Below are 57671 nucleotides of genomic sequence, written 5' to 3'. Positions count from 1 at the left end.
TTCTTCTCCGGCATGAGCACCACTTTGATGAAATTGTCATCATTGAAGTATTTCTGTGCGGCAGCCTTGGTACTTGCGACGGTTATCGTTTTAAGCAACCGATCTTGTTCGAAGATTTCATTCAAGTCGTCGCCGAGGAATGTGTTATCGTCCAGGTAGTCGAGCCAGAATCCGTTGGTTTTCAATGCGGTTTCCGTTTTGCGCTGCGTTTCGGCTACGAATTTCTCGATATCTTTCTGATCTGCGCCATTGGTTTTGATCTTGTTGATCTCTTCCTGCGCTCTTTTTACCAACTTGTCGACATTCTCGGGTGCGCAGCCAAAGCCGATGGAGAACCGGTAGTGGCCGGTTGGGAACTTGTCGGTACCTTCGGAAACGCTCACACCGTACACGCCACTTTCTTCCTCACGCAGCGATTCGATCAGTTTGATCTGCAAAATCTCCTGCAATGCCTCGATCTGCACATTATTCTCCGGGTTATAGTCATATTCCCCACTCGACACAAGCGTTACCCGGCTCTTAGGCTCCAAACCTTTGTAAATCACTTTCTCGATACGCCCTTTCGGCGGATAAATGTTCGGGTGATTGAAGGTGTCTTCGCGATCGCTCGACGGCAGGCTACCCAGGTATTTCTCGATCAGCGGTTTGAGTGTCTCCGGCTTGAATGCCCCCACGATTGTAAATACAAAATCCGAGGCGTCGGCGAAGCGGTTTTTGTAAATTTCAAATGCCCGGTCGAGGCTTACTTTGTCGATACTTTCGGGTTTCAGCGGCTGCCGTTTCGGATTGTGGTCTGTCAGTACGGCATTCAGTGAGTCGGAATAGACTTTTTCAGGCGTCAAAGTCTTTTGCATATTTTCCAGGTAGGCCTTCTGATTGGCCAATATGCCCGTTACCACATCGGCGTCCTTCCGCGGCTCGGTGAAATAGGCGTAGATCAGCTGAAATGTGGTTTCGAGGTCTTTCGGATTGGTGTTACCACCGATGCCCTCCGTGAGTTCGCTCAGGTACGGGCCCGCGCTGGCGGTCTTGCCTGCGAGGAATTTTTGCAGTTGCGTCTGGTTATAGGGCCCCACACCGCCCGATTGCACAAGATAGCTTGTGAAAATGCCAGTCTCACGCTCGCCCGGGAAAAGCGAATACCCACCTTTCGCAGTGGCCTTGATCAGGATTTCGTCATTTTTGAAATCGGTTGGTTTCAACAATACCTTCACACCATTCGAAAGCGTAAGCTCTGTAACGCCCAGTTTTTCAAGCGTTTTTTCACCCGTAATTTTGCCGGCAACGGGTTCCGCTTTGAGTAACGGTGCATCCACTACGTCGTCCACATAAGCGGTCACGTCTTTGCCGGCCTCATTCAGCAATGCGCGGATTTCTGCTTCGGAAGGAAGCGCGTCCTTGCTTTTTTCAGGCCCCATAATTACTACCGCCCGGTTCTTGTCGGTAATGTATTTTTTGGCAAGACCATTGATCTCCGCCAGCGTCACACCGTCGAGGTGCTTTTTGACGAACTCGAAATAGGCCTCGGCACCCATGTATGCATTTTCATGGAGAAAATGGTCGAGGTATTCCTGCACGTGGTTGGCTGATTTCGTTTTGTCGCGCTCCTTGTAATCTTCTTCCACGGCATTGTAGAAGTCTTTTTTCGCACGATCGAGCTCGGGTTGCGTGAAACCGAACTTCTGGACGCGTGCATTTTCTTCGAGGAGCGTCGTCAAGGCGGTTTTCATCGAAGCGGCGTCCTTGGCGAGTGCGATGGACGTGTAAGAATCCAGGTTCCCGAGGAAATCGCCGTACTGGCTCGCACCATAAAGGAACGGCGGGTTGGCCTTTTGGGTGAGTTCCTGCATCCGCTGGCCCATCATTGCATTGTACAATTCCTGCGCAAAGTTGTTCCGTACATCCTGCAACGATTTCTCCTTGACATTAGGCTGTTTGTAAATCAACTGAACGAGGTTCTGCGGGTATTCGGGATCGGTTACGATCGCCACTCTGGTAGAGCCGTCGAGCGGAATATCGTAACGGGTGCGTTTTTTAGGATTTACCGGTGGTTTAATGGAACCGAATTTTTGAGCAATCAGAGCTTCCACTTTGGCAACATCGAAATCACCCACCGCAATCACGGCCATCAGATCGGGGCGGTACCAGTCCTGGTAAAATGCCTTGATTGTTTCGGGTTTGAAGCTTTTCAGAATGCTGTCCTTCCCGATAGGCAACCGTTCGGCATAACGCGAGTTGTTGAGGATTACTTTCAGGAACTTGTCGCGCATACGCTGTTGTGCACCGCGTCCCATACGCGACTCTTCCAGTACCACACCACGCTCTTTTTCGATTTCGGCAGGATCGAGCAAAGCGCCATTGGCCCAGTCTTCCAGCACCTGAATGCCCTTTTCGAGCAATCCGGCGGAGTCGGTCGGGATGGGGAGCATGTACACGGTTTCGTCAAAACCGGTGTAGGCATTCAAATCGGCGCCGAAGCGTACCCCCGTTTTTTGCAAGAAATTGACCAGCTCATTTTTGGGGAAATGCGTGGTACCATTGAAATTCATATGCTCCATGAAGTGCGCCAGCCCCTGTTGTGCGTCGGTTTCCAGCACCGAGCCCGCTTTTACAGCCAGCCGCAGCTCTGCCCGGTTCTTGGGTTCTGCATTCTTTTTAATGTAGTAGGTAATTCCGTTTTTCAGTTTTCCGGTCTTTACACTGGGATCGAGAGGGATTTTTTGAGTGCTCAGGCTCTGCGCCGAAACCGTGCCGACAGCCACCACACCCCATCCGGCCAAGCAAAATGCTATGAACGCCTTTTTCATTTTTCTAATTTTAATTTTGATGAAATTCAGGAGGGGCGAAAGATATTGAAATAATCTATTTAACCGGTTCGCGCAGAATGGTTTTTAATTTGTCCGGCGATGTCTTGCGGAAATCGGACAAATAAATCTCATGATGCAGTCCGTTGCGGCCAAGGTTGTTGGTTGAAATAAAATCGTTCAGCTTAGCCAGCGTTTCGGGTTCTTTATCAAACGGCCCGGTATGGAGCATTTGTACCACCTTCCCTTCTTCCATTTCAAAATAGGAAACCTCTCTGATCGTCGCCTGGCCTTTGGAAGCAAAACAAGTTTCTACGGAGGTCTGTACATCTTTTTCCTCCACATAATCGGGAATGCGGATCAGCAGCCGGTATTCCCATTCGCTGCGGGGAATGGCCGTGGGTGAATCGGCAATCGAAATCCCGGCGTATCGCTCCTCATCGTACCACCACAAGCCTTCCAGTTTGGCCACCGCAAAGTCTTTTCCCTGCGCCTTGAATGCGAATTTCAAGGTATACGCTACCGGGTAAATCGCCTGGATTTTCTGCGCGAAATCTTCTCCCGAAGGGTCGCCCTTACCTTGAATGGATAAATAGCGCGCTTTTTCGATATGCAATAATTCGGGTTTCCCTTTTGCGGTGTAGTAGCTTTTGAAATGCTTCGCAAGATCCATTTTTTCCATTGCTCTGTTGGTTTCAGGTTGATAATGACGGCAATTAATGACGGCCTATTGACAACGGTATGACAACAACCCCTGAAAAATTTACGGTGCCGCGGGACATTCAACGGGTTCGAAATGCAGGCCTTTTTCAAAATCCAGCTTTGACCTGTCCGTGAAAATCATCACCCCGGCAGAATCCGTTACTTCGCCAAATCCCTCGACCCAGCCCGTTTCCTTTTTTAGAAAGGCTACTTCGCGAATAGATTTCGTGCCTTCGGATGCGAATGTATAGCGCGCGAAAATTGTGTCACCTGTTATCGTACCCGCGATCGTTCCGCTGTTCCGGTCTTTCTCAAAAAGGGCATAAGAAAGCTTTCCGGACACGCTGTTACCGGCGATTTCGAGGTGCAGAAATGCCGAATCCTTCCGGGCGTGATGCGCAAAGCACTGGTTTGTTGCAGTTACTTCGGTATGCTGTCCGGTAGAAACGGTATCGTTTGCCGTATCATTTTCCGAACCGGATTTACCCGAACACGAGCAGATGAATGCGCCCGTGAGCAATGCGAGAACATGACGTATTATCATGGTAGTTAGCGTTAAGTTGTTTGGAAAACAGGCAGAAGTTGCTAGTTTTATATGATTTCTTCAAAAACAGACTAACAACGAAAATGTAACCGGAGGAGTATTCTGGCTGCATCATCAATTTGGCATACCCACAATAAGCAGGATGTAACCCCCGTAAAACGTCCCGATCTATGTCTGAATTTAAGATTCCCGGCATGCAGCTTGTCCCTGACAATGCTGCGCTGAGAAAATATCTTACTAAAAGTCCGCGCCATGTTCTGGTGCTGTCGGTGGTTCTGGTTTACCTGGCGCTCGAAAGTTATTACCTGTTTTTCCGTTTCCATGCCCACACCCAGGACCTTGCGCTTTACCATCGCATCGCCGCGAAAATATGGGACGGGCAAATACCGTTTCGCGATTTCCGCGTCGAATACCCCATTTTTGCACTGATACCGATCCTCCTTCCTGGCCTGCTGAGCCAGTTGGCGGGCGGGTCGTTCGAAAGTTATGTATGTTGGTTTGTATTGCAAAACCTGGCGTTGGGAGCGGGCATGGCGTGGACGATCGCCCAATCGGATGCCTCGGGTAAGGCACTTCCCCGTTTTCTGATCGGGATGCTGCTCTTTCTTCCGATTTTTCTCTTCCGCTTCGACCCTTTCCCGGCCATGCTTACGACGTTTGCCATAGCGTACGTTTCAGGTAAACCGTTTGTTTCCGGGATGTCACTGATGGCCTCCATTGTCGCGAAACTGTACAGCATTGTGCTGGTACCGGTTTTCGGACTGTATTATCTTTTCAGCCGGGATTTTAGGAAATTGTTTTGGGTGGCGTTGGGCGCCTGCTGCACATTGGTGATAACCCTGGGTTGCATTGCCTTCGCCAGAATGGAGGCCGCTTCGGATTTCATGCATTACCATCTTTTGCGCGGCATTCAAATCGAGAGCCTGTCCGGAGGGATTTTATTGCTTTTGGAGCAAACAGGACTGTTAGAGCTCGAAGTCGCACAAAATTTCGGCGCAATGCACCTCGAAACGTCCTTGTCGGGCCTTGTTTTGCAAATGATTAACATCTCTACGCCGGTCTGTTTTTTAGCGATGGCCGTTTTCCTGGGCCGGTCATTTTACAGGATTTCGAGGTCCGGGAATATCACATTTCGGCAATTGAATGCCGCCGCCGCTGCGCAGATTCTTTTATTCATCCTTCTCAACAAAGTTTTGTCCCCGCAATACCTGATCTGGCTGTTGCCGTTGATCCCTTTTTGCAGGTTCAGGGCATCGCTGATCTTTACAGCCGCACTCATGCTGACTGTTTTGATATTCCCAGGCCATTATTATAACCTGATTTCAAAACAATTGCTGATGGTCGTCATCCTCAACATCCGCAATGGACTGCTCATATGGCTTTTTATACAGGTGGTTTCAGATGTGACGCGTGACCGTGTGCGGAGCTAGCGTGCGGCCGACTCCATCCGCGTAATTTCCGCCACTTCCACAGTGAGAAAACCAAACTCTTCCGTCACCACGCCGCGCATTTTGTAAACGCCTTTGACAGACCCATTCACTTTCGCAGCCGCAGTCGGGAAATGGACGGTGTCGATAAAGTGCCCCTCATAATCCAGGAAAGTTCCAAACTGCATTGACTCGCCCCGCGCCGTTCGGGTGTTTTTGAGAGCCACCAGATAACCATACTGCACCACTTCCTGATTCACATAGTTGTGCAGATCGCGTGCCATGACGCTTTTGGGCAATGGATTTTTCAGCAGGTTGAACGGGCTGCAAAGTGGAAAGCCCAGCAATTCGATCTGGTCATAGGCATCGTCGAGAATGGACGAATGAAACTCCGGCAGGTTGAAATCCTTGATTTCGGTATGGAACAATTGCTTTTGCGGCACTTTCACAGGCGTGGTACTCAGCCGGAAATGTGCTTTCCAAAGCAGCGTTTTTTTGCCGATGCCGGTAAACCGGAACGCATCGATGCGGATCAGGATCGTCAGTTGTTCGATAGAGATCGGGACGCGGTCGAGGAAGTCGTTCAGGGATGTGAACGGCCCGTCCTGTCTGCGCGCACTTAGTATCCTGCCGATCGTTTTTTCTTCCAATGCATTGAGGAATTGCATGCCGAGGTAAATCTCATGCCCTTCGATGGTCGCTTGCGCTTCGCTATGGTTTACGCACGGTGCATGTACGAGTGCGCCCAGCATGCGTGCCTCGTGTATGTATAGCTCGGGCGCGTAGAAGCCACCGCCGTTGTTGAGGACGGCAACCATAAATTCCAGCGGAAAGTAGGCTTTCAGGAACAACGTCTGGTAACTTTCAACGGCATAGGACGCCGAATGCCCCTTGGCGAAGGCAAATCCGGCGAAACTGGCGATCTGGTTCCAGATTTCCATCGTCATTTCCTCCTCATAACCCTTGCTCCGGCAGTTTTTGAAATACTTCTTTTTAACCCGCTCAAACTCTTCTCGCCCGCGAAACTTGCCGCTCATGCCACGCCGGATCACGTCGGCCTCACCCAATGTCAGTCCGGCAAAGTAATGCGCGACCTTGATCACATCTTCCTGATACACCATAATGCCATACGTTTCCTCCATCAGTTCCAGCAGGCGCGGGTGTGCTTCATTGCGCTTTTCGGGATGGCGGTGACGCAGGATGTATTCGCGCATCATACCGCTTTTGGCTACACCCGGCCGGATAATGGAGCTGGCCGCCACAAGCCCGAGGTAGTTGTCGACTTCCAGTTTTTTCAGGAGCATCCGCATTGCGGGAGATTCTACGTAGAAACATCCGATGCATTGAGCCTGCCTGATCAGGTCATTGATTTTCGGGTCGGTTTTGAATTTACGGACGTCGTTAATGTCAAAATCCGCCGCCTCCGGGCGGTTATATCGGATGATTTCAAGTGTTTCCTTGATCTTCGCAAGCCCACGCTGTCCGAGGATATCGTATTTGTTCAATCCCACATCTTCGGCAATCACCATGTCGAATTGTGTCGTGGGAAAGCCTTTCGGCGGGACGTCGGTGGCCGTAAAGTAATGCATGGGCCGCTCCGAAATGAGGATGCCGCCCGCATGAATGCTCAAATGGTTCGGTTGGTTGTTGGTTTGCAGGTAATCGGCATACCGGATTACGAGGCCCGAAAGCTGATCGAGCTTTTTCGGGTCGTATTTGCCGTTGCTCAATGCGTCGATTTCATAGGCTGGCAACCCGAATACCTTTCCCAGCTCGCGTACCGCCGAGCTGTGCTGGAACGTGCTGTACGTCGCCAGCAATGCAGCCTGGCCATTTTTTCCATAAGTATCAAAAATATAGCGTGTCACATCTTCGCGATCGCGCCAGGAGAAGTCGATGTCGAAATCGGGCGGGTTTTTGCGGTGCAGGTTGATGAACCGCTCGAAATATAAATCCAGCTCGATGGGATCAACATTGGTAATATTGAGTAAATAGGCAATAATGCTATTGGCGCCACTGCCCCGGCCGACATAGAAATAGCCTTTCCGGCGGGCGTAGTTGACAATGTCCTGATTAACCAGGAAAAACGGTACGAAATTCTGCTGCCGGATCATTTCCAACTCCTTGGCGATGCGGTCGAAAATTTCGTCGGTGATATTGTCGCCATACCGGTAGCCCAGTGCCTGATAGCTCATCGATCTCAACCGTTTGAAATCTTCTTCCTCGTTTTTACTGAAAACTTTCAGGTTTTGGTGTTCGCGCTCGTTGCCGAAACTGAAATGGATGTTGCATTCGTCCATCAGCTTGCGGGTGTTTTCGAGGATCGTCCGGAAATCCTTTTGTTTAAAATGGTATTCTAAAACCTTGGCCTGTACGATCTGCTCGTTTTCCTTGCCTGTTTCGGACACGGCGAGTTTGCTTAACAGCGTATTCCCGTCGATGGCGCGTAACAGACGGTGCGCATTAAAATCCTTCTTGTTCCGGAAAGTTACCGGCTGCTGAATGACGAGCCTGTCCATGAACCGATGCAACGTCGAGTAATGCAGTTTGTCCAGCTCCTGTATCGAAATACCGATGTATTCGTCGGACCGAAACTGCTCACGACGCTGTTTATTCATTTTTTCAAAAGGATAGATAAATGCGACGCCCTCCATTTCCGGCGCGCGGTCAGGGAATGGAACGTCCGCCAGTTTCTGTGCGGACAGGTAGGCATTCAATGTCTGAAACCCGCTGTTGTCCTTCGCCAATGCCACAAACTGCTGCGTCACACCATTACGGAAATCGATCCCCACAATGGGTTTGATATCGAACCTCGGCGCCATACGGATAAAATTCAGGCACCCCGAGGTATTGTTAATATCCGTCAGCGCGACACAGTCGTGTCCATTCTCCCTGCAAAGCGCAAGGAGCTCATCCTCAGGAATCATCCCGAAGCGAAGGCTGAAAAAAGAGTGACAGTTGAGTAACATGAGTATTTGAAAAACGGAACGTCGCTACGCATTCCTATGCGCCGGAATAATGGGCGGCTCGCCGTTGAAGGGGTTTCCCATGGCGCCTATGTCCGAGATTCCCATTGTGCTGGCCCAGGTCAGGATCTGGTCGCCCTCTTTGTTGTAAGCGTATTTGGTTTTAATGTAATCCATTGCCTGATAAAGGTTCAGCCGTTCTTCCGTGTCGTCGAAAAGGTTGATCTGATAATTTCCCGTCACCAGGTCGCTGAAACTGACGCCTACCAATCGCACCATCATCCGCCGGTTATAAAGCTGGTCGAATAGCCGTTCGATATGGGGGATCAGGACGTGATCGGCCGATGTATAAGCAATTTTCAGTTGTTTTGAGAATGTATTGAAATCTGAATAACGGATTTTGACCGAAACACAGGATGTGAGCTTTTCGCCGGTCCTCAACTGAAAAGCGAGCGTTTCCGCCATGGCCCGCACCATTTCACGCATTTTCCTGACATCACCCGTATCCTTCCCGAAAGTTCTTTCGCTCGAAATCGATTTGCGTTCGTGGAATGGGACGATAGGGGAGTTGTCAAGCCCGTTGGCGCGGTTCCAGAGCGCAATGCCGTTTTTGCCTAAAACCTGCCCCATGATCTCCATCGGCATTTCCTGGATCGTTTTTACGTACCGTATTCCGAGGTTTTGAAGCGTCTGGATCATTTTTTCGCCTACCATCGGGATTTTCTGGACTTCCATCGGTGCCAGGAACACTTTCTCCGTACCGGCATCCACTTTGAGCTGATTATTAGGCTTTGCTTCCCCGGTGGCCACTTTCGATACCAGTTTGTTGGTGGCCAATCCAAGGGAAATCGGTAGCCCGGTTTCCTTAATAATGCGTTTCCGCAGATCAGTAGCCATTCCATAACAATCGAAATATTTCTCCATTCCTGACAGATCCGCATAAAACTCGTCGATACTCGCCTTCTCGAACACCGGGACATTCTGGCTGATGATCTCGCTCACTTCCTTCGACTGTTTGGAATATGCTTCGCCGTTCCCCCGAATGACCGTTGCCTCGGGGCAAAGCATGCGTGCCATTTTCATAGGCATGCCCGAATGCACACCAAACTGCCTTGTTTCATAGCTGCAAGCCGCCACCACGCCGCGGTCACCGGTACCGCCGACGAGGATTGGTTTGTTTTCAAGCCGATTATCCTGCTTGCGCTCTACGGATACGAAAAAGGTATCCAGGTCAAAATGTAATATCGCACGGTCCACTGTTATTTGGAGTTTTTACAAAAATATGGATTTATTCCAAATATATGGATCATATCCATTTGTTGAAAGGAAATATTCCAAAATATTTGTATGTTTGAGGAGTCAAGACATTGTCAACCAGTAATCATTGCACATACTTATGGCCATTGATGAAGAATTCAGGCGTTTCAAGCAGATCAGAGAGGAGCTCAACCTTACTCAGTCGGCATTTGCCGAGGAGTTAGGGATTAGTGCGACCACTGCCGACATCGAGCGCGGGCGTACGCGTATACCAGGGCAGGTGGTGAAAGAGTTGCTCAGAAAATACCATATCAACCCGCTTTGGCTGTTTGGCGACAGTCCGCAGAAGTACCTTCATGCGGATAAAATGTTCGTGAACCCGAAAGTGGTGACGGTCGATCAGGCCGGAAAGGATAATATCGTGCTTGTGAGCGCAAAAGCGGCGGCCGGTTATCCCAATAATATCGGGGACGCGCAATGGTTTGAAGCGCTGCCTGCCTTCACTATCCCGCTGCCCGAATACCGTAATGCGACATTCCGGGGCTTTCAGGTAGATGGTGACAGTATGACGCCTGCATTGCAATCCGGCGAATGGATTTGGGCTCGTGCTGTGGACGATTGGGATACGCTGAATGACAAGTACCTGTATGTCATTGTGACGATCGATAGCGTTCTGGTCAAAAAGATTCGCAAGGAGAAGGATTCAACTTTTGTGAACCTGATATCCCTTAACCCCGACTATGCGCCGATACGCGTCGATCGCAACGAGATCCGGGAAATATGGCAGGTGAATAGTAAACTGTCTTTTAACCTGGAAGAGGATAAAACGGAAGTGAGTTTGCAAAGCCTGCATCAGGAAATGCGGGAATTGCGGCATGAGATGAAGAAACTGGTTAAATAATCTAGCTACACCTCCTCGGAAATCAACTGCTTCTCATACAGTTCCTTATAAGCCCCGTTCGACGCCATAAGCTCCGTGTGGGTCCCTTGCTCCACGATGCGGCCTTCGTCGAGAACTACGATTTTGTCGGCGAGCTTGGCGGAGGAGACGCGGTGGGAGATGATCATGGAGGTGCGCTGGTCCATAATCCGTTTCATGTTGTTGAGGATGATGTTTTCGGTATTGGTGTCCACTGCCGAGAGGCAATCGTCGAGGACGAGTATTTTCGGGTCGCGGGCGATGGCGCGGGCGATCGAAAGGCGTTGCTTCTGCCCGCCCGAGAGCGTAATGCCCCTTTCGCCAAGCATGGTTTCGTAACCTTGCGGGAAATCTTTGATATTATTATAAAGATCGGCGTCTTTTACGGCTTGCTCGATCCGTTCAAATGGCATGTCTTCGGTGCCGAAGCGGACGTTGTTCTGAATGCTGTCCGAAAAAAGGAACACATCCTGCGGCACATACCCGATCTGGCGGCGGTAACCGCGGACATCGTAGTCCTTCATCGGAATATCGTCGATCAGGATCTGGCCTTCGGTCGGGTCATAGAGCCGACATATCAAATGTGCGAGCGTACTTTTCCCGGAACCGGTCGTGCCGAGGATCGCTACGCTTTCGCCGGCTTCGACGGTCAGGTCAAAATCCTGCAATGCTTTAATGCCCGAGTCGGGATAAACAAAGCCGACGTGACGGAAAGTAACCTTGCCATTTAAAGGTCTGCTGACGTTTTTGTCGGAAACGAGTGTTGTTTTTTCATTCAAAAACTCATTGATCCGGAGTTGTGACGATGCCGCGCGCTGGATCTGGCTCGTGGTCCATCCCAACGCCATTACCGGCCAGGTAAGGATATTGACATACAATATAAATTCGGTGATGTTACCCGGCGTGAGGCGGCCGTTGATGATTTCCTGACCGCCGACAAAAATGACCAGGATGTTACTCAGGCCTATTAAAAGAACAATCATCGGGTAGAAGAATGCGTCGACTTTGGTAAGCCCCAGTGATTTGGCTTTGAAAACTTCGGCCTCCTTTTGAAAATTAGCATAAGACCGGTCTTCCTGAACAAAGGATTTGATAACCCGTATGCCTGAAAATGCTTCCTGGACGTAAGTGGAAAGCGCGGAAAGTTGTCTCTGAATTTCCTGCGAACGCTTCATAATGATGTTGTTGACAACGTAAACGCTCACCGAAAGCACTGGCAAAGGGAGCAATACGTATAGCGTCAGTTTCGGGCTCACGGAGATCATGTAGGAGATCACCAGAAAAAACAGTACAATAAGGTTAATGCCGTACATGAGCGCCGGGCCGACGTAAATGCGGACATTGCTCACGTCTTCCGAAATGCGCGCCATGAGGTCGCCGGTGCTGTGGCGACGGAAAAAGGCGGCCGGGAGCGTCTGGTAATGCTCGTAAATGTCGTTTTTGAGCTCGAATTCGATGTGGCGCGACATAACGATGATCGTTTGCCGTACCAGGAAAAGGAATATCCCTTTCAGCAGCGCCATCAGCAGGATCAGGAATCCGTAAAGCAGGATACTGAACGCAAAAATATCATACATGGCGCTTTGCAGCGACATGCCATTATAGAGGTAATAAATGTCCAGCGTTTCGATCACCAGGTCGAGCGCGTAACGTACGAGCTGGGCCGGGATAATGCCGAAAAGGTTGGATATGATCGTAAAAATGATACCCAGGATAAGGTACCACTTGTATTTCCACAAATATTTGTTGAGAGATTTTAATGCTTTCACCGGTTCAGATTTTGATCAGCCGTGCTGGACGCTTTCTAGCCAACATCCTATTTTACCAAAACGTTGCAAAATTAAAACGACGCGCCCCAATTTTCCGATTGTGAACAAAATAGTCTAATTTTGCGGTCGATTTCAAAAACAAACCATGCGGGGTACAGCACAGAATGGCCTTGCAACACATGCAGACACGTTCTTTGATTTACTGTACCTTTTATCCAAATAGTATTCCGGCTTATGCTGAATAGAAGATTACTAAGAACCAAGGCGGTTCAGGCACTTTATGCGCGGCAGCTTACAGCCGATGCGAACCGTTTACTGGCACTCGACCGTATTGAAGAGGCATTCGCTCCAGACCTGAACTCGATGGAGTTTCAGGACAAGAAGAAACTTTCGGGCATGAAGCGGCTCGCGAATATGACGCTCGACGAGTTTATCAAGAACGGTAAGCCGAATGAAGACGAAGAACTTCCCGATCGGGTGCTGAGAGTTGCGCAGACGGCCTATGAAGCATATAACCGGCAGACGAATACGGATGGAGAAAAACTCGTTAGAAGGGTTTTGAATGAAACGGAAACGATTTACGTCGATTTCATCCGAATCCTGTCGATGCTGATCGAACTATCACACCAGGCAAAAATCGACCGCGAGCGCAGGTACGACGACCCGGAGGCACCATTCCCGAAAGATTCAGGACTGGACACGAACCGGGTGATCAAGGTTTTGCAGGAAGATAAACCGCTGGAAGAGGAAATTATCCGCAGCGGCATCAACTGGTCCAACGAAATGAACCTGATCCGGAAGATTTACCGGGAGGGGCTACGCAAGGACGAAACCTATGAAACATATTGCAAATCGGCGACGCATACGCCGGAGGAAGACCAGGAGATTATCCAGCACGTCCTGCGTCAGATTATCCTCAAACACGAGGTTTCACTCGATTACCTCGAACAACGCGATCTTTACTGGGCAGACCACAGTGAGCTGATCCGCAGCCTTGCGATCAAGACCTTGCGCACTGCCGATTTGGCACACACCTTCCAGCTTGCGCCGCTTACCAAGGATTGGGAAGAGGACAGGGCATTTGTGGAGGAACTTTGCAAAATCGTGGTAGCAGAAAGCGACCAGTACGATATTTATCTGGAAGACCAGCTGAAAAACTGGGAGCTGGAAAGGATCGCGATGGTGGACCTTATTATCCTCAAAACAGCCCTTGCCGAACTCATTCATTTCCCGGGTATCCCCGTGAAAGTCACCATTAATGAGTTTATTGAGATCGCAAAAAGGTACAGTACCCCAAAAAGTGGTAAGTTTGTGAATGGCGTCCTGGACGTGCTTTCGGTAAAACTTGCCAAAGAAGGCGTGATCAGAAAAAGCGGGCGCGGTTTGATTGATAATAAGTAAAAGCTGCCGAAATTGGGGCCGGGTATAATGGAACAATTTTTGGAGGCCATTATAAATAGATGAGCGGACACCCGTTTGCAGCAAAAAAACAGCAGAAACCATGAGTAAAACCAGTAATAGTTTAATCGCATTCCTGACAGGCTGTGCCACCGGCGCGGCATTGGGTATCCTTTACGCCCCCGACAAAGGCGAGGTGCTTCGTACCCAGCTGACATACAGACTGTCCAAATACCGTGAGAAACTGCAAGAAGTGATTCAGGATCTGGTAGACAAAAAAGACCAGCCCGACAATTTTTCCAGAACGGAAGGCGAACGTGTGGTGAACGACGCGCGCGAAAAAGCCGAAAAGCTTTTGGAGGACGTAGATCGTCTGATGGCGCAAATCAAGGGCCAGGCTAGTGAATGATCTATGAAAAAAATAGCCCTTTTCGCGTTTCTGGGAATGGCGGTGGCTTTTTCCGGTTGCTCCAAAAATGAAAAGAATGGCGGGGAAAAACAGGCAAATTCAAAGCTGCCTGTTTTTGCTTTGATCGACAGTACCGAGTACGACTTCGGGACGATCCAGGAAGGTGCCATTGTGGAACACGAGTTCAAATTCCGCAACGATGGCGAGTACCCGCTGATCCTCAACAATATCAGTTCCTCGTGCGGGTGTACGACGCCCGAGTGGCCGAAAGACCCGATTGAGCCGAAACAGGTTTCGAGCATCAAGGTTCGTTTCGATAGTAAACATAAGGCCGGGCCGCAGGTCAAGACAATCACCGTTTACGCCAACACCGAACCGGCCAATACCGAACTGAGGCTGAAAGGTATTGTCAACGCAGCACCTCAGCCGGTGGCGACGGACTCGGTAACGGCGAAGAAGTAATATTTATACAACCCATCTACTACAATGAATTATTCTATTTTAGCACAAGCAGCCGGCGGCTCACAGGGTATGATTTACCAGGTCGTAATGTGGGTCGGTATCATCGGGGTATTCTATTTCTTCATGATCCGTCCGCAGCAGAAAAAACAAAAGGAGCAGAAAGAATTGCTTACTAACCTGAAAAAAGGCGACCAGGTGGTAACGATCGGTGGCATCCATGCCAGAATCTACACAGTAGAAGAAGCGACGGTTACGCTTGAATTGGATAAAGGAGTGAAATTGACAGTCGAGAAATCGGCTATTTCGCGCACCATCGCCGGGTAAAACTAATCATGAACGGCATGCATTTCCGCCAATGCATGCATTTTCAAAATTGTTGTGAGTCAAGTCCCAGCCAACCAGAACAGGATCAAAACATTTATAGGATGCTTGCTTGCAGCATCCTTTTTTTGGTTAATGAATGTCCTCAATAAGGATAATTATTCCCTTAAACTGAATTACCCGCTGTCGATCGAGTACGATAATTCGGCTTATGTGCCGATGCAGCCGCTTCCCAAACGGATTTCGGTGAATGTAACGGGGGACGGCTGGACTTTGCTCCAAAAATCCTGGCTGAACTTCAATGCCAATCCGGTGGTGTATCGCGTGCAGAACCCGAATGTATCGAGCTTCATTAACTCTACCACACTGACCGACCAGATCACGGAAATGTTCCCGAACCTGCACGTAAACTATGTGGTAGCGGATACTTTCGAGCTTAATTTCGAACCCAAAATCAGAAAAATCATCCCTATCCGCGTGGACAGCCTGGGGATCGATATTCGTGAAGGCTATGTGATTTCCAGCTTTATCAATGTATCACCGTCGCTTATTTCGGTGGATGGGCCGGTTTCGCTCATCAAGGCTTTTCCGGATACGATCAAAGTTCAGGTGCGTACGCCGAAGATCCAGAACAACTATGACGAAAGCCTGCCCATACCGCTGCCGGTTTCTCCGCTCGTGGAAGTGAGCCATCGCGACGTGTATGTGAGCTTCGAAGTAGCACAGTTCCTGAGCGCCCCGCCGCAGCAATAGTTTATTCTCCATTTGACCTACAAATACATGGATCGTCCACTTCTGATAGGTATTACCGGTGGCATTGGTTCAGGGAAAAGTATGGTTTGCAGGCTCTTTGAATGCCTGGATATCCCCGTTTATTATGCTGATAGCCGTGCCAAATGGCTGACCAATCACGACCCGGAAATCCGAGAAAAGGTGGTTGCGTTGCTTGGGGCTGAGGCTTATGACGATGCGGGCCAATACAATACCCGATTCGTGGCTTCTGCCGTTTTTAAAAATGAAGCGTTATTGAAAGAATTGAATGCGATTATCCATCCTGTTGTGCTTCGTGATACGAGAGCGTGGGTCGCGCAGCATGCCGAAGTGCCTTATGTGGTGAAGGAAGCGGCTATTATGGCCAAAGCCAGCGAGGCTAACGCGGTAGATTACGTGGTGGTAGTGGAAGCGCCGGTTGAATTACGCATTCAACGGATATTGCAACGGGATAAGCGCACCGAGCAGGAGATCAGAGCAATTATCGAACGGCAGGTTTCGGATGAATCACGCCGTGAAATAGCCGATTATTTCGTTCAAAACGACGATGATTCCGAGCTGATACCGCAAGTGCTGCATTTACACGAGACTTTCCGGAACGCGAGATCTTCCAAAAATTAAAAATCCACATCCAGCCCCAGTGCTTGCTTCAATTCGAGCAAATAGGGGTTTTTTTCTGCTAAAAAGTTAAATTTCTCGGCAGGAGTATAAGGCAGCCTGTTTACCTCCTGGGGTGCTACGCGAGGGTTAATGTCCAGTTTCGGCGAATCGAGCCGTGCTTTCAGGAAGCCCAGCAACTCATAACGCATATTCATTACCGCATCCTGCTGGTGGTCATTATCCAGCGCAATTTCTATTGTGGCCCCATTCAGCTGAATTTCACGATTCAATGTGATTTGTTCCGTTGTCGAATTTCCTGCTTGCAGGCGTTTTTGAGAGAATTCGTACCAGAAACGTTGCAGGTTTGCCAATGTCAATTCTTCCTTTTTTGCACCATTGGGCACAGCGGCATAATCCGCCTGAGGCTCGGCATTGCCTTGCTTTGCCGGTTGCTGCGCGGGAGGCGTAAGCGATTGCGTCAGCGAAACGGTACTTTTCAGTCGGGAGGTAGCGGCATGCTGAGGGGCTGGCTGCGGGTGTGCCGCTTGTTGAGGAGCAGCTTGCTGTGGTACCGCTGCGGGTTGTGCGGGGGCATTCGCATAAGCGCTCCCGTTTGACTGGCCGTGGGCAGGCACGGCAGGTAGAGGTACAGTTGTTGCCTGTGACGGGGCCGCAGGGCTGTTCAGAGGTTGTTGGGGCTCAACTTTTTTTTTTGCCGTTTCATCAACGGCAGCAAGAGAATGAAGTTGAAGAACCTGAGGCAGATTGGCGAGTTTCATGAGACAGATCTCCACATGCAACCGCTGGTTTTTCGCCGATTTGTAATTGATATCGCATTGCCCGGTAATACTCAGCGCCGAAAGGAGGAAGCTGAGCTCGGCCATTAAGGATTGTTCAAGGTATTTACGCTCGGCCGATTCCGACACCTGCAATAGGGTAACCGTCGCCGGGTCCTTGCAGACGAGCAAGTTGCGGAAATGTTCCAGAAGGCCGATCACAAACAAGTGCCCGTCGAATCCCTTCCTTAAAATTTCATCAAACAATATCAATGAACGTGCAATGCTTCCGGCAGTGAGCGCATCCGTGATTTTGAAATAATAATCATAGTCGAGAATGTGCAGGTTTTCCAGTACCGCCGCGTAGGTGAGGTGGTTGTTGGTAGAAAACGTGACATTAAGATCGAACATCGAAAGCGCATCCCGCAAACCGCCATCGGCTTTCTGACCTATCAGTTCAAGGGCCTCGTGTTCGGCATTAATGCCTTCCTTTTGGGCAATATCCGCCAGGTGATGGGCAATGTCTTTTGATTGAATGCGGTTGAAGTCGAAGATCTGGCAGCGCGACAGGATGGTTGGCAGGATCTTATGTTTCTCTGTCGTCGCGAGAATGAAAATGGCGTACGCTGGCGGTTCTTCCAATGTTTTCAGGAACGCATTGAAAGCGGCCTGCGAAAGCATGTGGACCTCATCGATAATGTAGATCTTGTACTTCCCTGTCTGGGGTGGATAACGCACCTGATCGATCAGGTTACGAATATCCTCAACAGAGTTGTTGGAAGCGGCATCGAGCTCGTGGATATTGAAAGAAGCGTTGTTCTGGAAGCTCACGCACGACTCGCATTCGCCGCATGCCTCTACATCGTCGCCCAGGTTCTGGCAGTTGATCGTTTTGGCCAGAATCCGCGCACAAGTCGTTTTTCCTACGCCGCGGGGACCGCAGAAAAGGAAAGCTTGCGCGAGGTGATTGGTGCGAATGGCATTCTTTAATGTGGTAGTGATGTGTGATTGGCCCACCACCGAATCAAAGGTGACGGGACGATACTTCCTGGCCGAAACAACGAAATGATCCATGGTGCAAGATACTTCCGTGCACTGGATTTTCAAAGCCGCTACTTCGTCACGAGCGGGTACACGCGTACGTAATCGACCTCCATTTTTTGCGGGAAAATGCTGTCGTCCACACCCTTTTGTCCACCCCAGTTACCACCGACGGCAACGTTTAAAATTAAATGAAAAGGCTTGTCGAACGGCCATTCGGGCCATTGGTAGGTTGCTTCTTTTTTAAAGGTGAAATAGGCGTTACCATCGACGAGTATCGTAACCGCCTCGGGTGTCCATTCGCACGTGTACACGTGGAAATCCTCCGAGAGTCCTTTCACAACGATATTGTTGCCCTTGTTGGTTTTAATGGCATGGTTGAATGCCTTCGTATGGATATTGCCATGAAGCCGGTCCTGGTCAAACCCGACGTGTTCCATAATGTCGATCTCGCCATTGTCCGGCCAGCCTTTGTTGCCATATTCGTTCCCGCTCGCCAGCATCCAGATAGCAGGCCACGTCCCACGCCCTTTCGGCAACTTCGCCCTGATTTCGAATTTACCATAAGTAAAGTCTCCCTTACCCTTCGAAACGAGCCTTGCGGAACTGTACTGCTGCTTGCCAGACGGCTCCTTAATGGCCGTGATCACCAGATTGCCATTTTCCACTTTGGCATTTTCGATCTTGTCGGTATAGTTTTCCAGCTCATTATTCCCCCAGCCGTGGTCGCCGAGGTCGTAGCCCCATTTGGCCGCGTCGGGCTTGCCGGAATAGTTGAATTCGTCCTGCCAGGATGGGGTGGGCGCGAATTCGTATTTGAGCATGTTTGGTTTGGGCGTTTCTGATGGCTGGGCGCAGCCTACGACATTGAAAAGAGCTACTACACAAGATGCCACCAAGCATTGTATAATCAGTGGTCTATTGGAAAATGCTTTTTGGGTCATACCAGCTAAATATTTACGCTTTTCCTTGATGACTTCCTTTGGCGGCTGGTCGGGAGACTTCCGGGTGGTTTTCTCTTTTCGGAAGATTGTCAAAATCTATATTCTTAGCAAATTCATCGGCTTCTCTGAATTTATCCTCAATGCTTTTTCTCTGTTTTGGAGAGATGACTAAGTCTGAATTATGGCTCATAGCTATATTTTTTGATGTAGTAATATTCGTAAGCTGTGTTCGGTTCAAACAAAAACATTGCGTTGTTCTTTCCGCCGTATATTTCAAATCTCCCTGTCAGGTGTTGTAGCTGGTATGCAATGGCAATGCGGTACAAACGATGTCTGCGCTCGTCATTTCCCCGAAAACCGACAACTACATCTGAGCGTCTGTCAAGAAAATGTTCAACGATCCGGAATATTGTTGCTAAAACCATTTTGAGATCACCGTTTCTGCTTTCGACTTCGTCGCTGAATTCGCCATCGTCGTCAGCATCCATTAGAGCGAGATTAAACAGCCTGTCGACTGTTCTTGACTGTTCCAACAAAACAGCTTTTTCTATCTTTTTGTTTGCACTGACGCTTGTAAACTCATAGAACGCTTGGTCCTGCACGAGTTGAAACGGGTAAGCTTGTTCCTTCATTTTTAACCGACTTATAGTGTGCACTAATTCAGGGCAAACATATAAAAATTCCCCATAACCCAAATTATAAATTGCTAAACCCCAGCATTTAGTGAAATCCTGTGGTTTTCATGCTTAATTTTGTAGCCCGCTTGTCGTTTTTATGTAATGAAGGAAATAAAGTTGAGTACGGAGGTTGCCCTGGATGCCCCCGATTTGAAGATTGATCACCACACTAAAATTCTGACCATCGGCTCCTGTTTTGCCGAAGTACTGGGCGGCCAGTTGAGCGATTACAAGTTCGATGTGCTTAATAATCCCCTGGGCACGGTATTCAATCCTTTGACTATTTGCAAGGTCCTGGACAGCGCGGTGGAGGAAAAGAGGCCTAACCCCGCATTGTTTCTTCAAAATCCGGATCAAATCTGGCTGCATCACGATTTTCATTCGTCGCAATGGGCCAATGGGCAGGCTGCACTGGATGCGCAGCTTTCGGATAAGCTGGATGAAATCCGTGAGTATTTGTCGGAGGCCGATTTACTGGTGATTACATTGGGCACTGCCTATGCATACCGGCACCGGAAGACTAATCTGATCGTCGGCAATTGCCACAAGCTGCCCAGCGACCGCTTCATCAAGGAACTCCTGCATTTCGATCAGATTTTGATCGCATTCGAGCAAATAATCCAGAAACTGATCCCATACAACCGCAAGCTGCGCATATTGCTTACAGTAAGCCCCGTTCGCCATACGCGCGACACGCTCCCGCTCAACCAGGTGAGCAAATCGACGTTGAGACTGGTTGCGCACCGGCTTTCGGAGAAGTACAAGCATGTAGCGTACTTCCCTTCTTACGAGATCATGATCGACGAGCTGCGGGATTATCGCTTTTACAAAGAAGATATGATCCACCCGAGCAATGTCGCGGAAGAGTACATTTTCAATGCATTTGCACAAAACTATATCGAAGCCGGTTCATTGAAATTGATGAATGAATGGGCGTCTGTCCGCGATACGCTGGCGCACCGGCCTTTGCATGGTCTGACCTCGGGGTATTTGAAAATGTTGAAATCATTATGGGCCAGGCTCAATGCGCTTTCAAGAAATCTGGATGTTTCGGCGGAAATGGAGGAGGTGGAACGCAGGATTGGAGAATTTCCGGGAATGTGACAAACTCATTGGGGATATTTCGTGTTGCATAGTATTAGTTAATGACCGTGAACCATTATAATGGGAGAATTTACAATTAATAAGGAAAAAGTATTGCAGGCGTTGAGTACTGTGGAAGAGCCCGATCTCAAAAAGGATCTGGTGACGCTCGGTATGATCCAGGATATAGAAATTGGTGTAAACCAGGTTCGGTTTACGGTAGTGCTTACAACCCCCGCTTGCCCTCTTAAAGAACTGATCAAAAAGAATTGCGAGAATGCGATCCATGAGCATCTGAGCCCGGAGGTGGAGGTTATTATCAAGCTTACTGCTAACGTAACCACGACTCGTCATACAGGCCCCCTGATTCCCGGTGTGAAAAACGTGATCGCTATCTCGTCCGGCAAGGGTGGGGTAGGGAAATCGACGGTTACCGCCAACCTCGCGATGGCATTGCACCGCTCGGGTGCGAAAGTAGGGATTATCGATGCGGATATTTCAGGTCCGTCGATCCCGGTGATGTTTGGTGCGGAGAATATGCAGCCTACGATTACGCCGAAAGACGGTAAAAATTATATCAACCCGATCCGCCAGTACGGCATCAAAATGATGTCGATCGGCTTTCTGACGCCGCCGGATAGCGCGGTAGTTTGGCGGGGACCGATGGCGAGCCAGGCATTGCGCCAGTTTTTTGGCGATACCGACTGGGGCGATCTGGATTACCTGCTTATTGACTTGCCTCCTGGCACGAGCGACATTCACCTGACATTGGTACAAACGGTTCCGGTAACAGGTGCCGTAGTGGTAACAACCCCTCAGAAAGTGGCCTTGTCCGATGCAATCAAAGGTTTGTCGATGTTCAAACAGCCGCAAATCAATGTGCCTATATTAGGTGTGATTGAAAATATGGCCTGGTTCACGCCGGAGGAGCTGCCCGACCACAAATACCATATTTTCGGGAAAGGAGGCGGACAAGCGTTGGCCGACAAGTTTGAAGTACCTCTGATCGGACAGATTCCGTTGGTACAAAGCATTCGCGAGGCAGGCGACGATGGCCGTCCGGCGGTGATGGATACCAATCCGATCGTGAACGAAGCGTTTATGGATGCGGCGGAAGCGTTGGCACAGCAGATTGCAATCCGGAACGCGTCGCGCGAAAAAACCAAAGCGGTTGAAATCCAGGTTTAGCAGTTAGTAACTGAATGATTTGATTTTTTGGATATAATCTTGCATCTTAGCAGACAGACTTTTTAACAATGGATTCAAAAGAAAAAACCATAGAATTGATCGAGCAGGCGCTCGAAACGGTGCGTCCTTACCTGCATGCAGACGGAGGTGATGTGAAATTTGTGGAGTTGACGGACGACCTGACTGTGAAACTGGAACTGCAGGGTTCCTGCCAGAGCTGCCCGATGAGCGCTATGACGTTCCGCGCTGGGCTGGAAGAATCGATTCGCAAAGCGGTGCCTTACATTAATAAGGTTGTTTCCTCCAACGTGCCTGAGCTGGCATAACAGCAGAAAAAAATATCGAATATTGGTCAAAAGCAGTTTCCTGAACGGGAAGCTGCTTTTTGCGTTTTAATCCGTGCGGTAAATAGCCAGAAATTGATTCCTCCCGATTAGTCGCTTATATTGCGGGCATCATTGGAATGCATTAATCAGGAATAGTAAACATGCGTATCGGAATTTTTTTTGGAGGCCCTTCCCGCGAACGGGAGATATCATTTGCAGGTGGTAAAACAGCATTTGAATACCTCGATAAGTCACTTTTTGAGCCGGTACCGGTTTTTGTAGATAGTTTCGGCAGGTTTATACTGTTGCAAAAGGAATTGATGTATTCGTCCGAGATCCGGGAGTTCTACCCCGCGCCGGGCATTCAAAAAGACGGTTTTAAGACTTACATTGAATCTTTCCCCGAACTGGCGGCGGCAGGCGTTTCCGCCGAAACCGGTAAGCTAATTTCCCCCGTCGAATTCAAAGAATATTTCGATTTCGCGTTCCTGGCCATGCATGGCCCCGACTGCGAGGATGGCGCGATCCAGGGCCTGTTGGAATGGTATAAAATTCCGTATAGCGGTCCCGGTTTGATGGGCTCCGCGGTTGGAATTGATAAGATATTACAAAATGAAATGATCGCCCTCGTAAACGGGCAGGAGAAGAAAAGCTGGACGCTCAAATACAGCCAGTGGGTACCGAAAGACTATCCCTTGCTTTTCCAGGTTTTGAAGAAGCATCTGGGCTTGCCGCTGGTGATTAAGGCCCCGCACCAGGGCTCGTCGATCGGCGTTGCCATTGTGAAGGACGATTCGCTCGAAGAGTTCGTATCTGCCGTAAACCAGTGCTTTTTCCAGATTGAACTTAATGCAGAAACCTGGAAAGAATTGGATGAGGCTGAAAAACTGGCCTGGGGACAGAAAATCGCTAACCTCGACGAAGGCATCGGTTTTCCTGTGATTTTAAATGGTAAGACGATCTACCATCCTACGACATTGATCAGCGAGCTGGAAATCTACTTTTCAGAAGGTAATAATCACGCAATGCTGAGCAGTTCCAATGCGGAAGATCAGGTGCTGGTCGAAGAATTTGTGAACGGGCAGGAGTTTTCCTGCGGCTGCATTCAGTTCGATGACGGTTCGCCGCTCGCATTGCCGCCAAGCGAGGTGATCAAAATGGTGAAGGTATTTGATTTTAATGCAAAATATAAGCCCGGCGCCAGCCGCAAGCGCATTCCGGTCGATACTACACTTGAAAAGAACCAGGAAATCCAGCAGATGATCGCTGCCACGTTTCAGCAACTGGGCATCAACGCCTGCGTACGGATCGACGGTTTCCTCACCGAAAACGGCACCATTCTGCTCCACGACCCGAATACGATCCCCGGAATGTCGCCTACCTCATTCATTTTCAAACAAATGGCTGAAATAGGTTTGAATGTAACCCAGGCATTGACCTACCTCGTGCGCCAGTCGCTTCGCGAGCGTATACGTACGGGCAAGCATACATGGGCGCTGCGCGCATTGCTCGAAAAGCTCGACGAGCGCATCACTACCAATTTAGCTACTGAAAAACCGATAGAACACGTCGTTTTTGACGCTACCGACGAAGCTTATGTAGAAGCAAGGCGCCGTTACGGCCTGCTGAATGCCAGCGGAAAGGTAACCCCGGTGCCGGTGATTAAAGCCGGCGACGGCCAGTTTTATCAACTGCCCAATCCACTGATGTTCAAGGAATACGTTTCGGATGTGGAAGAATTGCTGCATGCCGAACGCCATCCGTTACTCGTCGAAACGTCGGACAAAGCGGCAACCCTTACCCGTTTCTATGCGGGCGAGGTTTCCTACGACATTACGCGTATGGCCGATCCCGCATTGTAGTAGTAAGTATTCGACAGTAACATATTTCGGCTCATTATGAGTCGTTTAGATGGCGTTTTGTAGCTGTCGAAAACCTTTTGCCGCATTGTTAAATTTTTTCAATTTTCTTCCGGTTTCTGGTGTTTTTGAAAACCGGTTTTCTAAATTGGGTAATTATTGAAATTCATTCCTTTCGAAAAATTGACGGATTAATGGCACAAGGAGCTGAAAAAGTTAGGTTAAGTCTTCAAAAGGAAAACAAGGGATGGAAGAAATGGGGGCCTTACCTGTCGGAGCGCCAATGGGGCACGGTAAGGGAGGATTATAGCGGAAATGGCGATGCCTGGAACTATATTACCCATGAAATGGCCCTCTCCAAAGCATATCGCTGGGGCGAAGACGGGATCGGTGGTTTTTCTGATAACAAGCAACATATATGTCTGTCTTTCGGGTTCTGGAACCATAAGGACAAAATATTGAAAGAGCGGATTTTCGGTCTCACCAACCGGGAGTCGAATCACGGGGAGGATGTAAAGGAAATGTATTATTACCTCGACAGCACGCCTACGCATTCGTACACCAAAATGCTCTACAAATACCCGCAGCAGCCATTTCCGTATGACAAGCTGCGTCAGGAAAACGGGCGCCGGGGCAAACAGGACCCGGAATACGAGATCATGGACACGGGTGTGTTCGAAAACGACGAGTATTTCGATATTTTCATCGAGCACGCCAAGGCCGACGAGGAGGATATCCTGATGAAAGTGACGGTTTTCAACCGGGGTAAGGATGATGCGCCGATCACCGTATTGCCGCAAATCATGTTCCGGAACACCTGGTCGTGGGGCTACGAGGCATTCAACTACAAGCCGATCATGAACGGTATTTCCAACCGCTTGATCGAAGTAACACACCGGAAACACGGGAAATACAACCTTTACCTGGATGGCGCGGACGAACTGCTGTTTTGCGAGAACGAGACGAACTTCAAGAAACTTTATGGTACGGCCAACAATACGGCTTATCCGAAAGACGGGATCAACGACTACATCGTAAGCGGACAGAAATCGAATACAGTTAACCCGAATAATATCGGTACAAAAGCCGCTGCCCGTTTTACCAAAACGATTAAAGGTGGTGAAAGCGCAACGTTCCGTCTGAGGTTCGTCAATCACTCCATTTCGGAGCCATTCGGTGGTTTTGAGGACTTTTTCAATAAAAGGATCCGCGAAGCAGACGAGTTTTACGACGATTTGCAGCGCGACGTAGCCGACAGCGACCTCCGCTCTATCCAGCGGCAATCGTACGCCGGGATGCTTTGGAGCAAGCAGTTCTATTATTACAATGTATATGAATGGCTGAAAGGCGACCCGGCGCAACCGGGCCCGAACCAGGGACGTAAATGGGGCCGTAACTCGGGTTGGAAGCATCTCTATGCCGCCAATATCATTTCAATGCCTGATAAATGGGAATACCCGTGGTTTGCCGCCTGGGATTTAGCTTTCCATTGCGTACCGCTGGCAAGGGTGGATGCCGATTTTGCCAAAAGGCAACTCGAAATCCTTCTGCGCGAGTATTACATGCACCCGAACGGGCAGATACCCGCGTACGAGTGGAATTTCTCCGACGTTAACCCGCCGGTACACGGCTGGGCGACCTGGAAAGTGTACGAGATCGACCGGGAACAGAACAATGGAGTAGGGGATATCGAGTTTTTGGAAAAAATATTCCACAAACTGCTACTCAACTTCACCTGGTGGGTCAACCAGAAAGACGATACGGGTAACAATATTTTCAGTGGCGGTTTCCTCGGTCTTGATAACATCGGCGTTTTCGACCGCTCTACACCCATGCCGTTCGGCGGTAAGCTGCAACAGGCAGATGCGACGGGCTGGATGGCGATGTATACGCTGAATATGCTACGTATTTCAGTGGAAATAGCATTGGTACACGGCGTTTACCAGGATATGGCTTCCAAATTCTTCGAGCACTTTCTGCATATCGCAGGCGCTATGGAGTCGATCGGCGGTAAAAGCTCGTCGATCAGCCTTTGGGATGAGGAAGACCAGTTCTATTACGACGTAATCCACATTCCGAACGGGCAGAGCATTCTCCTGAAAGTGCGCTCGATCGTTGGGTTGATACCACTTTTTGCAGTGGAAATCCTTGATCCGCAAAATCTGGATAAGCTGCCGGTTTTCAAGCGACGCGTGGAATGGGTATTGGCTAACCGTCCGGACCTGGCGAGGCTGATTTCGCGGTGGTTCGAATCCGGGAAGGGTGAAAACAGGCTGCTTTCGATCCTGCGCGGGCACCGGATGAAGATGATCATGAAACGGATGCTCGACGAAAGCGAGTTCCTGTCGGATTACGGCGTGCGGGCATTGTCCAAATACCACGAAGAGAATCCGTACAAATTTTATATCAACGGTGAGGTTTTGCAGGTCGATTACACGCCTGCCGAGGCGCTGACCGACATTATGGGCGGTAACTCCAACTGGCGCGGGCCGATCTGGTTCCCGCTCAATTACCTCATTTTTGACTCATTGATGAAATTCCACACCTATTACGGGGAGGATTTTATGATCGAATACCCGACCAATTCCGGTAACCTTACTACAATCAAGGAAGCTGCGTTGGCCATTGCATGTCGCCTGATCGATATTTTCAAAAAAGATTCGGAAGGAAGGCGTGCGGTGTACGGGCAGGATGAGAAAATGCAGAAGGACCCTAATTTTAACGACCACGTTCTGTTTTACGAATATTTCCACGGCGACAACGGTCGCGGGTGCGGGGCGAGCCACCAGACGGGTTGGACGGGCCTCGTAGCCGAGCTGATCCACAAAACGGCGAAAGAATCATATTCGGCCGTCGAGAAGGAGGCGGAGGAAATTGAAAAGTAAGAACGTACATACATTTTAATTCTCTTAATTAATTCTATTTAACTGATTATGACTGCAAAATTGGAACCGAATGTGATGACCAAAGTGAGCAGCTGGCTCAACGGTGATTATGATATCGATACGAAACAATCCATTCAACAACTGATCGATGAAGGCAACGATACTGAACTGACGGATGCGTTTTACAAAGACCTTGAATTCGGAACAGGCGGTTTGAGGGGCCTTATTGGCATTGGTTCCAATCGTATGAACCGCTACACGGTAGGTACGGCTACGCAGGGATTGGCAAATTACCTCAACCAGGCGTTCCCGAACGAGGAAAAAAGCGTGGCGGTAGCGTACGACAGCCGTATTAAATCGGACGAATTCGCGAAGATAATCGCGGACATATTCTCGGCGAACGGCATTTCGGTGTACCTTTTCGAAGGCCTGCGCCCTACGCCCGAGCTTTCATTCGCGATCCGTTTGCTGGGTTGCAAAAGTGGTGTAGTGGTAACTGCTTCACACAATCCGAAAGAATACAACGGCTACAAAGCCTATTGGAACGACGGATCGCAGGTGGTAGCGCCGCACGATACCAACATTATCAATGAAGTAAATGCGATCACGTCGATCGATCAGGTGAAATTTGACGGCGATGCCTCGAAAATTACCAAAATCGGTACCGAGGTGGACGAAAAATATATCGATCACATCCTCTCGCTTTCGATTTCGAAAGGTGCATTGGAGCGCCAGAAAGACCTTAAAATCGTTTACACGCCTTTGCACGGAACCGGCGTGACGCTGGTGCCGCAATTGCTGGCCAAAATGGGTTTTGAAGCGGTAACCCTGATCGAAGAGCAGGCGGAACCGAAAGGTAACGGACAGTTCCCGACGGTCGTTTATCCAAACCCGGAAGAAAGCGAGGCAATGTCCAAAGCCGTTGAAAAGGCGAAAGAAATTGATGCGGACCTGGTAATGGGTACCGACCCCGATTCCGACCGGGTGGGTATCGCCGTGAAAAACCACCATGGTGAAATCCAGCTGCTGAACGGAAACCAGACCGCCAGCGTGCTTATTTACTATCTCCTGAATGCGTGGAAAGACGCTGGTAAGCTCACCGGGACGCAGTTTGTGTGTAAAACCATCGTTACGACCGACCTGATCGACAAAATGGCGGCGGCTTACGATGTGAAATGCTATAACACACTTACCGGCTTTAAATACATTGCACAGGTAATCCGCGAGAAAGAAGGCCAGGAGCAGTTCATCGGCGGCGGCGAGGAAAGCTACGGCTACCTGATCGGCGACGCGGTGCGCGACAAGGACGCGATCGCTTCCTGCGCGATGATCGCCGAACTGACGGCCTATGCCAAAGACAAGGGCCTGAGCCTTTTCGATATGTTGATGGAAATCTACAAACAGTTCGGTTTCTATTACGAAGGGCTGATCTCGCTGACCAAAAAGGGCAAATCAGGTGCCGATGAAATCCAGCAAATGATGGCCGATTTCCGTGCCAATCCTCCTAAAACCATCGCCGGATCGCCGGTCGTGAGAATGGATGATTACAAAGCATTGACCACAACCGATTTCAAATCGGGTAACACTGTTGCCATTCCATCGGGCGAAATGGGTATCGAATCTTCGAACGTATTGCAATTCTTCACCGAGGACGGCACGAAATTCACCTGCCGCCCATCCGGTACCGAACCGAAAATCAAGTTCTACGTAGGCGTGCGTGCTACGCTGGAAAAGAACGAGGATTTCGACAGCGTTTATGCTTCGTTGAAAGACAAAGTAAAAGCAATCGGCGAGGAGCTGAATTTGAAATAGTAGCTTATAATTGATTAGTATAACGCGAAGGCGGCTCATTCGGGCCGCCTTCTGCTATTTGGTATAAATGAAATAATACTTTTTGCCGCCCCTTATTTCTGTCACGCTGACTTTCTCAACCTGATCGATCGGAAAGGCATTTAGTTCGTCGCGTGTTGCAGGCCGAGTGTTCAAATAGAATTCGGAGTTATCGGCGTTGTAAGGAACTTTCAATGTGTTTTGAAGTGATTTGCCGATTCCTTCCCGCTCGAAAAGTTTATCTGAAAGCATTTTTCGAGGATAAACGGCATTGGTGCCCGGCTTGTTGAGATTTTGTTTGAATTTATGTTCGAAGTACGCTACCTCATTTTTTTTCTTGATCATCATAGCTTTTTCCACGTCACTTTTCAAGTCATTGATAAGTGGTACTGGTGGCAACTGGCCCATCCCAATGCCGTCTTTGCGGATATAGCCGGAGTAACCTTCAAAAGGTGTGTACTCATCGCTCCCTGCCCGTGAGCCGGAACCGGAAGAGCCCCCTTTGCTACTTCTCGTCAGAACTGATACCGAGCTAATAAATTCTTGCAAAGGATCGAATTGAAGCTTATTCACTGTCAGCTCCGCGCCAAATTCATGGACGACGTTTCTCAATGCATTAATGTCGTCCCAAGTCATCATGGGCGTGATCGCCCAGTATAATGTGTCATTCCGAAGTAAAACTCCCTTCACCTTCGGTTCCTGTTCGGTCTGAATAGTATCGATGGCTGGCAACGCGTCATTTTCTTTTTTCTGCGGCTCGGGAGCTTTCTTCTGTTCGCCCGGATTTTCGGTCGAATCCTTTTTAGCAGGTTCTGCTACAATTACTTCTCCTATCAACGGCTTCACAAGCGGCTGGATCACTTCCGGCGCCAGCTCCACGATCAGCTCGCGATAAGGCGCCACAAATGCCGACGAAATGTAGATCAATGCAAGCACGGCCGCATATTTACCCCAGGCCATATAATGCGAAGGTTTCCGGTTCATCATTTTAATGCGCTTTTTGAGAAGCGATTGGGCAAAGGAGTTCGTGAGCGGTAATTCCCGTGTTTGCATTAATGCATTCAGCAAATTGTATTGATATTGTTTTTTCTCAAACCCATTGTTCAGCACGGCGCGATCTGCCAGGTATTCGAGGTTTTGCTGAACAAGCCTTTGATGAATCCAGGAAAATGGGTTAAACCAAAGGCAAATCTTCTGGATTTCCGCCAGCAGCAGGTCGGCGCTATGCCATTGTCGCGCATGTTCGGCTTCGTGGGCAAGGATATTGCAGAGCTCGTGGTGAGAATGTTTGGATGAATCCAGAATAATCCATTTGAAAAAAGAAAAAGGCGACGCGCCCGTCACATGAACAATGGAAGTGCCGTCGGGATATTCCTCATGGCGACTTCTCGCAACCACGAGGGCCAGGCGGCCGATCTGGAAAAGGAAATAGACCGCCATCACCATCAGGCCCGAGAAGTAAATGGCGCTGATCCAATCGGCGGCAGTCATTTTTGATGCCGCCGATTCGGCCGACGCATTATAGGGCTGTGACTGAATCGTCGCGATCGGCTGCATGAGCGCAGGAAGCTTATCCACCACTTTCGGAATGCTGTGGTGAAATTCGCTCTGCACTTCGACAGGTCCCCAGCTGGGCAGGCTGATCAATGGTAATGTCCACGCAGCGAAGACATTGAGCCATAATAACACGCGGTTGAGTTTCGAGAATGTTTCAAACTGGATCAGCCAGCGATAGGCTAATGTGAGCACGGCCAGCACGAGGCTGACTTTCATGAGGTAAGGGATCAGCATAAAGTCGGCGGATTAATGTGTTACATCAAAACTCTACTCTCCTTCTTCGATCATCCGGATGATCTCGCGCAGATCGTCCGGGGTCACTTTCTCCTGCTTCGCGAAATAGGCCACGAGGTCTTTGTAAGAATCATTGAAATACCCTCCAACGACCTTGCCCAGTACAAAATGGTTCTGGTAATCCTCCTGCTTCACGACCGGGAAATATTCATACGTGTTCCCGAACTGCCGGTGCGATACATAACCTTTTTCTTCCAGATTCCGGATAATGGTCGAAACGGTATTGTAATGCAGCCTCGGTTCGATGAAAAGCGGAAGCATGTCTTTCACGAATGCAGCGCCGAGCTTCCAAAGCACTTGCATTACTTCCTCTTCCTTGTTGGTGAGCTTTTCAAGTTCCATGCCGTAAATATGTAAACTATTTTTATAGTTAACAAACTATTTTTCTAGTAATTGTGCCGCAGGCTAACTCATATGTTACCTTTTGTTGTCTTATTGGGACTTAAAGTGATATTTTTTAAAGAATGGATAGTAAATTACATTTATCATATAACGACACCTAACTAATTATGATGGAAAAATTACTTCACAACAACCTGATGTTGCTGTGCCTGTTGGCAGTATTCTGCCGGAATGTCGCGCAGGCGCAAGATGGGTCGGTGGCTGGTAAAGTCACGGACAAGGACGGAATTGAAATTCCCGGTGTAAGTGTGAGTGCCAAGGGGACATCCCATGGCACTTTGACCGATGCGAATGGAAGGTATTCGATTTATGTTGACCCGGGTACGGTACTCGTTTTCAGCTTCATCGGTTTTAAAAAGCAAGAGATAACCCGCGGAGGCGAGAGCACGCTGAATGTGCAAATGGAAGCCGACGTAGCAATGCTGGACGAGGTGGTAGTGACCGCGCTCGGGCAAACGCAGGAAAAGCGGGCAATCGGTTACTCGGTGCAATCGATCCGTTCCGATGAAATCAGGGAATCGGGCAATCCGAATATGGTGGGAGCATTGCAGGGCAAGATTGCCGGCGCGGTGATCACCGGTTCGGGTGGAGCGCCAGGGGCAGGGGTGAATATCATCCTCAGGGGCATTACCTCGCTCAGCGGGAGCGCCGATAACCAGCCCCTGTTTGTGATCGACGGCATTATCATCAGCAATGCCACCACCGCCGGAAGCCCGCTGCCCAGTGCAGGCTCCGCTTCACCCGGCGCCTCCGAGCAGTTTGCGAATACCAACCGCGCTGCCGACATTAATCCCGACGACGTCGAAAGCATTTCTGTCCTGAAAGGTCCTGCCGCAACGGCACTTTATGGTTTGCGCGCTTCCAATGGGGCCATTATCATTACCACCAAACGCGGTAAGTCGGGTAAGCTGAATGTTTCGGTATCGCTGTCGGGCGGTGTGGATGTGCTGGGCAAATCGCCCGACATACAGACGCGCTTCCTGCAAGGGCGGTTCGGAGAGTTCATTTCACCGACCGAAGTGCGCCAGCGGACGCCCTATCAATCGTTCGGGCCGTCGGTGATCGGCAACACCACCGACCGTATCTACGACAACTTCCGTGGCTTTTACCAGACCGGCTTTCGCACCAACAACAATATCAGCCTGACCAAAGGAAGCGAAAAGGGGAGCATTTACGTCTCCGCAGGCCATAACTATCAGCAGGGCATTGTTCCGGCCACGCATTTCGAAAGGACTTCCGCCAAAATCGCCGGTACCTATAATTTCACGAAACGCTTTTCAGCCTCGGGTTCATTCAACTACATCCGATCCGGTGGAAAACGCCCGCCGGCCGGCGACAAATCGATATTCAGCGCATTATCCTACTGGCCGAATACTTACGACGTAAACGATTACCTGAACCCCGACGGGTCGTACAAAAACCTGCTGCCCGGTTTTACGGATAACCCGGTTTACCTCGTCAAGAAGAGCCCGCGGATCGATGCCGTGAACCGGTACATCGCGGATTTGACATTGAACTACAACATTACCGACTGGCTTTCCGCCAAATACCAGATCACGATGGACGCCTTCAACGAGCGCCGGAAGCGGCAGGTCGACAGTACTTTCGATGTCGGCACCGCGGTGAAGGGCTTTTTGATCAAGGAAAATATCAATTACCGCGAAATCAACTCCAATTTATATGTGACGGCCACGAAGCAGCTCAACGAAAGCTGGAATGGCTCGCTGATGGTCGGCAACTCGGTGGTAGGCAGCAAGCGGCCCGATAGTTATTATGAACGTGGCGAAGGCTGGAAAGCACCGTTTACCGACGAGATCAGCAGCTACCGGAACCAGCAAAAGCGCTTCTACTCGCCGCTCGAATACCGGATCGTGAGCTTCTTCGCGGATGCCAAGCTGAGTTACAAGGACGTGCTTTACCTGAATGCCACCGGCCGGAACGACATCGTTTCCACGTTGCCGAAAGCGAATAACTCGTTCTTTTACCCTTCATTCAGCGCCGGGTATATTTTTACCGAAAACCTGCCCAAAAACAATATCCTCAGCTACGGAAAGTTGCGAGCGTCGTGGGCGCAGGTAGGCAAGGGCACGGACCCGTACGTGATAGGCGTGTATTACGAGCTCGCGGATAACTTCCCATTCGGAAATACGGTGCCGGGATACATCCGCCGCTCCACCACCGCTGCGGATAATCTCAAACCCGAGCGCACCACTTCCATCGAATTCGGTACCGAGCTGCGCTTTTTCAGCAACCGGCTCATGCTCGACGCCACCTATTTCACGATGGACAGCAAGGACCAGATCGTCCGGGCGCCCGTCTCGAATGTGTCGGGGTATTCATTTTACTATACCAATATCGGTTTGATCCGTAACAAGGGCATCGAGTTACTGGCCACTTTCAAGCCGGTGACCACGGCCCGGTTCACCTGGGATATGTCATTGAATTTTACCAAAATGTCAGGAAAGGTGATCGAAATGCCGGACGAGCTTGAAGAAATCTCCTATTTCGATAACGGCAGTCGCGGTGTACTCAAAGTGCGCGAGGGTAGCAAGCTCGGCGAACTGTGGGGCCTCGATTACCTGCGCGCGCCGGACGGTCAGCTGCTCATTCAATCGAATGGTTTCCCACTTACCAGCCAGGTAACCGTGCCCTGGGGCAATGCATTGCCTGACTGGACAGCCGGCCTCACCAACACTTTCAATTACCGAGGATTAAGCCTCTCGTTCCTGCTCGAATGGCGGCAGGGCGGCGATGTGGTCGATCTCGGCGAACGCAACGCATTTCGCTCGGGGTCGATCGGGATTACCGAACGGCGTTACGAGCGGGTGGTATTCAAAGGAGTAGTGGAGCAAAAGGGCGCCGACAACTCGGTGACCTACGTGCCGAATACCAAGTCGGTCGTACTCGACGACGCATTCTATAACCCCTCGACGGCGCGTTACATGGGCAATTCGGCGCAGTTCAATATCCAGGACGGCTCGTGGTTCCGGTTGCGGACCGTGGGCCTGTCGTACTCGATTCCCAAAGCGGCATTGGCCAAAACGGTGTTCAAAGGCGGCGTGCGGTTCAATTTTACGGGTACCAACCTGTTTTTGAATACCCCTTTCCGCGGGTATGATCCGGAAGCCCTCACATTTGGCTCGGGTACCAATATCATCGGTTTTGTGGGGCGGAATAATCCGGCTACACGCAGTTTTCAGTTGGGTGTCAATGTTAATTTCTAGGAAAACATGAAAAATATCAGATACATATTCAAAATGCTGCCTTTGCTGGGCTTGCTGCTAACGGCCTGCGATAAATTCCTGGACGTTAACACGGACGAAACCCTGAAAGGCGACGCCACCATGCAGGAACTACTGCCCACTGCGCAGTTTTACACGGCCGAAGCAAGTTTTCAGCAGGCCTTTGTGGCCTGCCAGTATGCGCAGCAACTTGGCAGCGCGCTGGGAGCGAACGGGATCGACACATATGCGGAGACGGACAACACGCTCGGCTGGTCGAACCTGTACCTGTATGCATTGCCGCAGCTCAATGCGATCATCAAAAAAGGGCAGGAGGAAGGCTCCCCGGCTTACGTGGGCATTGCAAAAGTGCTGATCGCTTACAACCTCGGCGTGGCGACCGTCAGTTGGGAGAATGTGCCTTACAGCCAGGCCGACCAGAAAAACTTCGCGCCCGCGTACGATACGCAGGAGCAGGTGTACGCGACCATTCTCAAATTACTGGACGAAGCGGTGACCGAACTTGGAGGCAATACGGGCGCGAAACCCGGTGAGGACGACCTCATTTATAAGGGCGACCTTGCCAAATGGTCCCGGCTGGCCTATTCGTTGCGTGCACGGTACGTCTGGCACGGCTCGCTACGGAATCCGCAACAAGCTGCGCAAGGCGCGCTGTCTTCTTTGGAAAAAGGAATGAAGGGTAATGAAGATGATTTTCAATTACAATACAATTCCAAAAATCTGAGTCCCTGGTACAGTAAGGTGGCTATCCCGAATACTACCGGCAATCTCACGGTCACATTTACGAATACGATCGTCGATCTTTTCAATGGCACTACACAGGGCGTTACGGACCCGCGGTTGTCGAAAGTGATTGGTTTGAAGAACAACCAGACGGTTTATTCGGGCGTGGTACCGGGCTCAGGCAGCGGCTCCACGGTCGATTTGAACAGTAAGGCCTGGCATTCGAATATCGACTCGCCGTTGGTGATGATGACTTACTCGGAGCTGAAAGGGATCGAGGCGGAGGCCAGGCTAGCGCAGAATGCCGGGGGAGGTACATCGGCGGCCGGATATGCCGCTTATCAGGAAATGATTTCCGCCAATATGAAGAAGGTAGGGGTAGAGCAGACGGATATCGACAAGTTCCTGAAAGATCCGAAGGTCGATACCGGCGCTTCAAAATTGACAGCGAAGCAGATCGTGACGGAGAAATTCAAATCCATGTTGCTCATCGGCGACGCCTGGACCGACATCCGCAAATACGATTACTTCGATTTCCCGATGCCGACCAATCCCAACCCTGATTTGCAGGGAAAGCGCATCCAGCGGATGAAATATCCTGATACGGAGATTACCCGGAACTCCAAAACCGTGCTGGCTAACCAGAAAGACCCGGAAGTGAGCATGTGGCTGATCAACAAATAGATTTTATAAACAGAAATATCATGAAACTGATCCTGAAATATATCCTGGCCTGCCTGACCCCGGTGCTGCTCACCAGCTGCTACGAAGAACCCGACTTGTTTGAAGAACTGCTGGTCAGTGAAGGTAAAGTAGCACAGATCGCGGTGGTATGGCTCGGAGATGCCAAAGTTTACAATGCTGCGGGCGTGCTGCAAACCACCACGACGGTGGATTCGCTCAGTACCGTCAATGTGAATATCGAATACACCTCGGAAGTGGCCGTCAAAGAATTCAAGGTCTATTCGGCCGCGACGGCTTCCGGCCCGCAGACACTCCTGGCGACGGTAGCCGCGGGTGCCCAGAAATATGATGCCGAGCTTCGTAACTATGTCATGAAAGTGCCGATTACCGCGCCGAAGGGAAAAAACGTCACTTCAACCATTTTTGCCGAGGTGATTGCCGATAATGCATTTGCATCGTCGCAGAAGACGGCCACGTTAAAAACCAAGCCGTAGTTGAAAATGAAAGGGATATGCAACGTTCGCGGGGTATTTTAAGTATCGTTTCAAAGTTTACGAACTCCTGATTTATCTTTGAGGATTAAAGCTTTGAACATTGATGCGCCCGCTTTTGAACTGCATATCCCTTAACCGTTACTTACTGATATTGGTCATGACTGCGCTCATGTGTACACGTATGTATGCGCAGCAGGCAGGAACCGTTACACTTTCCGGAAAGGTAACCGACGAAAAAACCGGCAAACCGCTGCCATTTGCCAATGTTTTTATCAATAATTCGACCATAGGGACCAATTCCGACGAAAACGGCAACTATCGGTTGCCTAATCTGGCCATAGGAAACCTTGAACTGGTAGTGTCGTTCCTGGGCTACGAAACCGTGAAGCAGACGCTGCGGTTTGAGCAGCCGGGTAACAAAACAGTAGTTTTCAAACTACGGGAAGGCCAGGAGCTGAAAGGAGTCACTATTGTTGCCAAAAAGAATAAAAAACGTGAAAAACATTTAAAGATCATCATCCGCGAGCTGTTGGGAAGGGGCAAATTCAGCAAATTGTGCAAAGTACTTAACCCGGAAGCATTGCGAATCTCGGAGGACGACGACGGGCATCTTGGCGCGCAGACTACCAAGCCGCTGATCATCGAGAATTACGCATTGGGTTACCGCATTCACCAGGACCTTGATGACTTCGATTACTTCAATGGAAAAGTTTATTATGGCGGCGCTACCCGTTTCGAGCTGCTCATGCCCAAAGACGATGCCCAACGCAAGCAGTGGCGGACGAACCAGAAGGAAGCATATAAAGGTTCTCTCAAACATTTGCTGACAAGCATGGTGGCCGATAGTTTGCAGGAGCAAGGTTTCAAGGTCTTCCAGGTCATTCCCGACTCACTCCGCATTTTTAAATCGGTCAGGAGTGTAAATGGCTATAATACCATTGCCAATCACGTCCATAACCGGATCGAGCCTGTGCGCGGAATGCGGCTCGTGCGGCCGGGCGAGTTACCTACTGAGCGGCTGGTGGTTTCGCTTACACAACTGGAAGTGTTTAATATGAACAGATCCGGCAGGTCGCCCTATGCCGATATGCCTTATGCTTACACCCAGATCACCCTTCCGCAGGGTTATATGGTTACCACACCGCAGGGATGGGTCGTAATGCCGATGGGTTTTGAGATTGCGGGTGATCTCGGTAATGACCGCTTCTCCAACCTGCTCCCCGCCGACTGGAAGCGCGACGAGTGAATACTAATTTCTAGCCTTCTGCTAAATATTAGCATATGGACTTGTATAAGTTTAATTATTTAGTTAAATAATGCCAAAAAGAGGCCGGTTAATAGCTCAGGAACAGACTTCCTGAAAACTTACCCCTGGCTTTAAGCATTTCAAACCTAACTAATTTAGGGAGATGGTATGCATTTGCCATCTCCTTTTCTTAATTTCGAAATATCCTGATTCCGCTAACTTATTGCACCTGGCTAATGTTCGTGAAGCGCTTACTTCCTGTATTGGTGGGGACGACCCTGCTTGTATCCTGCAAAAAAGAACTCAAAACTTTTACCGAACTGCCTGCCGGTGAGACAGGTATTCAGTTTTCGAACCGTATCGCCGAAAACGATACGATGAATATTCTCGCATTCGAGTATGTCTACAACGGCGGGGGCGTGGCCTTGGGCGATTTCAACAACGACAGCCTGCCCGACGTATATTTTACCGGGAACACTTCCCCGAACAAGCTGTATTTGAATAAAGGTGACCTCAAATTCGAGGATGTTACGGACAAAGCGGGTGTTGCGCCGGAAAATAAATGGTCGACGGGCGTGGCCTTAGTGGATATTAACAATGACAAACTGCTGGATATCTACGTGTGTGCGTCGGTGCGCAAGGTAGCGCAGCAGCGCGAGAACCTCCTGTATGTAAACCAAGGCATCGGGAAAGATAAAGTGCCGGTTTTCAAAGAAATGGGCAAGGAGTACGGGATTGCCGATACGACGCACACGACCAATGCGGCATTTTTCGATTACGACAATGATGGCGACCTGGATTTGTTCCTGATCGTCAATGAAATGGATGATAATAATATTCCAAACAAATACCACCAAAAGATCGTCGACGGCTCCTCCCGCCGCACCGACCGGTTGTACCGCAACGACTGGGACGCCAGGTTGAATCACCCGGTTTTTACCAATGTATCGAAAGAAGCAGGCATTCTGATCGAAGGTTACAGCCTGGGTATCAACGTGACGGACGTGAACCAGGATGGCTGGAAGGATGTGTACATCACGAATGACTACCTTACCAACGACCTTCTCTACATTAATAACGGCAACGGAACCTTCACGGACAAGTCCGCAAGCTATTTCAAACACACGTCGTATTCGGCGATGGGGAACGATGTAGCGGATATTAATAACGACGGCCTCGTGGATGTGGTGGCAGTGGATATGATGCCGGCGACCAACCGCCGTAAAAAAATGATGACGCCGGCGAACAGCTATGTGACTTACCAGAACAACGACCTTTTCGGTTACCAGTACCAGGTGGCCAGAAACACATTGCAACTCAATATGGGAAGCCCTGTCGAGGGAGCCCATTCGCCGGTTTTTAGTGAAATAGGGCTGCTTGGCGGCGTTGCCGAGACGGATTGGAGCTGGACGCCGATGGTCACAGATTTTGATAATGACGGCTTTCGGGATATTATTATTACAAATGGCTTCCCAAGAGACATTACCGATCTCGATTTCATGGCCTATCGCTCCGAGGTGTCGAGTATAGTGGCACCCAAAATGATGCTCGACTACATTCCGAGTGTCAGGATCAGGAATTTTGCATTTAAAAATAACGGTAACCTGGGTTTCGACGACGTAACCACCGACTGGGGTATCGAAACACCGGGGTTTTCAAACGGCGCCGCCTATGCCGATCTAGATAACGATGGTGACCTGGATTACGTCGTCAACAATATCAATGACTCGGCAATGGTGTATCGCAACAACAGCATTCAGCTCAGGCCGGCGGAAAGCAATTATCTGCGTATCGCGTTTAAGGGGGATCGTTACAATGGGGCGGGGATCGGCGCGATTGCGGAAATCACTTACCCGGACGGAAAAAAACAAGTCGCCGAAAACTCGCCTTACCGGGGCTATTTATCGACCGTCGAGCCGGTTTTACACTTTGGCTTAGGGAAGGAGAAGGCTTTGCAGGAAGTAAAAATCACCTGGCCGGGCGGGAAAAGTCAGGTTTTGAAGCATATTAAGGCCAATCAGCTGCTGGTCGTGAATGAGAAGGACGCCGCCATAGTGCCGACATCCGCCGAACAGCCTGTGACGCCGCTGTTTACCGATATCACGGGCGATTTGAATGTGCCGTATCGTCACGAGGAAATGGACATTATCGATTTCAATGTGCAGAAGCTGTTGCCGCATAAAATGTCGCAGTTCGGGCCGGCGCTTGCGGCGGGGGATGTGAATGGCGATGGGCTGGAAGATGTGTTCGTGGGCGGCGCGTACCTGCACAAAGGACGGTTTTTACTCCAGAAACCGGATGGCAAATTCACAGTGGCGGATTTGCTGCCGGGGCTGGAAGGTTTCGAGAAAACAACCGAAGACATGGGCGTGGTGCTTTTCGATGCAGACCGGGATCAGGACCTGGATCTTTACATCGTGAGCGGTAGCTACGAGCTCAAAGAAGGCTCCGACGCATTGAAGAATGCATTGTACCTCAACGATGGAAAGGGACATTTTACCCACGATAGTGCCGCATTACCCGCATTTTTAGTGAATGGTTCCTGTGTGAAAGCCGTTGATTACGACCGCGACGGCGACCTTGATTTGTTTATAGGAGGAAGGGTAGAAGCCGGGAAATATCCGAAACCGGTTTCAAGTTATATCCTGCGCAACGATTCCAATGGCACCGGTACGGTTCGTTTTTCTAATGTTACGGCCGCGGTGGCGCCCGAGCTGGCTGGCATCGGGCTGGTCTGCGACGCGCTCTGGACCGATTATGACAATGACGGCTGGCCGGACCTCCTGCTCGCCGGGGAATGGATGCCATTGACTTTCCTGAAAAACGAGAAAGGTAAATTCAAAAAGGTAGCCACCGGGCTCGAAGCGAAGAAAGGATGGTGGGGAAGCCTCGTGGCGGGCGATTTCGATAACGACGGCGACATGGACTATATCGGCGGGAACCTCGGAGCAAATACGCTCAGCCGGGCTTCGGAAAGCCGTCCCGTGAGCGTGTACGCGAAGGATTTTAACAACGACGGCTACTTCGATGCATTACCGACCGTTTTTTACAAAGCGGAGGACGGCACTTACAAGGAATTTCCATACAATACCCGCGATGATATGGGCAAGCAGGTAATTCAGGTTCGGCAGCGTTTCCAGGAATACAGTAAGTTCGCCGAGGCGGGATTGCCGGATATTCTGAAACCGGAGGAATTGAAGGATGCATTGCATTTGTCGGCTACATGGATGAAAAGCAGCTACATCGAGAACCAGGGTGGCGGCAAGTTCGCATTGCACGAGCTGCCTGTTCAGGCGCAGTTTGCACCATTATTTGGGATGATCGCCGATGATTTCGACCAGGACGGTAACCTCGATCTGATGCTGACGGGAAATGATTACGGCTCTGAGGTATCGGTAGGGCGCTACGACGCCATGTACGGGCTTGTGTTGAAAGGCGATGGCAAGGGAGGCTTCCGTCCGCTAAGCATTTCGGAAAGCGGCTATATGGCGGGCGGCAATATGAAGGGCCTCGTGCGCGTGGCCTCGTCTGATGGCAACCGGCTATCGGTAACCTCGCAAAACCGCGAGCTGCTACGCTTCCACCGTGCGACCAGGCCGACGCGCAAAATCAGCCTGGCGGCTGGCGAAACGTCGGTGCTGCTGCATTTGAAGAACGGGAAATCGAGACGTGAGGAGCCGGGCTACGGCTCGTCGTTCCTGTCGCAATCGAGTCACGCATTGTTCCTGCCGGATTACGTATCTGCTATAACCGTTACCGACTCGCAAGGTAAAAAGAGAGAGCTGAAATAGCCGTCAGAGTCTGAACGCCTCCGCCTGTTCGATTGTAGTATTTTGCCGTTACGGTGCTCGTAGCGGCATTTTTGTTATAATATGACTTTTCCTATTTGGAGTGAATTTTGGTCAAGATAGGAATATAAATATTTAAGTTAATTGTATAAAAAATCCGAAAAGACTGGCCAAAATGCGTCTGATGGACGATATAGATATTTTATCTTTTTAAAGAGGCGTTAGAATTAAAGTTTTGTAACTGACTTTTTACTATAAATGACTGATAACATGTTATTTGTAGCGTTGACACTTATTAAAACAGAGATTAAAAAGAGATTAAAAATTTTCAAAACGGGCCCTTATTTCTTGGAATAAATCAATTCTGCTTTACCTATTTAGATGGAATAGTGCAATTTTATATTTGATTGAATATATTTTGTAGTTATTAGATTATTTAATGATTGTAAATGAATATTTTTGGGATGCATAACTATATTAACCTGACTAAATACGATGAAACAAAACTACCTTCACCTGGGAAGCAGGCTGGTTTTTTGCGTGCTCCTCTTTCTCACCTCCCACGTAGCTTTTTCACAGGATATCACCATCACCGGAAAGGTTATGGATGAGCAATCCGGTTCGAGCTTGCCGGGAGCCTCTGTCACACTAAAAGGTTCCACGACCATCGGCGTCACTACGGACGCGGATGGCAAGTATTCCATTAAAGTGCCTTCCAGCGCTCAGATGCTGGTTTTTTCATTCATTGGCTATACGGCTAAGGATGTGGCGATTGGTAACCGGACGGTGATAGACGTTTCGATGACGAGTGACGTGAGCGCACTCGAAGAAGTGATTGTGACCGGTTACGGTTCGCAATCGCGGCGTGACATTACGGGTTCAGTAACGACTGTAAATGCGAAAGACCTGCAATCTGTTCCGGCCACTACATTTGCCCAGCAATTGCAAGGCCGGGCATCGGGTCTGAACATCGTGAACGACGCAACGCCCGGCGGAAACGCGACTGTGCGTATACGGGGGTTCGGTACCATTGGTAACAACGACCCGCTGTTCATTATCGATGGCGTGCCGACGGAGAACCAGGGTAACCTTAACCCCAACGACATTGAGACGATCCAGATCCTGAAAGACGCATCTTCGGCGTCCATTTACGGCTCGCGGGCGGCAAACGGGGTAGTAATTATCACCACCAAACGCGGTAAAATTGGTAAGCCGGTGATTTCATTCAACGCTTATTACGGAACGCAGAAGGCTTATAAGGAAGTGGAAGCGCTGAATGCCAAAGAATTGGGGGAATACCTTTACCTGGCCGATAAATACGCAGGTAAGACGCCTTCGCATGGTCAGTACACATTCGGTCCGAATGGCGAGGTTACCATCCCTGATTATGTGTTCCCCAGCAAAGGCAAGGAAGGCACTCCCGACGTGGATCCTGCCAAGTATTCACTCGTACCCGGTAATATTTACGCGATCACCAAGGCCGCAGATACTAACTGGTGGCGAGAACTCACTACAACAGCACCCATTCAAAATTATCAGTTATCGGCAAGTGGTGGTACTGAAAACAGCCGCTATGCATTGTCAGTGGGGTATTTCAGCCAGGACGGTGTCGTTAAATTCATTGGCTACGATCGTTATACTGTGCGGGCCAACACCGAGTTTTCAACTGCCAACAAACGATTCCGCGTAGGGGAGAACCTGGCAGTGTCGTTTGATAACAGAAAGGGAGGTTTCGGAAACAATGATGAGCAAAATGCGGTTTCTGGTAGCTTCAAGCACCACCCGTTATTGCCTGTTTATGACATCAAAGGCAATTTCGCCGGTTCAAGGGGTGCCAACCTGGGTAACAACTCCAACCCGTATGCGACGCTTTACCGCCAGATGGATAACCGTACCTACCGACTGCGCGCGTTCGGTAATGTGTACGGAGAGTTCGACATTATTCCTAACCTGACTGTTAAAACGAGTCTTGGTATCGATGGAGTAAGCGAACGTGGGCGTTACATAGGTCGCGCCAATCCCGAATATGTTGAAGGTAGCTTCAACAACGAGTCGAGATCAACCAATAAGTATTCCTACCAATGGGTTTGGACGAATACTTTGAGTTACTCTCACAACTTTGGTACCAATCACAAAGTGGATGCTTACGTGGGGGTTGAAGCAATCCGCGAGTTTGCGGAGGAATTCGGCGCGGCCCGTTCAGGTTATGCATTTGAAATTCCATCCATTATCAACTATCTCAACCTCGGTGATGCAACCAAGGCGTCCAACTACGGTGGTGTAAACCGCGATTACAGCCTCTACTCGCAATTCGGGAAAGTTAACTACGCTTTTGCGGACAAATATCTGTTCCAGTTTATCTTGCGTAATGATGCTTCTTCCCGCTTTCAGCAGGCTTCCAGAAGCGCGGTCTTCCCGGCATTCAGCTTGGGATGGCGGTTGTCGGATGAGAACTTTATGAAGTCGGCGAGCTTTATCAATGACATGAAACTGCGCTACGGTTGGGGTAAAACAGGTAACCAGAAAATCGGGGACTACAATGCCTTCACGACCTACCGGGCCAACATTTTCAACGCAGGTTATCCGATCGACGGATCAGGAAGTCAGCCAACGATTGGTTATGATGCGGCTTCATTTGGTAACCCCAATGCGAAATGGGAGACTACAACTTCCAATAACATCGGTTTGGACGCGACTTTCCTGAACGACGCGTTGACGCTCGAACTGGATTTCTGGAACCGGAAAACTACCGATATGCTCTTCTCGACACCGATCACTTACACAGCCGGCGATGCCAATGCTCCTTCTTTCAATGTGGGCCAAATGACGAACAAGGGTATCGACCTTGGGTTGTCATATCGCAACACAGCAATGAAAGGCGAGCTGCGCTACGGTGCTTCTGTAAACTACTCGATGTACCGCAACACGGTGGATAAACTCGATGAAAGCGATAATACCAAATATTTTGGTGCAGGCTCACGTGTGCCGGCGGTGACGCTCACACAAGCTGGACTGCCGATATCGTCCTACTATGGTTATAAAGTGCTGGGAATCTTCCAGTCCGACGAAGAAGCCAAAGCCTGGGCACCTTACGGATCGTATAATAAGGCAGGTAAGTTCAAAATCGCGGATATCAACAATGACGGCAAGATCACGGATGATGACCGGACCGTTATCGGTAACCCGCACCCCGACTTCGTGTATGGTATAAACGTGAACATTGGTTACAAGGCTTTCGACCTGACGGTATTTGGTAATGGTGTGGTGGGTAACGAGATATTCAGCTACCTGCGTTATTTTACCGATTTCAACACATTCCAGGGTAACCGTGCGAAACGTGCGTTGTACGACGCATGGCAGCCTGATCATAAGGAAGGAACCGTGCCCATCATGGATGCGGATGATCAGATCAGCAGCCGCCCGTCGAGCTACTTCGTTGAAAAAGGTACCTATTTCCGCCTGAAAAACGTGCAGCTTACTTATACATTACCAAAAGCAGTATCAAGCAAAATCGGTTTCAGTAATGCGCAGCTCTATGTCCAGGGACAGAATATGTTCACTGTCAGCAAATACACTGGTCTGAACCCTGAAATTCAGACAGGTGAAGACCGTACGCTGGGCTTTGACGGAGGTTATATGCCTGTTTCCAGGACATTCCTGGTGGGGCTCAACGTTTCATTCTGACAACCGGTTTTTTCTACTGATCCTAAATATTCAATATATATGAATGCAAGAATTGTAAAATATATGCTTTCGGTGGGTTTGGCGATCGGAATAGTCTCTGCTTGCAAGGACGAATTTTTGAGTCGCGATCCACAGGGCCAATACAGTCCGACGGCCCTTAAAACACCTTCTGGTGTGGAAGGTTTGCTGGTCGGGGCCTATGCGATGATCGACGGTCAGGGCCTCGATGGCCAGGATTCCTGGAACAACGATATCCAGAGTTGGGTTTTCGGTGGACTCGCTTCCGATGATTCCTACAAAGGGACAGACGCCGGTGACCAGCCAGAACAGTCATTTATCGAAAAATATGACTTCCAGCCAACTAACAACCACATCAGAAATAAGTGGCGGGGCTTGTATAAAGGAGTGGCCCGTACCAACGATGTGATCAACACGATGGCCGAAGTGCCGGAGATCAGCGACGCCCGCAGAAAGCAGATTATGGCCGAAGCGCGATTCCTGCGCGGCTTGTATCACTTCGAAGCAAAGAAAATGTGGAAAACAATTCCATATATCGATGAGACAATTTACAAGCTGGACGACCTCGAAAGTACCAAAATTCCGAATGACAAGGACGTATGGCCGATGATAGAGGCTGATTTTAAAGCGGCTTCCGAAGGTCTTCCCGAAGTACAATCACAGGTCGGCCGTCCTACCAAGTGGGCAGCGCTGGCTTTCCTTGCCAAAGCTTATATGTACCAGGGTTGGAACGTGACCACCGGCGCTGCCAATGTGGCTGTATTGCAAAAGGCGAAACCTATTCTGGAACAAATTATCGCGTCGGGTAAATTTTCGCTGGCGCCGAAGTTCGAGGATAACTTCCTGATCGCCACCCGTAACAATGTCGAGTCGATCTTTGAAATCCAGTACGCGGTTTCGAGTGCATCCGGCGACGCGGCTGACGCGGGCGTAGGTTTGGCTCACCCGTACATCGACCCCTGGGGATGCTGCGGATTTTACCAGCCTTCGCAAAACCTGGTGAATGCATTTAAAACCAGTGCCACCGGCCTCCCGTTGCTGGACACTTTCAATGAAAGCGATGTGAAAAACGACCAGGGCCTGAAATATACCGACCCGTTCGTACCTTACACCGGCACGCTCGATCCGCGTCTGGATCAGACCGTAGGTCGCCGGGGCATTCTTTTCAAGGATTTCAAAATTCACGGCAGCGATTTTATCCGCGATCAGACTTACGCAGGGCCCTATTCTCCCAAAAAACACATTTCCGAGAAAGCGGGCTTCGGGATCAATGGCTGGGGTAACCTGTCAAGCAACAACTACCGCATTATGCGTTACGGAATGATCCTTTTGTGGCTCGCCGAATGTGAAGTGGAACTGGGTAACCTCGAAAACGCGCGGAAACTGGTGAACCAGATCCGTACCCGTGCCGCCAACCCGGCTGGCTTTGTCAAAAAAGCCGTTCAGGGACCCAAATCGAGGGACGACTATTCTGTGTTGAATGAGCCGGCAGCGAACTATGTGATTAAAACTTACGACCAGGCCTGGGCGGACGCCGCAACCGCCCGCAAGGCGGTACGTTTCGAAAGCCGTCTGGAATTTGCTATGGAAGGTCACCGTTTCTTCGATCTGCAACGCTGGGGTATCGCCGCGGAAACGCTGAATGCTTATGTAGCGGTGGAGGCCAACAAGAGGGTTTACAAAAAAGGAGCAGTTTTCACAAAGGGTAAAAACGAGTATTTCCCGATTCCGCAGGAGGCGATCGACCGGTCGTACAAGGCGGGAGCAGCTACGCTCACACAAGACCCTGCGTATAAATGATTTTGGTTAGTTAAAACCAGTATTTGTTAAGCGTTTGTAATCAGAAAAGCCCCTGCGATGATGCGGGGGCTTTCTTAGTTGATGAAGTCTTGAAATAACTTAGTTTACATTGATCTCCTGTGCGGTCCGTTCCGCGCCGGGTATGATCGGCAGCGTCAATTGCAGGATGCCATTCACATATTGGGCGCTGATGTTTTCGGTATCGACGGTGTTGTCGATCATAAACGTCCGCTGAAACGAGCTCTTGCTGAACTCCTGCCTGATCCAGTTGCGCTTTTCGCTTAGATTGTCTTTCAGCTCATAGGAAATGGTAAGCTCCAATCCCTGCACATTGATTTTGAAATCTTCCTTGTCGCGGTCGGGCGCGAAGATGAGCATTTCGTAATTGCCGTCGTTTCTGACGATGTTCACGGGTACGCGGAAATCGCGCTGCGGGCCGAAATGCCTGCCATAATGGTCGTGGCGCATGCCAAAGCCACGACGTCCGAATCTGTTATCACACATGGTATTTGATTGTTTGTTGGATGAATGGATTGTTTAAACTTTTTGGGGCATCGGACCCAGCGGATCGGCCAGGTATTCCCGCTGCGGGTTGCCGAAACCTGCCTCCGGATAGCCATAATAGCCCGAATGGTAATGGCGCCATCTGCGGAAGCGCCTTCTTCCTGCAAACAGCCTGAAAATCAGCCCGACGAAAAGGAAGAAAAATATGGCCTTGAATATCAGGAACGGCAGCGCGAGCAGGAACAAGCCTGCCAGGACGGCGGCCCCAATGGATTTTAGAATGACGATGAACATGATCTTGTCTGGTTTTGATGAATAATCGTTCGCCGTTTGCGGCTACATCATTGCAGACGTGCAAGTGAAGAAATTACTTTAAATATTTTCCGGTGGTTTTCTCCAGCGGTTGCGCATTTCCTGGCGGAAGCGGCGGCGTTCCTCGTCGGTCATTTGCATCCATTTGTTTTTCCACGCCATAATCTCCTCGCGCCCCCCGCGACCGAAGTGCCGGTTGAAACGCTGCCATTTGCCGGGATGCCGGTGGTGGCCAGGCCCTCCCCGGAAGCCGCCGAAAAGTATTTTGCACAAAACAAACAAACCTACCGCTTGCCAGTAGGTGATGGTGTTAAAGTTGGCGGCGGCGGGCAGAATGGCGTTCCAGAGCCATTGCACAATTGCTCCGAGGCCGAGGGCTGCGATCAGGACAAAAACCGGTAGCGCAAGCCGAAATCTCCTAACTCTGTTTTGCGGGTTCATCATGGTCAACAAATTTAATAATTTACAAACTCCCGGTACACGCTTTCGAGCCGTTCACGAAGATGGCGGACTGCGTAGCGCTTTCGGGATATTAAGGTTTTGATATTTTCTCCGGTACGGTCCGCGATCTCCTGGAACGTCTGGTCTTCGAGTTCGTTCCAGATAAACACCTGCCGCTGGTTTTCGGGAAGTTCGTCCAGGGCAATGTTCAGTTGCTCCCAAAAGAGATCTTTCAGATATGCGGATTCGGGCGTATTGTCATCGGCAAGCAGGATGTCCTTGAAATGAAACTCGCCATCCTCGTCTTCGTAACCGAAATCTTCCAGCGATTCGGGCTTTTGTTTGCGGTATTTATCGATGATCCGGTTGCGGGCCACGCGATATAGCCAGCTGCTCATCTGCTCTATCGCCTCAATCTCCGGCACGGTGCTCAGCTGGTACCATACGTCCTGCAAAATGTCCTCCGCATCCTCATCGGTATTCACGCGCTGCCGGATGAACCCCAGCAACTGCTTGCCATAGGATGCGACGGTCTGGATGATATTTGGCTTTTTCTGCGACAAACGGACTTTTAAGCTATGATAAATGGGCAGACGGCCGGGAGCCGGAAATACTTTAACAGGCAACAATATTTTTTGCCTTGAAGACACAAAGCGTCACGAATTCAATGGCTTCGTGCTCATTCACGGCCCGCCGCAGCGGCAGAGTTCTTCGCGGCAAAACCCACTAACTGAGTATACTATTTAAATATATTAAAATAGTGCAAAATATTTAATTTGTACTTTTCTAATGGAACTGGCAAATTTCAAACGACTTGCTGTACTTTTCCTATAATCATAGGATTATTTCAATATTTACATATCATTGAAAAAAGAACTTTGACTCGTCTAAATCGGCCTTATTGACTTTTAATCACAATGTTGGGTATCTTTGTATTGTCCAAAGAGCAAAAGACGGAAACGCAAAGCTGCTCAGAGAACTTGATCGGTTAAATGTCCGAAAAGTACAATTGGTAACATTGATTCAGACCTTAAACATTAAGAATAAAATGAAAAAGACTATCTTGGCTATCGCAGTTTTGGTGGGAGTATCAACTGCAAATCTTTCAATCGCTGCTGACAAAGTAAAAGAAAACAACGCTTCTATCGAGCTGGTTTCAGGTGCAGAATTGAAATTCAAATTGTCTCTTGAAAATGTAAAAGAAAGATCTTCACTGGTTATTAAAGACTACACAGGAACAATCGTTTACAGCACATCGATCCCTAAGTCTGAAACCTACACTAAGATCTTCGACTTGTCGAACCTGGCAGACGGAAATTACAGCTTCATCATCAACAATGGCAGCGAAATTTCTACAAAGCCATTTGCGATCTCGACTGAAACAAAACGTCAGGTAACAGCGGTTATCAAATAATTTAAGCCTCAATCGGGCACTAAAAAAGGCAGTCGGGATCTTCCCGACTGCCTTTTGCTATTTCAAAATGGCTGTTTAATAAGCCAATACTTTCTTCTCGTTGCTGCTTTGGAATGCCAGGTCGATTACGCGGCACGTGCGTAAAACCTCTTCCGGCTTTACGGCCAGCTCCGCGCCATGCACGATCGCGTCGTAGACGTTTTGGTAGAACGGCGCATAATCACCCGCTTCGCTTTTCACAATGCCTGAGAATGCTTCGCTGTATAATTTGCCCCAGCGATCTTCCGGTTCTACGCCCCACGGTTTTTCGGTAGGTAGCACATTTTTGCGTAAAGTTTCTTCCTGGGGATCCAGGCCTCCTTTGATAAATGAGCCTTTCGTGCCGTGCAATACGTAGCGCAAATGGTTTTCATACACCATCAGGCTCGATTTCACGATCACCGATTTATCGGCATATCCCAGGCGAATATCGAAATAGTCGTCGATTTCGCTGTTCGGGCGGACGATGCGAATATCCGCGGTAACCGTTTGCGGCTCGCCGAACAGTACCAGGGCCTGGTCGATCAAGTGGGGGCCCAGGTTGTAAACATTACCGCCCACAGGTACGGCTCGTTCTTTCCAGGACCCGGCAACAGCCTCACGGTAGCGGTCGTAGCGGCATTCGTATTCGATAACATCACCCAGTTTGCCTTCGCCAAGTAGTTTTTGAATGGTCAGGAAGTCGGAATCCCAGCGGCGGTTCTGGTATGCGGTCAATATCAGACCTTTTTCTTTGGCTACTTTCACAAGTTGGCGGGCTTCGTCTTCCGTAGCCGAAAAAGGCTTTTCGATCACAACGTGCTTGCCGTTTTGAAGGGCGTCCATCGCATATTCGAAATGTGTGTCGTTGGGCGTACATATGAAAACCAGGTCGATTTCCTCGTCGCTGAGCAACTCCTCCACCGACCGCGCATTGCCGATCGTGGGATCAAATTCCTGCGCCTCGTTTTTGGTCCTTTCGACCACCGTTTTGATTTTGAAATTGGGATTGGTACTCAGGAACGGCGAGTGAAAATACCGCCCCGACAAACCGAAACCGATTAAACCGACATTGAGAATTTTTGAAGGCATAGTTTTAAATTTTGCTTTGTCACAAAGGTAACCTTCCCCGAAAACTGGACAAGGAACCCGTGCAGGATGTTTAGGATTGATTGGAGATTTGATGACATACATTTGACTGGCATCAATGCCATTTGCCATGACAACCGGGGAGAAGAAAATGGAGATTTTCCGGAATCGCATCAAGGCAATGCAAACGCCACATACCGATCCCCAGACTTCGTATTCAACTTCCCTCCGCCACAGGCTATGACGACATATTGCCTGCCATTCACCGAATAGGTGCTTGCGGAGGCGTAACCCGCGGCCGGCAATGCAGCCTGCCACAAAATCTTACCGGACTCCTTGTCAAATGCCCGGAACTGCTCGTCGCGGCTGCCGGCGATGAATATCAGGCCGCTTGCGGTGACGAGCGGGCCGCCGTAGTTATCGGTACCGGTGGGCGGGATGCCTTTGGCGGTTAGCTCCTTGTATTCGCCCAGGGGTACCTGCCATTTTCTTTGGCCTGTATTCAAATCAACGGCAGTCAACGTGCCCCAGGGCGGCTGACTTACCGGGTAGCCGTTTCGGTCGTACCAGCGGTTGTATCCGGTGTGCTGGTAGGGCACCTGAGTTTTTGAATCGATTGTAATGCTTTCCTGTTTTTCCTGATTGGTTAGATACGCGATAATCGACTTTCGCTCGGCCTCTGAAATGTGCGTAAATGAAGGCATCATACCGCGCCCATTCTGCAATACAGCCTCTATTTGTGCAGGTTTCAGGCGTTTTTCGAGGTTAGCGAGCGAAGGGTAGGAGCCGTCGTGGTTGCCCATTTTGTCGGTCCCGTGGCAGGCGGCGCAGTTTATTTGATACAATTGTGCGCCGGTGACGCTGGCGGCGTTTTTAGGGATTTCTTTTTTAATGAGTGAAGTATAAACAGGTATTTCTTTGGCTGGTACGTATATGACGCCACTTGGGTCGGTTGCCGCGCCGCCCCATTGTGCGCCGCCGTCGGTACCCGGATAGAAGATGGTCATGCTGGAAGTGATCGGAATGTAGGCGCTGCCGGTTTTCGCTTTGGAAAGCAGGTCTGCGAGCGAATCCCGGTCGGCTACGAATGCATTGAAATCACCTGCATTGAACGTCTGGCGTGTAAATGGGACTGGTAATGTAGGAATAGGCTGCGTAGCGCTTACTTTCTCGCCTTCAATCCCAGGAAAATTAAATGCGGTTTCCTTGATCGGGAACAACGGTTTGCCGTTAACGCGGTCGAGTACGAATACGTAACCTTGTTTGGTTACCTGCACGACGGCGTCCACGCGCTTACCCTTGTGCGTGACGGTCACGAGGTTGGGCGGACACGGCGGGTCGCGGTCCCAGATATCGTGGTGCACGAGCTGGTAATGCCAGAGGCGCTTGCCTGTGGCGGCGTCGAGAGCGATGAGGCAGTTGGCAAAAAGGTTGTTACCGGGCCGGTTACCACCATAAAAATCATAAGCAGCCGAGCCGGTGGGAATGTAAACAATGCCGCGCTCGCGGTCGACAGCCATACCGGCCCACGCGTTGGCGCCGCCGAAATGCTCCCGCGCATTGGCAGGCCAGGTTTTCGCTCCGAATTCGCCCTTAGCCGGAATGGTACGGAACGTCCAGACGAGCCTTCCCGTACGCACATCATACGCACGCACGTCCCCGAGAAGGGCGGTTTCGCTTTCGTTGACGCGCGCACCGGTGATCAACAGGTTTTTGTAAATAGTGTTGGGTGTATTCGGAGTAATGTAGTCATCCGCGCCGGGGCGTTCGAGGCCGGTTTTCAGATTAATACGCCCGTTTTCCCCAAATGTTGGTATCAATGAGCCGTCGGCAGCATTCAATGCATAAATCCATTTCCCGGCCCCGAAAAAGATGCGTTTCTCTTTGCCGTCCGACCACCAGGTAACGCCGCGGCTCGTGGTACCGCCGTTATCGGTCATATTGGTTTTCCAGAGTTGCTGTCCCGTGGCCGCATTCAATGCAAATGCCTGTGTTCCTGCCGACACGCCGTACAGAATACCGTCGATCACGATCGGGTTGCATTGCATTTGCGTGCGGTTACGCGCAGTATCCGCACCGCCGGACGCGTACGTCCATGCGACTTTGAGCTGCGTTACATTATCCTTTGTGATCTGGTTCAGCGCGGAGTAATGGCTGCGCGCGCCGTTGCCATTGTATTCCGGCCAGTTCTGGTCCGTGGAATCCGTGCTGATCACAAAACCGCACAATGCGGCCAACGAGGCCGGCAGGAGGATAGGCGTTAGTTTCATGGGGTACGGGTTGTTAAGCGGCTGCCCAGAGTTCTTTCAGCTTTTGTAAATCCCGCTTCATCGCATCGAAAACCACTTTTTTATCCACAGTAATCTGAAATGCCCCCTGATCGGCCCCGCCCAGCGGATATTCGAGGTGGAGGCAGATCGGTACATCCACTTTCAGGTCTTTCAGCAGCTTGAAATAGGTTTTGAAATCCACCATTCCTTCGCCGAGCGGCACGCTTTTCACGGCCCATTTACCGCTGCTGTTTTTATCCCAATAAAAATCCTTGATCACGATCGTCTTGATATGCGGACGGATCAGGTTGAAGCCGGTTTGCCACGAAAGGCCACCTTCGACGGTGGCGTGGCGGATGTCGTATTGCGCGCCCATTGTTTTCGGGTTGGCTTTTTGAAGGATTTGCCAGATTTCGAACATCGACGCGCCCACCATTCTGCCCGAATGGTTCTGGTAGCAGCCGTGAATGCCCAGTTTGTCATTCAGCTGGCTCAAACCAGCCATTTTAGTACTGAATTCGCCGAGTTGTTCGGGAATCGCTTTTTGCTCATTGTATTTGTACCAATTCATGCGGTAATACTTGAAACCCAGCTTAGCCGCTGTTTCAAGCAGTTTTTTGTCAACAGGATTGGCGGCGTCTTCAACGGCTGTACAGAACATTTGCGGCGCCAGTCCTACCTTTTTCATCGCTTCCACGGCCAGCGGAAGGTCCGTTTCTACTTTTTCGGGTAAAACATGGCCCTTGGGTCGCACGGTAAGGTCGATACCGTCGAAACCGAGCTCTTTGGCCACCTCCGCCATATCCTGATAGTTCAGGAATTGCAGGTGTTTGGAAAAAATATTGACTTTCAGATCGCCTGGTGCGCTGTTGACCGGGCTAGCGAACGATTCTTGTGCCAGCGAAGGGATAATGCTGCCGGCGAGGGCGCTGTTAATGAGGAAATCTCTGCGGGATAAGTTCATGAGGCCTGTTCAGGATTTGGTGATGATGAAACTGTGTTTGCCTTTGGGTTTCAATGCCTTGCTGGTGAGAATAATGCGGGTAACCGGCGCGCCATCCCATTTGGTTTTGAAACTGTTGTATTCCATGCCTTCGGTGGAAGGCAACTCCGTGGAAACTGTCCAGCTCTTGGGGTCATAAGAGAGCGAAACGGTTTTTTTACCAGAAGTCGTCAGGATAATTTTCCCCGGCGTGCCGGTGTCGACTTGGCAGACGGTCATGAATATTTGCTGCAACGAGTCGGGCTTCTGTTTCAAGGCGTAATCGTCGGAGATTTCCACCGCATTCTTGCTGCGATTGAGCTTTACCAGCCGGTTCCAGTTTTGTATGCCGGCCTCCTGCGGGTAGGCGGGCGCGATGTCCATGGCCAATGAAACTTCCTTTTCGGAGATATTGCTTTTTACATTTCGCGCATTGAACTGCTTTCCGGCGGGCTGTCCGATCCCGTTGATAATCGGCAGGTTATGGTATTTCGATTGCGTGAACCAGAGCTCATATCTTTTCGATGAAAACGTTCGTGCGGTATAATTGCCGCGCCCGGCATCGACGATCACCGGCTCGCCATCGGCATACACAATGAAATCGCCGACGTCATTATGGTTGTGACTTTCCGCATTGTGTCCGGCGTGGGTGGCGAGGTACAGGCCGTTGTCGGAGCGGGCGGTGAGTACTTCAATGTCCGAAAGCCACGATTGCGCTACTTGCTTGTAAGTTTTGGACTGATCCTGCTTCAACTCGGAAGTAGTAAGCAGGTTCCAGACTTTTCTCGGACGCTGATAGCCGTTGCCGCCGGTTACCGCACCAAACTGGCAGTAAGCCCATTCTCCGAGGGCAGTCAGTTCGGGGTCGTTGACAGCTTTTCCGAAACGGTAAAGCATTAACCCGTCTGGTTTCAGTTTCGGGTCGGCGTCGGCGAAGTTGACGAAATAGTCGTTGGCGATATGCACTTTGTAGACATAAGCGGCCATTTTGCGGATCAGCTCATTGTCGTAAATATTGACTTTCCCTTTTGTAGCACTTTCCAGGATTGCGAGGGCGTCGTATGCGCTGGCTCCCGCGGCGAACCAGTAGCTCGGGCCTTCGTCGCAACCGCCGTCGTCGCCGAGACTGTTGAAATACCGGTCGAGGAACACCATGTACTGATAGGCATTTTCGCTGCGTTTTTGGGTGTCCTTTTCGAGTAAAAGATCGGCGATGAGCAGGTTAGAGACAATCCACGGGTTCCAGTTGTTGACCGGATTGGTCGTACTCAGCCATGTGTAGCGTTTGGCGTCTTTCAGTGGTTCGAATATCTTTTTATTGGTTTCAAAATAAATGCGCGGCCTGATGAGCGGGGACATTTTATCCAGTTTCGCGCCCAGGAAATAATCGGTGAGTGCTAATACGCCAGCGGTTTCAGCGCCGAAAAGGTCTACGGTCGGGTCCTGTACATCCGGCAGGCCGTTTTTAGCTTTTTGCACACTCAAATGCGCGGGGACACCCCAGTAAGTCTCTTCGCAAATGGCCCATACCGAGTTCAGAATAGCCTCCATAAACCGGTCTTTGCCTTCCACGGCTTCGGCAAGCACGAGGTTCATCAACTGATTTCTCCGCCCGAACGATGCCGCCGCGTGCCGTTCGCGGTCGCCGCTGCGGGTGAAATCGAGCAAAAGGCTTGCGGTAACCATTGGAACAGGCTTTTCCAGTGCTTCTTCGCCAGCTTTGACGATTTTTGCGAGTTCGGCCGGGTCGGTTTTGCTATGCCATTCCCCGGGCGTTTTGGGGTAAGGTGCCCATTTATCAAGCGGAATGAGGGCCTCACTAAATGCGCTTTGCGTATACTTCTGAGCTAGAATGTTACGCTGAGTCACTTGCGCTCCGGCAGGCTGGGCGCCCCCGGACAACGTGATCGCCAGGGCAAACCCCAGTAGTTGTCTGATCATAATGGCTGTGGTTTAGGAAGTTGAATGTAATTGAATATAAGACTCCGATATCCAGTAGAATCACTGACTTCGGCCTTTAATTTAAATTCAATTAGTACAAATTCCTCAAAAAATATGAATACCGAACGCCTGAACCGCCGCGACTTCCTGAAAGCTGGTGCTGTTGTTTCTACCTTCATGATTGTGCCGCGGCACGTGCTCGGGCGGGGATACAGAGCGCCGAGCGACATGATTTCGCTAGGCTTCATCGGTTGCGGGCGTCAGGCCGGCGGCTTACGCAATCGCTTCCTCGATACCCAGGAAACACGCATTATCGCGGCGTCGGATGTGTATGCGGTCAAGCAGGACTCATTTGTGAATGCTACCAATAAATGGTACTCCGAAAAGCTGGGGGAAGGTAGTTACAAGGCGGCAGCCGGTATTAAGGATTTCAGGGAATTGCTTTCGAGAAAGGATATCGATGCCGTGGTAATCGCCGCGCCGGATCACTGGCATGCGGCGATGGCCGTCCGTGCTGCGGAGGCGGGGAAGGATATTTACTGTGAAAAGCCACTTTCACTGACGGTTAAGGAAGGCCGTGCCATGGTGAATGCGGCCAGAAAACATAACCGTGTATTCCAGACCGGAAGTATGCAACGCTCGGCGCCCGAATTCACGAAAGCCGTGCAGTTGGTGCGAAGCGGCGCGATCGGGACCATTAAGAAGGTGTATGTCAATGTAGGCGGGCCACCGAAAGTGTGGGATTTGCAGCCTGAGACAAAGCCCGAAGGCCTCGACTGGGACCTGTGGATGGGACCTAATACCATTGAAAGACCCTACAACAACGAACTCGCGCCCGCTATGGACGCGAAATTCTGGCCAAAATGGCGGGATTACGTCGAATTCGGCGGTGGCGGAATGACCGACTGGGGCGCACATATGTTCGATATTGCCCAATGGGGACTGAATATGGACGCCAGTGGCCCAACGGAACTGGTTTATTCCGAGCCCGGAAAGGGTTTGGTGTACAAGTACGCCAATGGCGTCGAGGTGATCCATCGCCAGATGGAAGGCAAGCAGCATTGCCATTTCGTAGGTACCGATGGGGAGGTATTTGTTGCCCGTGGTGAATTGAAAACCACACCGGAAACATTGAAAGACAAGGTTTTTAATGCAGGCGACGCCGGGGTTTACGTCAGTACCAATCATTATAAAGACTTTCTGAATGCGATGCGCACTCGTAAGCCACCTATATGTGACGTGGAGACCGGCCACCGCACGGCGTCGGTTTGCAACATCGGCAATATCGCGTACGGCTTGGGCCGTTCGCTGAAATGGGACCCGGTGAAAGAAGATTTCGAAGGGGATAAAAAGGCCAGCCAGCTACTGGGCAGGCCCATGCGGAAAGAATGGAAAGTATGATGTAGTCGGACACATAAAATTGTACCGGGTTTTTCCAAATTGTGTATTTTTGTAACATGATTGGACAGCCCACGGTTATTCGTTTTAAAGAACTCGACGAGCTTGGAAATGTATCCGAAGCACTTTTGAAGCTTGGAGCGGAAACGCCTGTCTGGCTTTTCGAAGGACAGATGGGAGCGGGTAAAACGACGCTCATCAAAGCATTGTGCAGCCATCTGGGGGTTACAACCCACGTGCAAAGCCCCACTTTCTCGCTGGTGAATGAATATGACGCGGGGGGCGCAACAATCTATCACTTTGATTTTTATAGGATTAAGGACGAAACAGAAGCCCTGGACATGGGCGTGGAGGAGTATTTCGATTCGGGGGATTTCTGCTTTGTCGAGTGGCCGGGGAAGGTTGAAAACCT

Annotated in this window: 44 protein-coding genes (2 of these 44 only partly in view); 24 read left to right on the top strand and 20 right to left on the bottom strand. The window is 50.0% G+C overall.

What is annotated here, in order from left to right:
• The 3 genes from BMW93_RS02795 to BMW93_RS02785 all read right to left on the bottom strand — a co-directional run.
• Positions 1-2807 carry the 5' portion of a pitrilysin family protein gene (locus BMW93_RS02795; protein WP_090373649.1) on the bottom strand. It extends 4 nt beyond the left edge of the window, so only the first 2807 of its 2811 coding nucleotides appear in the window; its start codon is at positions 2805-2807; its stop codon lies off the left edge, out of view.
• A 55-nt stretch (positions 2808-2862) separates the two neighbouring features.
• Entirely contained in the window at positions 2863-3486 is a 624-nt protein-coding gene (locus BMW93_RS02790) for a GyrI-like domain-containing protein (RefSeq protein WP_090373648.1), read from the bottom strand.
• A gap of 81 nt (positions 3487-3567) precedes the next feature.
• A complete protein-coding gene (locus BMW93_RS02785; RefSeq protein ID WP_090373647.1) occupies positions 3568-4050 on the bottom strand; it encodes a hypothetical protein in 483 nt (160 codons plus the stop codon).
• 170 nt (positions 4051-4220) lie between these two features.
• On the opposite strand from BMW93_RS02785, the gene BMW93_RS02780 reads away from it, so the two are divergent.
• Positions 4221-5480 (top strand): hypothetical protein, encoded by a 1260-nt coding sequence (locus BMW93_RS02780; RefSeq protein WP_090373646.1) that lies wholly within the window; start codon positions 4221-4223, stop codon positions 5478-5480.
• Here BMW93_RS02780 and BMW93_RS02775 read toward each other — a convergent pair.
• Complete coding sequence (locus BMW93_RS02775; RefSeq protein WP_090373645.1) at positions 5477-8446, bottom strand: DNA polymerase III subunit alpha; 2970 nt, start codon at positions 8444-8446, stop codon at positions 5477-5479. The genes BMW93_RS02780 and BMW93_RS02775 overlap by 4 nt on opposite strands.
• A gap of 24 nt (positions 8447-8470) precedes the next feature.
• Positions 8471-9700: a DNA polymerase IV gene (gene dinB / locus BMW93_RS02770; RefSeq protein WP_090373644.1), complete on the bottom strand. Its 1230-nt coding sequence runs from the start codon at positions 9698-9700 to the stop codon at positions 8471-8473.
• 127 nt (positions 9701-9827) lie between these two features.
• On the opposite strand from dinB, the gene BMW93_RS02765 reads away from it, so the two are divergent.
• Positions 9828-10601 carry a LexA family transcriptional regulator gene (locus BMW93_RS02765; RefSeq protein ID WP_229240152.1) on the top strand — a complete coding sequence of 258 codons (774 nt, stop codon included), beginning with the start codon at positions 9828-9830 and terminating at the stop codon, positions 10599-10601.
• A 5-nt stretch (positions 10602-10606) separates the two neighbouring features.
• Here BMW93_RS02765 and BMW93_RS02760 read toward each other — a convergent pair whose 3' ends face one another.
• Positions 10607-12388 (bottom strand): ABC transporter ATP-binding protein, encoded by a 1782-nt coding sequence (locus BMW93_RS02760; protein WP_090373642.1) that lies wholly within the window; start codon positions 12386-12388, stop codon positions 10607-10609.
• Between the two features lie 234 nt (positions 12389-12622).
• On the opposite strand from BMW93_RS02760, the gene nusB reads away from it, so the two are divergent.
• The 6 genes from nusB to coaE all read left to right on the top strand — a co-directional run bounded on the left by nusB (position 12623) and on the right by coaE (position 16370).
• Positions 12623-13789 carry a transcription antitermination factor NusB gene (gene nusB, locus BMW93_RS02755; protein WP_090373641.1) on the top strand — a complete coding sequence of 389 codons (1167 nt, stop codon included), beginning with the start codon at positions 12623-12625 and terminating at the stop codon, positions 13787-13789.
• Between the two features lie 100 nt (positions 13790-13889).
• Entirely contained in the window at positions 13890-14195 is a 306-nt protein-coding gene (locus BMW93_RS02750) for a YtxH domain-containing protein (protein ID WP_090151559.1), read from the top strand.
• Between the two features lie 3 nt (positions 14196-14198).
• On the top strand, positions 14199-14657 hold the full coding sequence (locus tag BMW93_RS02745; protein ID WP_090373640.1) for a DUF1573 domain-containing protein: 459 nt from the start codon (positions 14199-14201) through the stop codon (positions 14655-14657).
• Positions 14658-14681: 24 nt separating this feature from the next.
• On the top strand, positions 14682-14981 hold the full coding sequence (gene yajC / locus BMW93_RS02740; RefSeq protein ID WP_090373639.1) for a preprotein translocase subunit YajC: 300 nt from the start codon (positions 14682-14684) through the stop codon (positions 14979-14981).
• Positions 14982-15113: 132 nt separating this feature from the next.
• Positions 15114-15731 carry a hypothetical protein gene (locus BMW93_RS02735; RefSeq protein WP_090373877.1) on the top strand — a complete coding sequence of 206 codons (618 nt, stop codon included), beginning with the start codon at positions 15114-15116 and terminating at the stop codon, positions 15729-15731.
• A gap of 27 nt (positions 15732-15758) precedes the next feature.
• Entirely contained in the window at positions 15759-16370 is a 612-nt protein-coding gene (gene coaE, locus BMW93_RS02730; RefSeq protein WP_090373638.1) for a dephospho-CoA kinase, read from the top strand.
• Here coaE and BMW93_RS02725 read toward each other — a convergent pair.
• The 4 genes from BMW93_RS02725 to BMW93_RS02715 form a co-directional block, all read right to left on the bottom strand.
• Positions 16367-18199 carry a DNA polymerase III subunit gamma/tau gene (locus tag BMW93_RS02725; RefSeq protein WP_090373637.1) on the bottom strand — a complete coding sequence of 611 codons (1833 nt, stop codon included), beginning with the start codon at positions 18197-18199 and terminating at the stop codon, positions 16367-16369. The genes coaE and BMW93_RS02725 overlap by 4 nt on opposite strands.
• A gap of 38 nt (positions 18200-18237) precedes the next feature.
• Positions 18238-18990: a family 16 glycosylhydrolase gene (locus BMW93_RS02720; protein ID WP_229240151.1), complete on the bottom strand. Its 753-nt coding sequence runs from the start codon at positions 18988-18990 to the stop codon at positions 18238-18240.
• A 133-nt stretch (positions 18991-19123) separates the two neighbouring features.
• Entirely contained in the window at positions 19124-19300 is a 177-nt protein-coding gene (locus BMW93_RS35360; protein ID WP_177193987.1) for a hypothetical protein, read from the bottom strand.
• Positions 19290-19742 carry a DUF6934 family protein gene (locus BMW93_RS02715; protein WP_090373636.1) on the bottom strand — a complete coding sequence of 151 codons (453 nt, stop codon included), beginning with the start codon at positions 19740-19742 and terminating at the stop codon, positions 19290-19292. Before BMW93_RS02715 ends, BMW93_RS35360 begins: the two co-directional genes overlap by 11 nt.
• Before the next feature lie 147 nt (positions 19743-19889).
• On the opposite strand from BMW93_RS02715, the gene BMW93_RS02710 reads away from it, so the two are divergent.
• From BMW93_RS02710 to BMW93_RS02685, 6 genes are all read left to right on the top strand, one after another.
• Entirely contained in the window at positions 19890-20891 is a 1002-nt protein-coding gene (locus tag BMW93_RS02710) for a GSCFA domain-containing protein (protein WP_090373635.1), read from the top strand.
• 60 nt (positions 20892-20951) lie between these two features.
• Complete coding sequence (locus tag BMW93_RS02705; RefSeq protein ID WP_090373634.1) at positions 20952-22058, top strand: Mrp/NBP35 family ATP-binding protein; 1107 nt, start codon at positions 20952-20954, stop codon at positions 22056-22058.
• A gap of 68 nt (positions 22059-22126) precedes the next feature.
• Positions 22127-22384, top strand: a complete 258-nt coding sequence (locus tag BMW93_RS02700) for a NifU family protein (RefSeq protein WP_090373633.1) — start codon at positions 22127-22129, stop codon at positions 22382-22384.
• Positions 22385-22545: 161 nt separating this feature from the next.
• Positions 22546-24246, top strand: a complete 1701-nt coding sequence (locus BMW93_RS02695) for a D-alanine--D-alanine ligase (RefSeq protein ID WP_090373632.1) — start codon at positions 22546-22548, stop codon at positions 24244-24246.
• 191 nt (positions 24247-24437) lie between these two features.
• Positions 24438-27128, top strand: coding sequence for an MGH1-like glycoside hydrolase domain-containing protein (locus BMW93_RS02690; RefSeq protein WP_090373631.1), 2691 nt, complete (start codon positions 24438-24440; stop codon positions 27126-27128).
• 48 nt (positions 27129-27176) lie between these two features.
• Positions 27177-28940 (top strand): phospho-sugar mutase, encoded by a 1764-nt coding sequence (locus BMW93_RS02685; protein WP_090373630.1) that lies wholly within the window; start codon positions 27177-27179, stop codon positions 28938-28940.
• Positions 28941-28994: 54 nt separating this feature from the next.
• On the opposite strand, the gene BMW93_RS02680 is transcribed toward BMW93_RS02685, so the two are convergent.
• Both BMW93_RS02680 and BMW93_RS02675 read right to left on the bottom strand, forming a co-directional pair.
• Positions 28995-30749 carry a M56 family metallopeptidase gene (locus BMW93_RS02680; RefSeq protein ID WP_090373629.1) on the bottom strand — a complete coding sequence of 585 codons (1755 nt, stop codon included), beginning with the start codon at positions 30747-30749 and terminating at the stop codon, positions 28995-28997.
• 33 nt (positions 30750-30782) lie between these two features.
• The gene (locus BMW93_RS02675; protein ID WP_090373628.1) at positions 30783-31151 is read right to left on the bottom strand and encodes a BlaI/MecI/CopY family transcriptional regulator; all 369 of its coding nucleotides are present in this window, start codon (positions 31149-31151) and stop codon (positions 30783-30785) included.
• Positions 31152-31318: 167 nt separating this feature from the next.
• Here BMW93_RS02675 and BMW93_RS02670 point away from each other — a divergent pair, with 167 nt between their 5' ends.
• From BMW93_RS02670 to BMW93_RS02640, 7 genes are all read left to right on the top strand, one after another.
• Complete coding sequence (locus BMW93_RS02670) at positions 31319-34435, top strand: SusC/RagA family TonB-linked outer membrane protein (protein WP_090373627.1); 3117 nt, start codon at positions 31319-31321, stop codon at positions 34433-34435.
• Positions 34436-34441: 6 nt separating this feature from the next.
• Positions 34442-35860 (top strand): SusD/RagB family nutrient-binding outer membrane lipoprotein, encoded by a 1419-nt coding sequence (locus tag BMW93_RS02665; RefSeq protein ID WP_090373626.1) that lies wholly within the window; start codon positions 34442-34444, stop codon positions 35858-35860.
• 20 nt (positions 35861-35880) lie between these two features.
• Entirely contained in the window at positions 35881-36354 is a 474-nt protein-coding gene (locus BMW93_RS02660) for a hypothetical protein (RefSeq protein ID WP_090373625.1), read from the top strand.
• A gap of 157 nt (positions 36355-36511) precedes the next feature.
• Complete coding sequence (locus BMW93_RS02655) at positions 36512-37600, top strand: carboxypeptidase-like regulatory domain-containing protein (protein WP_229240149.1); 1089 nt, start codon at positions 36512-36514, stop codon at positions 37598-37600.
• A gap of 236 nt (positions 37601-37836) precedes the next feature.
• A complete protein-coding gene (locus BMW93_RS02650; protein WP_090373624.1) occupies positions 37837-41391 on the top strand; it encodes a VCBS repeat-containing protein in 3555 nt (1184 codons plus the stop codon).
• A 492-nt stretch (positions 41392-41883) separates the two neighbouring features.
• A complete protein-coding gene (locus BMW93_RS02645; RefSeq protein ID WP_090373623.1) occupies positions 41884-45072 on the top strand; it encodes a TonB-dependent receptor in 3189 nt (1062 codons plus the stop codon).
• A 39-nt stretch (positions 45073-45111) separates the two neighbouring features.
• Complete coding sequence (locus BMW93_RS02640; protein ID WP_090373622.1) at positions 45112-46890, top strand: RagB/SusD family nutrient uptake outer membrane protein; 1779 nt, start codon at positions 45112-45114, stop codon at positions 46888-46890.
• A 99-nt stretch (positions 46891-46989) separates the two neighbouring features.
• Here the strand turns inward: BMW93_RS02640 and BMW93_RS02635 are convergent, their stop codons facing one another.
• The 4 genes from BMW93_RS02635 to BMW93_RS02620 form a co-directional block, all read right to left on the bottom strand.
• Positions 46990-47394 carry an Hsp20/alpha crystallin family protein gene (locus BMW93_RS02635; protein ID WP_090373621.1) on the bottom strand — a complete coding sequence of 135 codons (405 nt, stop codon included), beginning with the start codon at positions 47392-47394 and terminating at the stop codon, positions 46990-46992.
• Positions 47395-47427: 33 nt separating this feature from the next.
• Positions 47428-47688, bottom strand: a complete 261-nt coding sequence (locus tag BMW93_RS02630) for a hypothetical protein (protein WP_090373620.1) — start codon at positions 47686-47688, stop codon at positions 47428-47430.
• A 78-nt stretch (positions 47689-47766) separates the two neighbouring features.
• The gene (locus tag BMW93_RS02625) at positions 47767-48150 is read right to left on the bottom strand and encodes a hypothetical protein (RefSeq protein ID WP_090373619.1); all 384 of its coding nucleotides are present in this window, start codon (positions 48148-48150) and stop codon (positions 47767-47769) included.
• An 11-nt stretch (positions 48151-48161) separates the two neighbouring features.
• Positions 48162-48710 (bottom strand): RNA polymerase sigma factor, encoded by a 549-nt coding sequence (locus BMW93_RS02620; RefSeq protein ID WP_090373618.1) that lies wholly within the window; start codon positions 48708-48710, stop codon positions 48162-48164.
• 485 nt (positions 48711-49195) lie between these two features.
• On the opposite strand from BMW93_RS02620, the gene BMW93_RS02615 reads away from it, so the two are divergent.
• Positions 49196-49561: a hypothetical protein gene (locus tag BMW93_RS02615; RefSeq protein ID WP_090373874.1), complete on the top strand. Its 366-nt coding sequence runs from the start codon at positions 49196-49198 to the stop codon at positions 49559-49561.
• A gap of 75 nt (positions 49562-49636) precedes the next feature.
• On the opposite strand, the gene BMW93_RS02610 is transcribed toward BMW93_RS02615, so the two are convergent.
• The 4 genes from BMW93_RS02610 to BMW93_RS02595 form a co-directional block, all read right to left on the bottom strand.
• Entirely contained in the window at positions 49637-50671 is a 1035-nt protein-coding gene (locus BMW93_RS02610) for a Gfo/Idh/MocA family oxidoreductase (protein WP_090373617.1), read from the bottom strand.
• A gap of 170 nt (positions 50672-50841) precedes the next feature.
• Positions 50842-52938 carry a PQQ-binding-like beta-propeller repeat protein gene (locus tag BMW93_RS02605; RefSeq protein ID WP_090373616.1) on the bottom strand — a complete coding sequence of 699 codons (2097 nt, stop codon included), beginning with the start codon at positions 52936-52938 and terminating at the stop codon, positions 50842-50844.
• Positions 52939-52951: 13 nt separating this feature from the next.
• Entirely contained in the window at positions 52952-53902 is a 951-nt protein-coding gene (locus BMW93_RS02600) for a sugar phosphate isomerase/epimerase (RefSeq protein ID WP_090373615.1), read from the bottom strand.
• Between the two features lie 9 nt (positions 53903-53911).
• Positions 53912-55861: a heparinase II/III family protein gene (locus tag BMW93_RS02595; RefSeq protein WP_090373614.1), complete on the bottom strand. Its 1950-nt coding sequence runs from the start codon at positions 55859-55861 to the stop codon at positions 53912-53914.
• A 114-nt stretch (positions 55862-55975) separates the two neighbouring features.
• Between BMW93_RS02595 and BMW93_RS02590 the strand changes: the two genes are divergently transcribed.
• Both BMW93_RS02590 and tsaE read left to right on the top strand, forming a co-directional pair.
• Entirely contained in the window at positions 55976-57262 is a 1287-nt protein-coding gene (locus tag BMW93_RS02590) for a Gfo/Idh/MocA family protein (RefSeq protein ID WP_090373613.1), read from the top strand.
• 56 nt (positions 57263-57318) lie between these two features.
• Positions 57319-57671, top strand: partial view of a tRNA (adenosine(37)-N6)-threonylcarbamoyltransferase complex ATPase subunit type 1 TsaE gene (tsaE, locus tag BMW93_RS02585; RefSeq protein ID WP_090373612.1) — the 5' portion only. It continues 79 nt past the right edge of the window; only the first 353 of its 432 coding nucleotides appear in the window; it begins with the start codon at positions 57319-57321; its stop codon lies beyond the right edge, outside the window.

This window comes from Dyadobacter sp. SG02, assembly GCF_900109045.1.
Lineage (GTDB): Bacteria > Bacteroidota > Bacteroidia > Cytophagales > Spirosomataceae > Dyadobacter.
The sequence above is the reverse complement of the archived record's forward strand: the minus strand, read 5'-3'. Positions and strand labels throughout refer to the sequence as shown.

Bases quoted from the DNA above. Each gene is read 5' to 3' on its own strand.
- BMW93_RS02790 (WP_090373648.1), bottom strand. From the start codon at position 3,486: ATGGAAAAAATGGATCTTGCGAAGCATTTCAAAAGCTACTACACCGCA.
- BMW93_RS02785 (WP_090373647.1), bottom strand. From the start codon at position 4,050: ATGATAATACGTCATGTTCTCGCATTGCTCACGGGCGCATTCATCTGC.
- BMW93_RS02780 (WP_090373646.1), top strand. From the start codon at position 4,221: ATGTCTGAATTTAAGATTCCCGGCATGCAGCTTGTCCCTGACAATGCT.
- BMW93_RS02775 (WP_090373645.1), bottom strand. From the start codon at position 8,446: ATGTTACTCAACTGTCACTCTTTTTTCAGCCTTCGCTTCGGGATGATT.
- nusB (WP_090373641.1), top strand. From the start codon at position 12,623: ATGCTGAATAGAAGATTACTAAGAACCAAGGCGGTTCAGGCACTTTAT.
- BMW93_RS02750 (WP_090151559.1), top strand. From the start codon at position 13,890: ATGAGTAAAACCAGTAATAGTTTAATCGCATTCCTGACAGGCTGTGCC.
- BMW93_RS02745 (WP_090373640.1), top strand. From the start codon at position 14,199: ATGAAAAAAATAGCCCTTTTCGCGTTTCTGGGAATGGCGGTGGCTTTT.
- yajC (WP_090373639.1), top strand. From the start codon at position 14,682: ATGAATTATTCTATTTTAGCACAAGCAGCCGGCGGCTCACAGGGTATG.
- BMW93_RS02735 (WP_090373877.1), top strand. From the start codon at position 15,114: ATGAATGTCCTCAATAAGGATAATTATTCCCTTAAACTGAATTACCCG.
- coaE (WP_090373638.1), top strand. From the start codon at position 15,759: ATGGATCGTCCACTTCTGATAGGTATTACCGGTGGCATTGGTTCAGGG.
- BMW93_RS02725 (WP_090373637.1), bottom strand. From the start codon at position 18,199: ATGGATCATTTCGTTGTTTCGGCCAGGAAGTATCGTCCCGTCACCTTT.
- BMW93_RS02720 (WP_229240151.1), bottom strand. From the start codon at position 18,990: ATGCTCAAATACGAATTCGCGCCCACCCCATCCTGGCAGGACGAATTC.
- BMW93_RS35360 (WP_177193987.1), bottom strand. From the start codon at position 19,300: ATGAGCCATAATTCAGACTTAGTCATCTCTCCAAAACAGAGAAAAAGC.
- BMW93_RS02715 (WP_090373636.1), bottom strand. From the start codon at position 19,742: ATGAAGGAACAAGCTTACCCGTTTCAACTCGTGCAGGACCAAGCGTTC.
- BMW93_RS02710 (WP_090373635.1), top strand. From the start codon at position 19,890: ATGAAGGAAATAAAGTTGAGTACGGAGGTTGCCCTGGATGCCCCCGAT.
- BMW93_RS02705 (WP_090373634.1), top strand. From the start codon at position 20,952: ATGGGAGAATTTACAATTAATAAGGAAAAAGTATTGCAGGCGTTGAGT.
- BMW93_RS02700 (WP_090373633.1), top strand. From the start codon at position 22,127: ATGGATTCAAAAGAAAAAACCATAGAATTGATCGAGCAGGCGCTCGAA.
- BMW93_RS02695 (WP_090373632.1), top strand. From the start codon at position 22,546: ATGCGTATCGGAATTTTTTTTGGAGGCCCTTCCCGCGAACGGGAGATA.
- BMW93_RS02690 (WP_090373631.1), top strand. From the start codon at position 24,438: ATGGCACAAGGAGCTGAAAAAGTTAGGTTAAGTCTTCAAAAGGAAAAC.
- BMW93_RS02685 (WP_090373630.1), top strand. From the start codon at position 27,177: ATGACTGCAAAATTGGAACCGAATGTGATGACCAAAGTGAGCAGCTGG.
- BMW93_RS02680 (WP_090373629.1), bottom strand. From the start codon at position 30,749: ATGCTGATCCCTTACCTCATGAAAGTCAGCCTCGTGCTGGCCGTGCTC.
- BMW93_RS02675 (WP_090373628.1), bottom strand. From the start codon at position 31,151: ATGGAACTTGAAAAGCTCACCAACAAGGAAGAGGAAGTAATGCAAGTG.
- BMW93_RS02670 (WP_090373627.1), top strand. From the start codon at position 31,319: ATGATGGAAAAATTACTTCACAACAACCTGATGTTGCTGTGCCTGTTG.
- BMW93_RS02665 (WP_090373626.1), top strand. From the start codon at position 34,442: ATGAAAAATATCAGATACATATTCAAAATGCTGCCTTTGCTGGGCTTG.
- BMW93_RS02660 (WP_090373625.1), top strand. From the start codon at position 35,881: ATGAAACTGATCCTGAAATATATCCTGGCCTGCCTGACCCCGGTGCTG.
- BMW93_RS02655 (WP_229240149.1), top strand. From the start codon at position 36,512: ATGACTGCGCTCATGTGTACACGTATGTATGCGCAGCAGGCAGGAACC.
- BMW93_RS02650 (WP_090373624.1), top strand. From the start codon at position 37,837: ATGTTCGTGAAGCGCTTACTTCCTGTATTGGTGGGGACGACCCTGCTT.
- BMW93_RS02645 (WP_090373623.1), top strand. From the start codon at position 41,884: ATGAAACAAAACTACCTTCACCTGGGAAGCAGGCTGGTTTTTTGCGTG.
- BMW93_RS02640 (WP_090373622.1), top strand. From the start codon at position 45,112: ATGAATGCAAGAATTGTAAAATATATGCTTTCGGTGGGTTTGGCGATC.
- BMW93_RS02635 (WP_090373621.1), bottom strand. From the start codon at position 47,394: ATGTGTGATAACAGATTCGGACGTCGTGGCTTTGGCATGCGCCACGAC.
- BMW93_RS02630 (WP_090373620.1), bottom strand. From the start codon at position 47,688: ATGTTCATCGTCATTCTAAAATCCATTGGGGCCGCCGTCCTGGCAGGC.
- BMW93_RS02625 (WP_090373619.1), bottom strand. From the start codon at position 48,150: ATGATGAACCCGCAAAACAGAGTTAGGAGATTTCGGCTTGCGCTACCG.
- BMW93_RS02615 (WP_090373874.1), top strand. From the start codon at position 49,196: ATGAAAAAGACTATCTTGGCTATCGCAGTTTTGGTGGGAGTATCAACT.
- BMW93_RS02610 (WP_090373617.1), bottom strand. From the start codon at position 50,671: ATGCCTTCAAAAATTCTCAATGTCGGTTTAATCGGTTTCGGTTTGTCG.
- BMW93_RS02605 (WP_090373616.1), bottom strand. From the start codon at position 52,938: ATGAAACTAACGCCTATCCTCCTGCCGGCCTCGTTGGCCGCATTGTGC.
- BMW93_RS02600 (WP_090373615.1), bottom strand. From the start codon at position 53,902: ATGAACTTATCCCGCAGAGATTTCCTCATTAACAGCGCCCTCGCCGGC.
- BMW93_RS02595 (WP_090373614.1), bottom strand. From the start codon at position 55,861: ATGATCAGACAACTACTGGGGTTTGCCCTGGCGATCACGTTGTCCGGG.
- BMW93_RS02590 (WP_090373613.1), top strand. From the start codon at position 55,976: ATGAATACCGAACGCCTGAACCGCCGCGACTTCCTGAAAGCTGGTGCT.